The sequence below is a fragment of the Methyloversatilis universalis EHg5 genome, from assembly GCF_000378945.1.
In the GTDB taxonomy this organism is placed as follows: domain Bacteria; phylum Pseudomonadota; class Gammaproteobacteria; order Burkholderiales; family Rhodocyclaceae; genus Methyloversatilis; species Methyloversatilis universalis_A.
In genome coordinates this window covers 1966852-2023681 of the sequence record NZ_KB900539.1, presented here as the reverse complement: position 1 = coordinate 2023681, position 56830 = coordinate 1966852, and the positions used below count along the sequence as shown (strand labels likewise).

The 56830-nt window shown below is 66.0% G+C and carries 53 protein-coding genes (1 of these 53 cut by a window edge); 27 read left to right on the top strand and 26 right to left on the bottom strand.

Annotated features, from left to right (window positions below; all coding sequences use genetic code 11):
- Positions 1 to 13: 13 nt before the first annotated feature.
- From METUNV2_RS0109430 to METUNV2_RS0109415, 4 genes are all read left to right on the top strand, one after another.
- Entirely contained in the window at positions 14 to 355 is a 342-nt protein-coding gene (locus tag METUNV2_RS0109430) for an HPF/RaiA family ribosome-associated protein (protein WP_018229222.1), read from the top strand.
- 34 nt (positions 356 to 389) lie between these two features.
- The gene (locus tag METUNV2_RS0109425) at positions 390 to 1088 is read left to right on the top strand and encodes a Bax inhibitor-1/YccA family protein (protein ID WP_018229221.1); all 699 of its coding nucleotides are present in this window, start codon (positions 390 to 392) and stop codon (positions 1086 to 1088) included.
- 179 nt (positions 1089 to 1267) lie between these two features.
- A complete protein-coding gene (locus tag METUNV2_RS0109420) occupies positions 1268 to 2431 on the top strand; it encodes a methyl-accepting chemotaxis protein (protein ID WP_018229220.1) in 1164 nt (387 codons plus the stop codon).
- 46 nt (positions 2432 to 2477) lie between these two features.
- Positions 2478 to 5396: an EAL domain-containing protein gene (locus tag METUNV2_RS0109415; RefSeq protein WP_018229219.1), complete on the top strand. Its 2919-nt coding sequence runs from the start codon at positions 2478 to 2480 to the stop codon at positions 5394 to 5396.
- Between the two features lie 7 nt (positions 5397 to 5403).
- Here the strand turns inward: METUNV2_RS0109415 and METUNV2_RS0109410 are convergent, their stop codons facing one another.
- Positions 5404 to 6321 carry a prenyltransferase gene (locus METUNV2_RS0109410; protein ID WP_026188029.1) on the bottom strand — a complete coding sequence of 306 codons (918 nt, stop codon included), beginning with the start codon at positions 6319 to 6321 and terminating at the stop codon, positions 5404 to 5406.
- Positions 6322 to 6556: 235 nt separating this feature from the next.
- Entirely contained in the window at positions 6557 to 8467 is a 1911-nt protein-coding gene (gene htpG / locus METUNV2_RS0109405) for a molecular chaperone HtpG (protein ID WP_018229217.1), read from the bottom strand.
- A gap of 83 nt (positions 8468 to 8550) precedes the next feature.
- Between htpG and METUNV2_RS19600 the strand changes: the two genes are divergently transcribed.
- The gene (locus METUNV2_RS19600) at positions 8551 to 10143 is read left to right on the top strand and encodes a pseudouridine synthase (RefSeq protein WP_018229216.1); all 1593 of its coding nucleotides are present in this window, start codon (positions 8551 to 8553) and stop codon (positions 10141 to 10143) included.
- Positions 10144 to 10170: 27 nt separating this feature from the next.
- On the opposite strand, the gene METUNV2_RS0109395 is transcribed toward METUNV2_RS19600, so the two are convergent.
- On the bottom strand, positions 10171 to 11991 hold the full coding sequence (locus METUNV2_RS0109395) for a GGDEF domain-containing protein (RefSeq protein ID WP_026188027.1): 1821 nt from the start codon (positions 11989 to 11991) through the stop codon (positions 10171 to 10173).
- A gap of 264 nt (positions 11992 to 12255) precedes the next feature.
- Between METUNV2_RS0109395 and METUNV2_RS0109390 the strand changes: the two genes are divergently transcribed.
- A complete protein-coding gene (locus tag METUNV2_RS0109390) occupies positions 12256 to 12870 on the top strand; it encodes a hypothetical protein (RefSeq protein ID WP_018229214.1) in 615 nt (204 codons plus the stop codon).
- 110 nt (positions 12871 to 12980) lie between these two features.
- Here METUNV2_RS0109390 and METUNV2_RS0109385 read toward each other — a convergent pair whose 3' ends face one another.
- Positions 12981 to 14627, bottom strand: a complete 1647-nt coding sequence (locus METUNV2_RS0109385) for an aminotransferase class III-fold pyridoxal phosphate-dependent enzyme (RefSeq protein ID WP_018229213.1) — start codon at positions 14625 to 14627, stop codon at positions 12981 to 12983.
- 35 nt (positions 14628 to 14662) lie between these two features.
- Between METUNV2_RS0109385 and asd the strand changes: the two genes are divergently transcribed.
- The 4 genes from asd to METUNV2_RS19045 all read left to right on the top strand — a co-directional run bounded on the left by asd (position 14663) and on the right by METUNV2_RS19045 (position 16728).
- Positions 14663 to 15535 (top strand): archaetidylserine decarboxylase, encoded by an 873-nt coding sequence (gene asd / locus METUNV2_RS0109380; protein ID WP_018229212.1) that lies wholly within the window; start codon positions 14663 to 14665, stop codon positions 15533 to 15535.
- 108 nt (positions 15536 to 15643) lie between these two features.
- Complete coding sequence (locus tag METUNV2_RS0109375) at positions 15644 to 15844, top strand: hypothetical protein (protein ID WP_026188026.1); 201 nt, start codon at positions 15644 to 15646, stop codon at positions 15842 to 15844.
- Between the two features lie 13 nt (positions 15845 to 15857).
- A complete protein-coding gene (locus METUNV2_RS0109370) occupies positions 15858 to 16247 on the top strand; it encodes a hypothetical protein (protein ID WP_018229210.1) in 390 nt (129 codons plus the stop codon).
- 64 nt (positions 16248 to 16311) lie between these two features.
- Positions 16312 to 16728 (top strand): hypothetical protein, encoded by a 417-nt coding sequence (locus tag METUNV2_RS19045; RefSeq protein ID WP_232415652.1) that lies wholly within the window; start codon positions 16312 to 16314, stop codon positions 16726 to 16728.
- 31 nt (positions 16729 to 16759) lie between these two features.
- Here the strand turns inward: METUNV2_RS19045 and METUNV2_RS0109360 are convergent, their stop codons facing one another.
- Together METUNV2_RS0109360 and METUNV2_RS0109355 are read right to left on the bottom strand one after the other, a co-directional pair.
- On the bottom strand, positions 16760 to 17803 hold the full coding sequence (locus tag METUNV2_RS0109360) for an HD-GYP domain-containing protein (RefSeq protein WP_018229208.1): 1044 nt from the start codon (positions 17801 to 17803) through the stop codon (positions 16760 to 16762).
- Entirely contained in the window at positions 17804 to 21097 is a 3294-nt protein-coding gene (locus METUNV2_RS0109355) for an MHYT domain-containing protein (protein WP_232415651.1), read from the bottom strand.
- 346 nt (positions 21098 to 21443) lie between these two features.
- On the opposite strand from METUNV2_RS0109355, the gene METUNV2_RS0109350 reads away from it, so the two are divergent.
- Positions 21444 to 21851: a hypothetical protein gene (locus tag METUNV2_RS0109350; RefSeq protein WP_157281362.1), complete on the top strand. Its 408-nt coding sequence runs from the start codon at positions 21444 to 21446 to the stop codon at positions 21849 to 21851.
- Positions 21852 to 21901: 50 nt separating this feature from the next.
- Here the strand turns inward: METUNV2_RS0109350 and pqqE are convergent, their stop codons facing one another.
- The 17 genes from pqqE to METUNV2_RS0109265 all read right to left on the bottom strand — a co-directional run bounded on the left by pqqE (position 21902) and on the right by METUNV2_RS0109265 (position 38983).
- Positions 21902 to 23059 carry a pyrroloquinoline quinone biosynthesis protein PqqE gene (gene pqqE, locus METUNV2_RS0109345; protein ID WP_018229205.1) on the bottom strand — a complete coding sequence of 386 codons (1158 nt, stop codon included), beginning with the start codon at positions 23057 to 23059 and terminating at the stop codon, positions 21902 to 21904.
- Positions 23056 to 23328 (bottom strand): pyrroloquinoline quinone biosynthesis peptide chaperone PqqD, encoded by a 273-nt coding sequence (pqqD, locus tag METUNV2_RS0109340; protein ID WP_026188024.1) that lies wholly within the window; start codon positions 23326 to 23328, stop codon positions 23056 to 23058. The genes pqqE and pqqD overlap by 4 nt, the downstream gene beginning before the upstream one ends.
- A 20-nt stretch (positions 23329 to 23348) precedes the next feature.
- Positions 23349 to 24077 carry a pyrroloquinoline-quinone synthase PqqC gene (pqqC, locus tag METUNV2_RS0109335; protein WP_018229203.1) on the bottom strand — a complete coding sequence of 243 codons (729 nt, stop codon included), beginning with the start codon at positions 24075 to 24077 and terminating at the stop codon, positions 23349 to 23351.
- The gene (pqqB, locus tag METUNV2_RS0109330; protein WP_018229202.1) at positions 24074 to 24991 is read right to left on the bottom strand and encodes a pyrroloquinoline quinone biosynthesis protein PqqB; all 918 of its coding nucleotides are present in this window, start codon (positions 24989 to 24991) and stop codon (positions 24074 to 24076) included. The genes pqqC and pqqB overlap by 4 nt, the downstream gene beginning before the upstream one ends.
- Positions 24992 to 25143: 152 nt before the next feature.
- Positions 25144 to 25218, bottom strand: coding sequence for a pyrroloquinoline quinone precursor peptide PqqA (pqqA, locus tag METUNV2_RS19595; protein ID WP_008060153.1), 75 nt, complete (start codon positions 25216 to 25218; stop codon positions 25144 to 25146).
- Between the two features lie 147 nt (positions 25219 to 25365).
- The gene (locus METUNV2_RS0109320; RefSeq protein ID WP_018229200.1) at positions 25366 to 26130 is read right to left on the bottom strand and encodes a secretin N-terminal domain-containing protein; all 765 of its coding nucleotides are present in this window, start codon (positions 26128 to 26130) and stop codon (positions 25366 to 25368) included.
- A 120-nt stretch (positions 26131 to 26250) separates the two neighbouring features.
- Positions 26251 to 27402: a cell division protein ZapE gene (zapE, locus tag METUNV2_RS0109315; RefSeq protein ID WP_018229199.1), complete on the bottom strand. Its 1152-nt coding sequence runs from the start codon at positions 27400 to 27402 to the stop codon at positions 26251 to 26253.
- Positions 27403 to 27420: 18 nt separating this feature from the next.
- Positions 27421 to 28857 carry a dihydrolipoyl dehydrogenase gene (gene lpdA / locus METUNV2_RS0109310; RefSeq protein WP_018229198.1) on the bottom strand — a complete coding sequence of 479 codons (1437 nt, stop codon included), beginning with the start codon at positions 28855 to 28857 and terminating at the stop codon, positions 27421 to 27423.
- A 95-nt stretch (positions 28858 to 28952) separates the two neighbouring features.
- Positions 28953 to 30236, bottom strand: a complete 1284-nt coding sequence (gene odhB / locus METUNV2_RS0109305) for a 2-oxoglutarate dehydrogenase complex dihydrolipoyllysine-residue succinyltransferase (protein WP_018229197.1) — start codon at positions 30234 to 30236, stop codon at positions 28953 to 28955.
- A 26-nt stretch (positions 30237 to 30262) separates the two neighbouring features.
- Positions 30263 to 33082 carry a 2-oxoglutarate dehydrogenase E1 component gene (locus METUNV2_RS0109300; protein ID WP_018229196.1) on the bottom strand — a complete coding sequence of 940 codons (2820 nt, stop codon included), beginning with the start codon at positions 33080 to 33082 and terminating at the stop codon, positions 30263 to 30265.
- 185 nt (positions 33083 to 33267) lie between these two features.
- Positions 33268 to 34560 (bottom strand): citrate synthase, encoded by a 1293-nt coding sequence (gene gltA, locus METUNV2_RS0109295; RefSeq protein WP_018229195.1) that lies wholly within the window; start codon positions 34558 to 34560, stop codon positions 33268 to 33270.
- 48 nt (positions 34561 to 34608) lie between these two features.
- A complete protein-coding gene (locus tag METUNV2_RS0109290; protein WP_018229194.1) occupies positions 34609 to 34869 on the bottom strand; it encodes an FAD assembly factor SdhE in 261 nt (86 codons plus the stop codon).
- A gap of 94 nt (positions 34870 to 34963) precedes the next feature.
- Positions 34964 to 35674, bottom strand: coding sequence for a succinate dehydrogenase iron-sulfur subunit (locus METUNV2_RS0109285; protein WP_018229193.1), 711 nt, complete (start codon positions 35672 to 35674; stop codon positions 34964 to 34966).
- A gap of 10 nt (positions 35675 to 35684) precedes the next feature.
- Complete coding sequence (gene sdhA, locus METUNV2_RS0109280; protein ID WP_018229192.1) at positions 35685 to 37472, bottom strand: succinate dehydrogenase flavoprotein subunit; 1788 nt, start codon at positions 37470 to 37472, stop codon at positions 35685 to 35687.
- Positions 37473 to 37820, bottom strand: coding sequence for a succinate dehydrogenase, hydrophobic membrane anchor protein (gene sdhD, locus METUNV2_RS0109275; protein ID WP_018229191.1), 348 nt, complete (start codon positions 37818 to 37820; stop codon positions 37473 to 37475). It lies immediately after the preceding gene.
- A complete protein-coding gene (gene sdhC / locus METUNV2_RS0109270; RefSeq protein ID WP_018229190.1) occupies positions 37814 to 38200 on the bottom strand; it encodes a succinate dehydrogenase, cytochrome b556 subunit in 387 nt (128 codons plus the stop codon). The genes sdhD and sdhC overlap by 7 nt, the downstream gene beginning before the upstream one ends.
- A 54-nt stretch (positions 38201 to 38254) precedes the next feature.
- Positions 38255 to 38983: a GntR family transcriptional regulator gene (locus METUNV2_RS0109265; RefSeq protein WP_018229189.1), complete on the bottom strand. Its 729-nt coding sequence runs from the start codon at positions 38981 to 38983 to the stop codon at positions 38255 to 38257.
- 233 nt (positions 38984 to 39216) lie between these two features.
- Between METUNV2_RS0109265 and METUNV2_RS0109260 the strand changes: the two genes are divergently transcribed.
- The 6 genes from METUNV2_RS0109260 (at position 39217) to METUNV2_RS0109235 (ending at position 44643) form a co-directional block, all read left to right on the top strand.
- Complete coding sequence (locus METUNV2_RS0109260) at positions 39217 to 40209, top strand: malate dehydrogenase (RefSeq protein ID WP_026188022.1); 993 nt, start codon at positions 39217 to 39219, stop codon at positions 40207 to 40209.
- Between the two features lie 127 nt (positions 40210 to 40336).
- Complete coding sequence (locus tag METUNV2_RS0109255; protein ID WP_018229187.1) at positions 40337 to 41329, top strand: HpcH/HpaI aldolase/citrate lyase family protein; 993 nt, start codon at positions 40337 to 40339, stop codon at positions 41327 to 41329.
- 42 nt (positions 41330 to 41371) lie between these two features.
- Positions 41372 to 42229 carry an FHA domain-containing protein gene (locus METUNV2_RS0109250; RefSeq protein ID WP_232415650.1) on the top strand — a complete coding sequence of 286 codons (858 nt, stop codon included), beginning with the start codon at positions 41372 to 41374 and terminating at the stop codon, positions 42227 to 42229.
- A 214-nt stretch (positions 42230 to 42443) separates the two neighbouring features.
- Complete coding sequence (locus METUNV2_RS0109245) at positions 42444 to 42920, top strand: hypothetical protein (protein ID WP_018229185.1); 477 nt, start codon at positions 42444 to 42446, stop codon at positions 42918 to 42920.
- 26 nt (positions 42921 to 42946) lie between these two features.
- On the top strand, positions 42947 to 43402 hold the full coding sequence (locus METUNV2_RS0109240; protein WP_018229184.1) for a DUF2846 domain-containing protein: 456 nt from the start codon (positions 42947 to 42949) through the stop codon (positions 43400 to 43402).
- A gap of 65 nt (positions 43403 to 43467) precedes the next feature.
- A complete protein-coding gene (locus tag METUNV2_RS0109235) occupies positions 43468 to 44643 on the top strand; it encodes a trans-sulfuration enzyme family protein (RefSeq protein WP_018229183.1) in 1176 nt (391 codons plus the stop codon).
- Between the two features lie 15 nt (positions 44644 to 44658).
- Here the strand turns inward: METUNV2_RS0109235 and METUNV2_RS0109230 are convergent, their stop codons facing one another.
- From METUNV2_RS0109230 to METUNV2_RS0109220, 3 genes are read right to left on the bottom strand one after another with little or no spacing between them, the layout of a single operon-like run.
- Entirely contained in the window at positions 44659 to 46206 is a 1548-nt protein-coding gene (locus tag METUNV2_RS0109230; RefSeq protein ID WP_018229182.1) for an FAD-binding domain-containing protein, read from the bottom strand.
- A gap of 6 nt (positions 46207 to 46212) precedes the next feature.
- Positions 46213 to 46659 carry a DUF3429 domain-containing protein gene (locus METUNV2_RS0109225; protein WP_018229181.1) on the bottom strand — a complete coding sequence of 149 codons (447 nt, stop codon included), beginning with the start codon at positions 46657 to 46659 and terminating at the stop codon, positions 46213 to 46215.
- A gap of 14 nt (positions 46660 to 46673) precedes the next feature.
- A complete protein-coding gene (locus tag METUNV2_RS0109220; protein ID WP_018229180.1) occupies positions 46674 to 47843 on the bottom strand; it encodes an FAD-binding domain-containing protein in 1170 nt (389 codons plus the stop codon).
- 206 nt (positions 47844 to 48049) lie between these two features.
- Between METUNV2_RS0109220 and METUNV2_RS0109215 the strand changes: the two genes are divergently transcribed.
- The 10 genes from METUNV2_RS0109215 to METUNV2_RS0109170 form a co-directional block, all read left to right on the top strand.
- On the top strand, positions 48050 to 49057 hold the full coding sequence (locus METUNV2_RS0109215) for a sulfate ABC transporter substrate-binding protein (protein ID WP_018229179.1): 1008 nt from the start codon (positions 48050 to 48052) through the stop codon (positions 49055 to 49057).
- Positions 49058 to 49074: 17 nt separating this feature from the next.
- Complete coding sequence (gene ssuE / locus METUNV2_RS0109210; RefSeq protein ID WP_018229178.1) at positions 49075 to 49665, top strand: NADPH-dependent FMN reductase; 591 nt, start codon at positions 49075 to 49077, stop codon at positions 49663 to 49665.
- A gap of 55 nt (positions 49666 to 49720) precedes the next feature.
- Positions 49721 to 50872, top strand: a complete 1152-nt coding sequence (ssuD, locus tag METUNV2_RS0109205) for an FMNH2-dependent alkanesulfonate monooxygenase (protein WP_018229177.1) — start codon at positions 49721 to 49723, stop codon at positions 50870 to 50872.
- Positions 50873 to 51118: 246 nt separating this feature from the next.
- Entirely contained in the window at positions 51119 to 52114 is a 996-nt protein-coding gene (locus METUNV2_RS0109200) for an aliphatic sulfonate ABC transporter substrate-binding protein (RefSeq protein WP_018229176.1), read from the top strand.
- A gap of 4 nt (positions 52115 to 52118) precedes the next feature.
- Complete coding sequence (locus tag METUNV2_RS0109195; RefSeq protein ID WP_018229175.1) at positions 52119 to 52958, top strand: ABC transporter permease; 840 nt, start codon at positions 52119 to 52121, stop codon at positions 52956 to 52958.
- Between the two features lie 10 nt (positions 52959 to 52968).
- Entirely contained in the window at positions 52969 to 53697 is a 729-nt protein-coding gene (locus tag METUNV2_RS0109190) for an ABC transporter ATP-binding protein (RefSeq protein ID WP_018229174.1), read from the top strand.
- Between the two features lie 30 nt (positions 53698 to 53727).
- Positions 53728 to 54702, top strand: a complete 975-nt coding sequence (locus tag METUNV2_RS0109185; RefSeq protein WP_018229173.1) for an aliphatic sulfonate ABC transporter substrate-binding protein — start codon at positions 53728 to 53730, stop codon at positions 54700 to 54702.
- A 10-nt stretch (positions 54703 to 54712) separates the two neighbouring features.
- Positions 54713 to 55942 carry an acyl-CoA dehydrogenase family protein gene (locus METUNV2_RS0109180; RefSeq protein WP_018229172.1) on the top strand — a complete coding sequence of 410 codons (1230 nt, stop codon included), beginning with the start codon at positions 54713 to 54715 and terminating at the stop codon, positions 55940 to 55942.
- A 9-nt stretch (positions 55943 to 55951) separates the two neighbouring features.
- Positions 55952 to 56743 (top strand): aliphatic sulfonate ABC transporter permease SsuC, encoded by a 792-nt coding sequence (gene ssuC / locus METUNV2_RS0109175; RefSeq protein ID WP_018229171.1) that lies wholly within the window; start codon positions 55952 to 55954, stop codon positions 56741 to 56743.
- Positions 56744 to 56753: 10 nt separating this feature from the next.
- Positions 56754 to 56830, top strand: the 5' portion of a protein-coding gene (locus tag METUNV2_RS0109170) for an ATP-binding cassette domain-containing protein (protein ID WP_018229170.1). Its footprint extends 748 nt past the window's final position; only the first 77 of its 825 coding nucleotides appear in the window; the start codon lies at positions 56754 to 56756; the stop codon falls past the right edge of the window.

The following is a 56830-nucleotide window of genomic DNA, read 5'->3' as shown; positions in this document are numbered from 1 at the left end:
ATGGAGATGAGCCATGGAAGTGATCGTCGAAACACGCCACCCGGAAGGTCAAGCGCTGCGCAGTGTGGCCGAGCGCCGTCTGCGCTTCGTGCTGCGGCGTCTGGCCTGGCGCATTCCCCGGGTGACGCTGCGACTGGCCGATACCAACGGCCCGCGCGGTGGCGAAGACAAGGAAGTGCAGGTCACGCTGCAGCTGCCGGGCAGCCGCCCGCTGCTGGCCAGCGCCCGGGCGCGCGACTGGCACGCCGCGCTGGACGGTGCGCTCGAGCGTGCCAGCCAGCGCCTGCTGCGCACGCTGAACCGCAGCAGGCAGCGGCTGCATGAACGCAGCCGTCCGGAACCCCTGCCCACCTGAACCAATATTCCGACATTCAATCAAGGAGATGACGATGAATGACCGACTTTCCCGCGCGCGCCCGCTGACGCTGCGCGCCGATGTATCCGACGCCACGATGGTCGTCGATGAGCGCGCCCGCGGCGTGCTGCGCAACACCTGGATGCTGCTGGGCCTGAATCTCGCGTTCAGCGCTGCCATCGCATATCTGGCCATGGCAGCGAAATGGCCGGCCCCCGGCATCCTGCTGACCCTGGGCGGCTACTTCGGTCTGCTGTTCGCAGTCACGAAATTCCGCGACAGCGGCGTCGGCGTGCTGCTCACCTTCGCGCTGACCGGTTTCATGGGCTATACGATCGGCCCGCTGCTCAATGCGGTGATGGCGCTGCCCGGCGGCAGCCAGACCATCACGCTGGCGCTGGGCGCGACCGCCGGCGTGTTCCTGGCAATGGCCGGCTGGGCCACGGTGACGCGACGCGACCTGTCGGGCATGGGCAGTTTCCTGTTCATCGGCATGGTGGTGGCGATGCTGGCCGGTCTGGGCGCGATCTTCTTCGAAATCCCGGCGCTGTCGCTGGCGGTGTCGGCCGCAGTGGTGCTGCTGATGGCCGGCATGATCGCGTTCGAAACCCAGCGCATCGTGCGCGGCGGTGAAACCAACTACGTGATGGCCACCACCAGCCTGTTCGTGTCCATCTTCAATCTCTTTACCGCACTGCTGCAGCTGTTCGGCTTCGCTGGCAGCAGGGACTGATCAACCTCCTCCGGTGCATCCCGGTTATCCGCGCGCGGCCTACGCCGCCCGCGGATTTTTTTCGTCCACGCTCAGGCACCCTGGTGGCTCAAGTCGGCAGGAGATCTTCCCGATAAACGGTGACGAAGTGTTTTGCCGAAGCGCGCCGCAGGACGCGCGGCACTCATCGCGGAGGAGCCATGTTGAAAAATCTGAGTGTGCGCAAGGCGTTCGCACTGTTCGGCGCATCGTCGGCGCTGGTGTGCTGCATCGTGCTCAATCTGGCAACCGGCGGCGCCAACCTGCCGCTGCAGATCGGGCTGTCGACGCTGCTGCTGGCCGGCGGCGCGATGACCGGCGCCGTCATCGGCCGCTACTACGGACGACGGGCAGAAGTGATCGTCGGCGGGCTGAATGCGCTGGCCAAGGGGCATCTGGACTGCCGGCTCGATCTGGATGGCCGCGATGATTTCGCCTGGCTCTGTTACGAGTACAACGCCGCCCGCAAATCGGTGAAAAAGCTGGTCGAGCATATGCAGGGCCTGTCCAGCACCCTCACCTCGGCCGCGGTGGAGCTGTCGCAGCACTCGGGCAGTGCGCGCGAGAACGGCGCACGCCAGCTCGATTCGATCCGCGCGGTGGGCAGCGCAATCGAACAGATGAGCGGCAACATCCGCGACATCGAATCAATCTCTCATGAAGCCGACGATCTCGCGCGCAACGCCGGCGAGGCATCACGGGTCGGCAAAAGCACGCTGCAGGCTTCGCTGGCCAGCGTGAATGCGGCATCTGACAAGATGGCTGCCTCGCTCACCGTGATCGAAGAGCTGGTCGAGGATTCGCGTGCGATCAACCGGATCAACGACCTGATCAAGGAACTGTCCGACCAGACCAATCTGCTGGCGCTGAACGCGGCGATCGAAGCCGCCCGCGCCGGCGAACAGGGCCGCGGTTTCGCCGTCGTGGCCGACGAGGTGCGCAAGCTGGCGCAGCGCAGCCAGGTGTCGGCCAACGACATCAGCCAGCTGGTGGTGCGCATACGCGATGACGCGGAGCGCACGATAGAACTGGTGCGCAGCGCGAACACCGAAGTCGATGGTGCAACCGGCAGCACCGCGACCGCGGTGAACGAATTCGACGACATACTGGGCCGTCTGGAAGCGCTGTCCAGCCGCTCGGCCACCATTTCCAGCAGTCTGGGCGCGCAGAACAGCGCGGTGGCGGAAATCGTGCGCAATACCGATCTGCTGTTCGGACTGTCCGAGCGCTCCGCCTCCGGCGCGGAAGAAACCGCCCGCCAGGGCGACGAAGTTGCGCAGTCGGCCAGATCATTGCAGGAGGCGGTGCAGGCTTTCCGCATCTGAGCGGTCGTTCGCACGACATTCGATCCACCCGCTCCCGGTAGCAAAGATGGCGACGCGCTTTCACCTGCTGTTCGGCCCGGCCATCCGCCTGATGAACAGGCTGGACTACCCGCGAAAGTTCGCAGTGCTGGGCGGTCTGATGCTGCTCGCGCTCACCGTGGTCGCGCACAGCCTGTATCTCAGCCTGAGTCAGGACATCCGCGCGGCCGAACACGAACTGGCCGGACTGGAACGCATACGCACCCTGACCCGCATCGTGCAGCGGGTGCAGAAGCATCGCGGGCTGGCCGCCGGCGAACTCGGTGGCGTGCTCGCGATGGCGGCCGAAAGACAGGCGCGGGAAGCGGAAACCAATGCGCTGTTCGAACAGCTGGGCGCACAGCTTCCGGCCGAACTGGGCACGCAGCGCGACCTGTTCGCGATCCGGACCGACTGGGAGCGGGTGCGCAACCAGGGCACGGACATGGATGCTCACGCCAATTTCGACGCGCACACCCGGCTGATCGAGCGACTGCTCAATTTCGAAGCCGATGTGGCCGACGCCTACGGTCTCACGCTGGACCCCGATGCCGCCTCCTTCTATCTGATCGACAGCAGCGTGAGCAAGCTGCCCGCCACGATGGAAAGGCTGGGCCGGGTGCGCGCCTTTGGCATCGCGGTGGTATCGGCGGGTCGTGCCACGCCGGAGCAGGTCATCGAGCTTTCGGCGCTGGTGACCGAGCTGGATTCCGCACGCAAGGTCGCCGGCTACAACATCGAGAAGACCGGTCGCTACAACCCCTCGCTGCAGTCCGCCATGTCGCGCTCGGCGATCGACATCGGCGATTCGCTGACCGCCATCGTGCGTCAGGTCCGGACCGATATCCTGTCCGGTCCGATCACGGTCGGTGCCGAGGCCTTCTATGCGCACGCGACCACCACGATAGACGGCATCTATGTGCAGATCGAACACATGCTGCTGCCAGCCGCCGAACGACTGATACATGAAAGGCTGGAGGGCCTCCGGCATGCCCTGCGGCTCACCATGGGCCTGGTGTTCGCGCTGCTCGGCGGCGCGCTCTATTGTTCCATCGGCGGCTATTACGCGATCACCCGCTCGGTGCGCAGCCTGGCCGATTCAGCCCGCGCACTGGCAAACGGCCGGCTGGAAGAGCGCATCCACCTCGACAGCCGGGACGAACTGGGCCAGGTCGCCGACAGCTTCAACAACATGGCCACCGGACTGTCCGCCCTGATCGCCACCCGTCGCGACAACGAGGACACGATGCGCGCCATCATCGATTCCGCGCTCGATGCGGTGGTGCAGATGAACGAGGACGGCGAGGTCACCGGCTGGAACCCCCAGGCCGAGGCCATCTTCGGCTGGACACGCAGCGAGGCGGTCGGCCGGCCGATGCACGAACTCATCGTGCCGCCCGGCTACCGCGAGGCCCATGTGCGTGGCCTGCGCCACTTCCTTGCCACCGGCACCGGCCCGGCACTGAACCGCCGGCTCACCATCACCGGCCGTCATCGTGACGGCCACGACATTCCGATCGAACTGACCATCGCGGTCAGCCGCGTGAATGGCCGGCACGCCTTCAGCGCCTTCATCCGCGACATCACCGAACAGAAAAAGGCGGAAGAGCTGATCTGGACCCAGGCCAACTATGATGTGCTGACCCAGCTGCCGAACCGCCGCATGTTCCGCGACCGGCTGGATCAGGAGCTGCTGAAGGCCAACCGCAGCGGCCGTTCGATGGTGCTCATGTTCATCGACCTCGACCGCTTCAAGGAAGTCAACGACGCCTTCGGCCACCAGACCGGCGACGTCGTGCTGATCGAGGCGGCGCGCCGCATCCGAAGCTGCGTGCGCGAATCGGACACGGTCGCCCGGCTGGGTGGCGACGAGTTCACGGTCATCCTGTCGGAACAGGACGATGCCGCGAACGCGCAAAGGGTGGCCTCCGACATGCTGCAGATGCTGACCGCGCCCTACGACCTGGGCCACACCTCGGCCCACCTTTCGGCCAGCATCGGTCTCACCGTCTATCCGCAGGATGCCGCCGACGCCGACGGCCTGATACGCAACGCCGATCAGGCCATGTACGGCGCCAAGGACAGCGGTCGCAACTGTTTCAACTTCTTCGTCAGTTCAATGCAGGAAGCCGCGCAGAAGCGGCTGCAGCTGATCAAGGACCTGCACGCCGCGCTGGACCAGGGGCAGCTGGTGCTCTACTACCAGCCCATCATCGGGCTGGAAACCGGCACCATACACAAGGCAGAGGCACTGCTGCGCTGGCAGCACCCGCAGCGCGGCCTGGTCAGTCCGGCCGATTTCATTCCGCTGGCCGAAGAGACCGGGCTCATCGTGCCGATCGGCGACTGGGTGTTCCGCGAAGCCACCCGTCAGCTGCTGCACTGGCGCCACAGATACGCACCCGAGCTGCAGATGGGCGTAAACAAGTCGCCTGCCCAGTTCGAGCGCAGCACCAGCGAAGAGGGCTGGATAGACCATCTGCAGGCGCTGGGCCTGCCTGGCGGCAGCGTGGTGATCGAAATCACCGAAAGCCTGCTGCTCGACGCCACCAACAAGGTCGCCCGCCAGCTCGGCAAGTACCGCGAAGCCGGCATGCAGATTTCGATCGACGATTTCGGCACCGGCTATTCGGCGCTGTCCTATCTGACCAAGTTCGACATGGACTACCTGAAGATAGACCAGTCCTTCGTCCGCAACATGACCCAGGATCCGGCCGGCAGCGCGCTGCCTGAAGCCATCATCCTGCTGTCGCACAAGCTGGGGCTGACGGTGGTGGCCGAAGGCGTGGAAACCGTCGCCCAGCGCGATCTGCTGCGCGAACTGGGCTGCGACTACGCACAGGGCTACCTGTTCTCGCGGCCTCTGCCGGCGGCGGAATTCGAATCGCTGCTGGCGATGCAGAACGCGTCGCCGCAGGGCTACGCCAGTCTGCTCGGCGTGAACTGAACGTGGCTCAGCCGGCGATCAGGCCGACGGCCAGCGCTACGCCATGCACGGTTGCGGCGGCGATGGTGAGGCGGATCGGATCGGGCAGTCGCGACAGTTCACCCTCGGCGGTCGCAAGCAGATGCGCCGCGCGCAAGGACAGCGGCAAGGACAGCAGCGCGGCCAATGCACCCAACGGCAGCACGCCGGTGACGACACCCAGCAGCGGCAGCGCGTGGGCGGTCAGGGCCACACTGCGGTAGAGAAGCGCCGCTGCAGCCGGCCCCAGCCTGACCACCAGAGTGCGCTTGCCCACCGCGGCGTCGGATGCCGCATCCGGAAAGCCGTTGATCAGCAGGATGTTGGCCACCAGCAGCGCCAGACCGAGCGAGGCAGTCAGCGGCAGCGCCGAAAACTCCGCACGCTGCACGTAGTCACCCCCCATCACCAACAGGCTCCACGACGCCCCCACGGTCAGCTCACCCAGCCCGCGCTTCATCAGCGCAAGTGGCGGCGCAGAATAGGCCCAGCCCAGCAGCAGGCCGGCCAGCCCGATGGCGAGCAGCCCGGGCCCGCTGAATACCGCGAGCGCGATGCCGGCCGGCACCACGAAGGCCGCCAGCGCCCAGGCAAGACGGCCGGTATCGCGCACGCTCACCTCGCCGTTCTGAATCAGGCGCGAACCGCCGGTAAAGGGGGAGATTGCGGTCCGGTTGGCGGCATCCGCGCCGTTCAGCGCGTCGTGGTAATCATTGAGTACATTGGCGGCCGCGTGGGCCAGGATGGCCAGCAGCACCGACACCGCCGCACGCATCGGCTCGAAATGGCCGTCATGCGCGGCGCTCGCCACCCCGATCAGGACGGCGACTGCAGTGATGGTCAGGAAGCCGGGGCGCGTCATGCGCACCTTCAGGCTCAGGGAAGGTGCGGCGGCAGCGACGGACATGAAGGAAGCGTCGTGATGGAAACGGCGCCGATGTTCTCACACGCCGCGTCACAGAACGCGATGGTGCGTCGGCGAACACTGCCGGATCGGAGCTTGCATCGCGGCGAGGCGCCGCTCCCACGGAACCGGTCGCGGTCTGCGCGGATTCCCGTGGGAGCGGCGCCCCGCCGCGATTCCCGCCCGTGACAGGCACCGCACCGGAGCGACCGGCTCCGATCCGGAGCCGGTCGCGGCTTCAGTTGCCAGCCATGGCCAGCATGAGCTGGTTCATCCGGCGCACGAAGCTGGCCGGGTCTTCCAGCGCACCGCCTTCGGCCAGCAGGGCCTGGTCGAACAGCACGCCGGCCCAGTCGTCGAAATGCGCTTCTTCGCCGCGCAGCCGCTGCACCACCGGGTGCTGCGGATTGATTTCCAGAATGGGCCGCGATTCCGGCGCTTCCTGCCCTGCCGACTTCAGGATGCGGGCCAGATTGCCCCCGATGTCGAACTCGTCGCTGACCAGGCAGGCCGGCGATTCGGTCAGCCGGTGCGTGATGCGCACCTCCTTCACCCGCTCGGTCAGGCTGGCCTTGAGCCTGTCGACCAGCGGCTTGAATTCGCCCTCGTCGCGCTCCAGCGCCTTCTTTTCCTCTTCGTCTTCCAGCGCGCCCAGGTCCAGACCGCCCTTGGCCACCGACACCAGCTGCCTGCCTTCGAATTCGGTCAGGTTGCCGACCACCCATTCATCGACGCGGTCCGACAGCAGCAGCACTTCGATGCCCTTCTTGCGGAACACTTCCAGATGCGGGCTGTTCTTCGCCGCCTTGAAGGTTTCGGCGGTGACGTAATAAATCTTGTCCTGCCCTTCCTTCATGCGGCCGATGTAGTCGGCCAGCGACACCGACTGTTCTTCGGTATCCAGATGAGTGGATGCGAAGCGCAGCAGACCGGCCACCTTGTCGCGGTTCGCCTGGTCTTCGCCGACGCCTTCCTTGAACACGCGGCCGAATTCCTTCCAGAAAGTGGTGAACCTGTCCTTCTGGTTCTCGGCCAGATCCTCCAGCAGCGACAGCACCTTCTTCGTGCAGCCGGAGCGGATGGTGTCGACATCACGGCTTTCCTGCAGGATTTCGCGTGACACGTTCAGAGGCAGGTCGGCCGAATCGACCACGCCGCGCACGAAGCGCAGATAGGCCGGCAGCAGCTTCTCGGCGTCGTCCATGATGAACACGCGGCGCACATAGAGCTTCAGACCGTGCTTGGCATTGCGGTCCCACATGTCGAACGGCGCGCGCGACGGCACGTAGAGCAGCTGGGTGTATTCGTGACGGCCTTCGACCCGGGCATGGCTCCAGGCCAGCGGGTCCTGAAAGTCGTGCGCGACATGCTTGTAGAACTCGGCGTACTGCTCGTCGCTGATATCCGACTTGGAACGGGTCCACAGCGCGCTGGCCTGGTTCACCGTTTCGTCCTCGTCGGTCATGACCTGACCGTCTTCCTTCCACTCCTCCTTCTTCATCACCACCGGCTGCAGGATGTGGTCGGAGTACTCGCGCACGATGGAGCGCAGCTTGAAGCCGGACAGCAGCTCGTCCTGGTCTTCGCGCAGGTGCAGCACGATTTCGGTGCCGCGCCCGGCCTTGCTGATCGTGTCGACCGAATATTCACCGGCGCTGTCGCCGCTCATCGAGCAGGACCAGCGCACGCCCTGGTCGGCCGGCAGGCCGGCGCGCCGGGTGTTCACGGTCACCGTGTCGGCGACGATGAAGGCGGAGTAGAAGCCGACGCCGAACTGGCCGATCAGGTTGGCGTCCTTCTTCTGGTCGCCGGTCAGGCTGGAGAAGAATTCCTTGGTGCCGCTGCGGGCGATGGTGCCCAGGTGGCTGATCGCCTCGTCGCGCGACATGCCGATGCCGTTGTCGGCAATGGTGATCGTGCGCGCGGCCTTGTCATAGCTCACGCGGATCTTCAGTTCGCTGTCCGATTCGAACAGCGCCGGATCGGCAATCGCCTCGAAACGCAGCTTGTCGCAGGCATCCGATGCATTGCTCACCAGTTCGCGCAGAAAAATGTCGCGATTGCTGTAGAGCGAGTGAATCATCAGGTGCAGCAGCTGCTTCACCTCGGCCTGGAAATTCATGGTCTGGGCGGTCGCGGTATCGGACATGACGGCTCCGTGCTGGGTAGGTGTTTGAAGGAATGACAACGGCGGGATATGGAGACTTCCCCCCGGCATTTCAAGACCCCGCTATGCTGTCGGGTCCACAGATTGTTTTCACGCCGATGACCACCCGCACCAAACTGGGTTTGCCCCGCAAATCCGACGACAGCACGAGCTCCGAACGCGACCCCGCCCGCAAGCCGGTGCGCAACAGCACCGCGAAGTCGCGCACGCTGAGCCGTAACACCACCCAGGTCGCGCCGGCCGCCAAGGACACGTCCGCACGCAAGCCGCGCGCTGCGCGTCCGGACGGTGAACGTCCGGCGAAGAAGGCGTTCGGCGATCGCCCGCCGCGCAAGGATTTCGGTGACCGTCCGCCGCGACCGGCTGGCGAAAAGCGGGAGTGGACACCGCGTCCGGACCGCGAAGGCCGTCCGCCGCGCGCCGAATCCGGCGAACGCAAGCCGTGGGAAAACCGCGAACGCCCGGCCCGCAGCGAGGGCAGCGGAAACTTCGCCGATCGCCCGCCGCGCAAGGACTTCGGTGACCGTCCGCCGCGACCGGCTGGCGAAAAGCGCGAGTGGACGCCACGTCCGGACCGCGAAGGCCGTCCGCCGCGCGCCGAATCCGGCGAACGCAAGCCGTGGGAAAACCGCGAACGCCCGGCTCGCAGCGAAGGCGGCGGAAACTTCTCCGATCGCCCGCCGCGTAAGGACTTCGGTGATCGCCCGCCGAGGAAGGATTTCGGGGACCGGCCGCCGAAGAAGGACTTCAGCGACCGCCCTGCGCGTGCAGGTGCCGAATTCAAGCCGCGTCCGCCCAAGGCGGCGCCGGTGCGTCCGGCCACGGCCTGGGACGAGCGCGAAACCGACAAGCTGGGTCGTGTGCAGGCCGAGAAGAACGAGGACGGCGACGACGCGAAGGACGGCATCCGTGTGTCGCGCTGGCTGGCCGACCGGGGCGCGGCTTCGCGCCGCGAAGCCGACGACTGGATCGTCCGCGGCTGGGTGACGGTGGATGGCGAAGTGGCGCTGCTGGGTCAGCGCGTGCTGCCGCACCAGAAGATCGAGGTCAACAAGGAGGCGCGCGCCGATCAGGCCTCGCGGGTGACCATCCTGCTGCACAAGCCGGTGGGTTACGTGAGCGGTCAGGCGGAGGACGGTCACGAACCGGCCAGCGTACTGGTGCTGCCGGAAAATCAGTGGGCGGGTGACCGCTCGGGCATGAAGCTGAACCGCAACCACCTGCGTGGTCTGGCGCCGGCCGGCCGGCTGGACATCGATTCGCACGGCCTGCTGGTACTGACCCAGGACGGCCGCATCGCCCGCCAGCTGATCGGCGAGGATTCCATCGTCGAGAAGGAATACCTGGTGCGCGTGCGCGCGACCAAGCCCTTCGGCCGCGGCGCGCTGTCCGAAGACTTCCCGGAAGAGTCGCTGAAGCTGCTCAACCACGGTCTGGAGCTGGATGGCGAAGCGCTGAAGCCGGCCAAGGTGAGCTGGCAGAACGAGGAGCAGATGCGCTTCGTGCTGCGCGAAGGCAAGAAGCGCCAGATCCGCCGCATGTGCGAACTGGTGGGCCTCGAAGTCGTCGCGCTCAAGCGCGTGCGCATCGGCCGCATTCCGCTGGCCGACCTGCCGGTCGGCAAGTGGCGCTTCCTGCGCCGCGAAGAACTGTTCTGATACGTCCCTGATCCGGCGCCAGCCGGATCAGGCGACCTCGGCCTGACGCGCGTCGTTCGCGCTTTCGCGCGCGGCCTGCACATGCAGGCCGCCGCCAGCCGCCTTGGCCTGCCGCTTGGCATCGGCGGCGGCAGACGCCACCTCCTCTGCGGTACGGAAGCCGCCACCCTGCCCCAGCACCACGCCGGCACACAGCGTGGTGAGCGGGAAGCGGGTGCGGTTGCCGCGTCGGTCCTCGCCTTCCATGCAGCCTGAGGCCAGTTCCTCGGCATTGAACAGGCCGCGCGCCTCGGCGTTGAAGGTGCGGATGATGCGTTCGCAACGCGCCTGCCAGTCCTCGCTCTGGAACAGCACGATGAAATCGTCGCCGCCGACATGGCCGACAAAATCGCGCAGCGGGTCGGCTTCGCGCTGGATACTGCGCGCCGCCAGCTTGATCATTTCGTCGCCGCGGTAATAGCCGTACAGGTCATTGAAAGGCTTGAAATTGTTCAGGTCGAAGTAGGACGCGGCGTAATGCACCTTGCCGGCCATCAGCCGGCGCAGATGCTCTGTGATCGGGATGTTGCCCGGCAGAAAGGTGAGCGGATTGGCGTGCCGCGCCGCCTCGATGCGCATTTCGGTCACCGCGCGCACCAGGCTTTCGCCGGTCGCCACGCCGACGTAGCGACCGTGTTCGGTCACCACGAAACCGTCGTACAGATAGCGCTGGTCCTCGCCGGCAAGCACGGTGCTCATCGATTCCAGCGGCGTGCTGCGCTCGACCCGCAGCGGATTAGGATTCATGAACAGCGCGCACGGCTTCTTGCCATACACCTCCTTGTGATAAGGCTGGGTGTACAGGTCCATGAAGCTGCGCCGGTTGATCAGCCCGACCGGTATGCCCTGATCCAGCACCGGCAGCGCCAGCAGCTGCGGGTGCTCGTTGAACACCTGCACCACCGCCAGATTGGCGGTATCCGGTTCCACCGCCGGCGCCGACATCGCGAGCCGGCTCACGGTGCCGGCAGCATCGCGGTGCGGCGTGTCCGGCAGCACCGCGATCTGGCGGGTCTGCATCAGCGCGGCCAGCGCCTCCGGTACGCGATGAACCGTCTGGCCGCGCGGCCGGCCGAGCAGCCAGCCCTGCCCCATGTGCACGCCCAGGTCGCGCAGCACCGCCAGTTCGGCTTCTTCCTCTATGCCCTCGGCCACCAGTTCCGCACCGAACGAACGCGCCAGCTGCACGGCCGCGCGCACCGCCTCGACCCGCCGGCTGTCGGTGTGGATGCTGTGGGTGAAATAGCGGTCCAGCTTTACCCGCGGCGGCGCCAGTTCGGCCCACAGGCGCAGGCTGGAGCGGCCGTCGCCGAAATCGTCCAGCGCCACCGAGATTCCCAGCGCAGCCAGCCGCGCCAGGCTCATGCGCAGCACATCCACTTCGGTCACCCGTTCGTGTTCGGTCAGTTCGAGCACCAGACGCGACGGTGACAGCCCGTGCTGGGCCAGCAGCGACAGCAGTTCGACGCAGCCTTCGGCCGCCAGATGACGGATGGTGCCGGCGCTGCAGTTCACGTAGAGCTGGCCCGGCGTGGCGGGATTGAAATGGCGTAAGGCGGCTTCGACGCAGGCGATTTCGAGTTCGGCTTCCAGGCCCAGGGTGCGGGCGGTGGCAAAAAGCACCGCCGGCAGATGCAGCGCGCTGCCTTCGGGGCCGCGCACCAGCGCTTCGTGAGCCAGTACGGCACCGTCCTCGAGGCGGACGATGGGCTGATAGACCATGCCGAGCGCGCGGCCATCCATCAGGGCGCGCAAGGCGGTATGCGTATGTTGCTCGGGTGAAACCTTCTTGTCGGAAAGGGTGTGCATGGCGGTGCGTTGTCGTCGTGGACCCGACTGCCTATCGGCCGCAGGCACCCTCCCTTGCGTGAAGCTTGGATGAATGTTTCGAGACAGCCGTGCCTGCCCTTGCCCTGCGGGCGCGCCGGCTGGCGCACTCATCGTCATTCGGCACGGCACTGCCCCGCTTCATCAGCGCGCCTGCCCTCTGCACCTGTCACCAATTCTTAGACGAACTGCATTCCCGGTGTAACCCGCTCTTCCTAGGCTTGCCACACTTTCCGGAGGAACCTCATGAAGTCATTTCTCGAAGAACTGCACACCCAGCGCTGGGACGATCACCGCTACTACCACCACAGCCGCATCAACCAGTCCTTGCATCTGGTCAGCGCGCTGAGCTTTCTTGGTGCCTACGTCATGCTGTTCATCGACCCGGTGGTGTCGGCACTGCTGAGCTGGGGCGTCGCCATGCTGTCGCGCCAGTCCGGTCACTTCTTCTTCGAGCCCAAGGGCTATGACCATGTGAACCACGCGACCCATGAGCACAAGGAAGACATCAAGGTGGGCTACAACCTGCGCCGCAAGGTGGTGCTGATGGCGATCTGGGCCGCTTCGCCCTTCGTGCTGTATGTCGATCCGACGCTGTTCGGCCTGCTGGACGCGGCGGAAGGCTCGCGCGGCTTCCTGTACAACCTGTCGGTGTGCTGGATCGCCATCGGCGTCGGCGGTCTCATTTTCCGCACCGTCCATCTGTTCTTCCTGATGGGCGTGCAGTCCGGTCTGGTGTGGGCGACGAAAATCCTGACCGACCCCTTCCACGACGTGAAGCTCTACTACCGTGCGCCGCTTGCGCTGCTGCGCGGCGAACTGATCGATCCGATGCACGCGCAGCACGGCGTCAGCGCCTGAACGCGGCCATCCGCACGCGCCATGAAAGGAAGCCCGCTTGCGCGGGCTTCCTTCATTCATCCAGCCGTTCTGCCATGACCGGACACCGATGCATGCCCGGCCCCGCCCGTTCAGCGGCGGGTCAGCATTTCCTTCAGGATGGCGCGGCGCACCCGCTTGTTGCTGGCGCCCGGCGGCGTCCACCACCAGCCGTCGACCTCCATCTTCTTCGCCGCCGCGATGAAGCGTTCGCTCACCGCAGCGAAATCGGCATCGCTGTAGTTCAGGCTGAAGATGAAGCGGCCGGTGCCCACCCAGCTCAGCAGCAGGCCCTCGGCACGCAGGTAGTACTGAAGCATCCAGTTGTAGCGCGACGGCACCGCGTAGGTGACGGTCCAGATCGAGCCCATATTGGCCACACCAACCGGCAGTCCGGCCTCGCGCAGGCGCTGGTTCAGGCCGTCGGCGCGCGCATTCCACACCGTGTCGGCGTCCCGGTAGATCGCATCGATGTCCGGTGCGTCCAGCAGCTGCAGGAATTCGTTCATCGCGCCCATCACGTGCGGATGCGAATTGAAGGTGCCGCGGGCGAAGCAGATGTCGGCCGGCCGCTCGTCGCGGTAGCGCTTCATCAGCCGGTGCGGACCGCACACCACGCCGACCGGAAAGCCGCCGCCCAGGGTCTTGCCGTAGGTGACCAGATCGGCGCGCACGCCGAAATACTCCTGCGCGCCGCCTTTCGCCAGCCGGAAGCCGAGGAATACCTCGTCGAAAATGAGCACGATGCCGCGTTCGGTACAGACCTCGCGCAGCTGTTCCAGCCAGTCGGCGTAGGCGGCGCGGTCGTAGCCGGCGCGACGGCCGCCATCGACCAGCGACGAATCGCCGGGTGCGCCGGCATTCGGGTGCAGCGCCTGCAGCGGGTTGATCAGCACGCAGGCGATGTCGCGCCGGGTGCGCAGTACGCGCAGCGTGTCGGCGTGCATGTCCTTCAGCGTGTAGGTGTGCTCTGCCGCGGTCGGGTTGCCGACGCCCGGCTGCACATCGCCCCACCAGCCATGGTAGGCGCCGCAGAAGCGCACCAGATGGCTGCGGCCGGTGTGGTAGCGCGCCAGCCGCACCGCCTGCATCACGGCTTCGGTGCCCGACATGTGGAAGGACACTTCCTCCATGCCGGAAATTGCGCACAGCCGCTTCACGTTGTCGGCCAGCACCGGGTGGTAGGCGCCGAGCACCGGCCCCAGCGCCTCGACCCGCGCGGCCCCGCGTGCCATGCAGCCCTTGTAGACGTCGTAGCCGAACACATTGACGCCGTAGGAGCCGGCCAGATCGTAGAACACGTTGCCGTCGAGATCGGTCAGCGTCACGCCGGCGGACGCCTGTACGAAAGAACCGGCCTTCAGGTGACTGCGCACATGGCGGCTGAACTGGAAAGGCACGCGGTAGCTGCCGGTGAACTGCATGTCCGACACCATGGACTGCGTTTCTTCGGTCAGCGCACGGGTGCGCACGTAGCGCTGCGCGTACAGCGCGGCCAGCGCCTCGAAGCCGCTGCGCCGGCGCATGGCGATGTCGACCGGCGCACCGTCGGCCACGTAGAAACCGGTTTCGTCGAATTCATAGAAGGGCAGCAGTTTCGCCACCCGCCGCGACATTTTCGAATGTCCGGCAAGCGAGCGGTGCTTGGCCCGCGACAGTTGAAGGCGCCGGCGGATGCGCGGCAACAGGGCGGCCAGCGCCGCGGCGCCAGCGATATAGAGAGGAAAGGACTCGTTCATATGTTGCACATGTATCAGCGCGAGGTTACGCAGCCGTGACCGCCCGCCCGCCCCTGTTCCAGCGCCTGATGGCGAACGACGCGCTCAATTTCGCGCTCACCAACCGCATTCCGCGGGCCGCCCTCACCCGCCTGTTCGGTCGCTTCAGCAAGGTCGAGCACCCCTGGGTGCGCGATCTGTCCATCGGTCTCTGGCAGCGCTTCGGCGAGGTGGATCTGTCGGACGCCCGCAAGACGCAGTTCCGCAGCCTGCACGACGCTTTCATCCGCGAACTGCGCGACGGCGCACGGCCACTGGACCCGCGGCCGGACGTGCTGGTGAGCCCGTGCGACGCCATCGTCGGCGCCCTGGGGCGCATCGAGGGCGACACGCTGCTGCAGGCCAAGGGCATGCGCTACACGCTGGACGAACTGCTGGGCGATAGCGCGCAGGCGGCTGCGCTGCGCGACGGCCACTACATGACGCTGCGCATCACCGCCGCGATGTACCACCGCTTCCACGCGCCCGCCGACTGCACCATCGAGCGGGTGCACTACTTCCCGGGCGACACCTGGAACGTGAATCCGCCGGCGCTGGCGCGGGTGGAGCGCCTGTACTGCCGCAACGAACGTGCGGTGCTGAGTGCGCGCATGGCCAACGGCACACCGCTGGTCATGGTGCCGGTGGCGGCCATCCTGGTGGCCAGCCTGCGTCTGCATTGCGTGGATCTCACGCTGCACGCCGGCTACGCCGGGCCGCATCGGCTGGCGTGCGCGGCGCACGCCACGCGCGGCCAGGAACTGGGCTGGTTCGAGCACGGCTCGACCATCCTGCTGCTGCTGCCGCCGCAGGCGGCGGTGCAGCCCGCCGTGACGACCGGCGAACGGATACGGATGGGACAGGCGCTGTTCACACCCGCCCCGCTGTAGGACGTGCCCGACAGCGCGCTTCGCCGCGCGCCGACGCCGCTGGAGGCGCGGGCGCGCCACCATGCATTCACCCCGCAACGTGCGGAATGCGAACACAGGGAGAACAGCATGAACAGAACGCGCACCCTCACTGCCGCTGCCATCGCGGCTTTTGCACTGACTCTGGCCGCCTGCGAACGCGAAGGCCCGGCGGAGCGCGCCGGCAAGGCGGTGGACAACGCGGTGAGCAAGGCCGGTGAAACGCTGGACGACGCGCGCGACAAGGCGAAGGACGCCATCGAGGACGCGCGCAAGTCGGCGGACAAGTAAGCACAAGCCCGCCATGAGCCGCGACCTGTGCATCATCGCGCTGGTGTGTGCGCTCGCCGCGGGCGCCTGCTCCGGGCCACCGGAAGCACCTCGTCTGGCGGACGCCGCCACCGCCGAAGCGGCACTGATCGCTGCCGTTGCGCCCGGTACGCGCGGCGTGGACAGTCCCTACGGCCGGATCGAGCATATGGAACTGCTGCAGGAGCGCAAACTGCTGCGCGAGCGCTTCACCGGCTGGCTGAAAGGCGGTCCGCGTCAGGACGGCCACGCACCGTCCGGCCGTTACGCCATCACCGTGCGGCTGGAGAGCGGCGAACTGCGTACCGTGGTGATGGCGCAGAACGGCCGCTTCCGGGTCGGCGACCGGGTCAGGGTCAACGGCGATCTGCTGGTCGGAACCTGATATCCGGCACACGCGTAACGCTTCGTGACAGACCCGGGCGCAGGGCCTTCCTAGAATCGGAGGCATGCAATCCCCTGCTCCCGCCCCGACCTTCGCCTGTCACCCGATGCGCACACTGCTGCGCACCGGCGCACTGACCGCCGGACTCATGTGTGCCCTGGTGCCCTACGCGGCTGCGGCGGACGACGCCGGCCGCAGCTATGCCGATGCCCGCCGGCGAGCCGATCTCGAACATTCTGAAGCGCAGCGCGAATGCGCGCGCATGGGGTCGGATCTGAAGACGGACTGTATGGCGCGCGGCAAGGCCAACCACGAAATACGCATGAGCGCAGCCCGGGAGCGTTTTCCGGATGCTGCCGCGCCACCGCTCGATGCGGACAGCGCAGCCCGCTTCGAGCGCGAACTGGGCGACTGTGACCGGCTACCCGGCATCGAACGCCCGGGCTGCCGGCTGGACGTGAAGCGGCGCTACCGCCACTGAGCGTCCTGAAGCGGCGGCAGACCGCGCCCGTTCATCTGGCATCGGGCGAGCGCTCTGCCCATCTTTCCTTCACATCCAGTATCTGTGGCATGCAATCGAGGAAAAGATCGACAAGATGCGGGTCGAAGTGCTTCTCCTTCTGTTCGACCAGCAGCGCACACGCGTCTTCCACCGTCCATGCTTTCTTATAGGGTCTTTCGGTGGTGAGCGCGTCGAATACGTCAGCGATCGCCACCATGCGCGCCTCAACCGGAATCTGCGTGCCGCGCAGTCCGCCCGGGTAGCCGCTGCCATCCCATTTCTCGTGATGCCCCTGAGCGATGCGCCGGGCCACCGCAAGCAGACCGGTCTCGTGTTCGCCGATGATGCGCACACCGATCTCAACGTGGGTTTTCATGATTTCCCACTCGGCGTCGTCGAACTTGCCCGGCTTGCGCAGGATGTGGTCCGGAATGCCGATCTTGCCCACATCGTGCATGGGTGCGGCATGCAGCAGGTCCTGCGCCATCTCTTCGGTCCAGCCGGCCGCACGCGCGAGGATCTGCGCGTAATGGCTCATCCGGATCACGTGCAGGCCGGTTTCGTTGTCCTTGTACTCGGCAGCCAGCCCCAGGCGCTGTATGACCTGCAGCCGGGTTTCGACCAGATCGTGCACGCTCACCAGTGACAGGTGGGTCCGCACGCGTGCGCGCACGATGGGCGGGCTCACCGGCTTGGTGATGTAGTCCACCGCACCAAGATCGAAACCTCGCGCCTCGTCATCAACATCGCTCAGCGCAGTTACGAAGATGACCGGAATGCGCACAAGCCGGCTGTCCGCCTTGAAGGCACGACACACGTCGTGGCCGTTCATGCCCGGCATCATCACGTCGAGCAGCACCAGATCGGGCTGTTCGACCTCTGCCAGTTCGATCGCCCGCCGTCCGTCGCGGGCGAACAGCAGCCGGTAGTCGGCCTGCAGGATCTGCCGCAGCACCTGCAGGTTCGAAGGTTCGTCGTCGACGCACAGCACCGTCTTGCGGGGATCACCCGCCGCGATGCCGTAGGCGTCGATGCGCTTGTCCGGAGTGTCCATTCAGGTTCCCGCTTCTGACGGAATCGGCTGCGCAGGTGCACCGAGTGCATCCATCAGCCGCTCGATCTGGGCGACCGCCTGATCGAAATCGAAATTGTCGATCGCTTCGGCCAGCGGCTCGAGCATGGCCGCAGCCGGATGGCTGCCCACCGCATTGAGCAGCAGGGCCAGCGCCGGATCGTCCAGCTCCCCGTGCAGCAGCGCGCGCTTCAGCGTATCGGCGTGACGCATTGCTGCGGCCGGGTCGACGCGGCTCGACCCGGCCGCACGCACCGGGGCCGGCGCACGCGGCGCAGACGGCCAGCTGTCGAGTTCGACATGCAGCGCAGCCATTGCGTCAGCGACATCAACGATCATCCCGCCATAGCCGGCCTGCTCGCCTGAGGCTGCAGCCGCCTCAAGCAGCGCCAGCGCAGCGGTCAGACGGGTAGCACCGACATTGGCCGCTACGCCCCGAACACGGTGAGCCAAGGCGCGGACTTCGTCGTGCGCGCCGTCGGCCGCGCGACGATCGAGCTTTTCCTTCAGATCGGCGTTCTCGCCCAGCATGCGACGGAGGGCGCTTTCGAGCCGCTCCGGAGTGCGCCAAAGCGCCAGTGCGCGCGGCATGTCTATCAGGCCGCCTGCAGCATTCGGCGGAGTGCCCACCGGCGCCGAAATGCGGATGTCGAGCACCCGGCCGATTTCGGCGAACAGGTTGTCCAGTTCGATCGGCTTCGTGGCAAAACCGTTCATGCCGGATTCGCGGGCGGCGATGCGGTCGGCTTCGAGCACGCTGGCGGTCAGCGCGATCACCGGCACCGGCATCCGACCGTCTGCGCGCTCGGCCATGCGGATTTCGCGCGTCGCCTGCAGACCGCTGATTTCGGGCATGTGCAGGTCCATCAACACTACGTCAAAGCGCTCGTGACCGGCCGCGACGATGGCGTCGCGCGCCGACACGCAGGCGGTCACCGAGTGCCCTTCGCGCGTGAGCAGTGCGGCCAGCAGTTCGACATTCTGTTCGACGTCGTCCACCGCCAGCACGCGGAGCGGCGGCAGGTGAATCAGCGCCGAGGTGGCGGCCACCGGAGCGCTGCCCGGCATCAGCGGCAGCGTGAAATGGAAGGCGCTGCCTTGACCCGGCGTGCTGTCCACCCAGATGCGTCCGCCCATCAGTTCGACCAGCTGCTTGCAGATCGAGGTCCCCAGACCGGTGCCGCCGAAGCGTCGGCTCATCGATACGTCGGCCTGGGTGAAGGGTTCGAAGATGGCACCGAGCCGTTCCGGCGCGATGCCGATGCCGGTATCGACAACCGAAAAACGCACATGGCCGGTTTCGGCGCGCACCCGCACTACCACGCCCCCGGTCTCGGTGAACTTGATGGCATTGCCGATCAGGTTGGTCATCACTTGGCGGATGCGCAGCGAATCGCCGCGGTAGTGGCGACCCAGCTGGGCATGCGCGTCTATGGTCAGCGTCAGGCCCTTGTCACGCGCCTGTATGGCCAGGGTCTGGGTGAGCTGGCCCAGCAGGTCGTGCAGATCGAAATCGAGCATTTCGAGTTCGACCGCGCCGCGTTCCAGCTTGGCGGTATCGAGGATGTCGTTCAGCAGCCGCAGCAGCGAACGGGCGGACGCACTCACCACCTCGAGCTGCCGGCGCTGTTCCGGCGGCTGCGACTGGCCGAGCAGCACGTCGCTGAAGCCGATGATGGCGTTCATCGGCGTGCGTATTTCGTGGCTCATATTGGCGAGGAAGGCCGATTTGGACGCGGCGGCCAGTTCCGCCCTCTCCTTCGCGGTCCGCAGCGCCTGTTCCATTTCGCGCCGTTCGGTGATGTCCAGAATGACGCCGTCTATCCATTTGACCGAGCCGTCATGGTCGCGCACCGCGCTGCCGTGCTCCCACATCCAGCGGGTGGAACCATCGGCATGGACGATGCGGTACTCGACCACGAAGGGCCGATTGTCGCGGATCGAAGCTTCCACCACCTGCCAGTTGCTGGCGGTGTCGTCAGGATGCGTGATGTCACCGAAACTGCGTACCGGCGGATCACTCAGGAAGTCGCTGGCGGGGTAGCCGGTCAGCGTTTCCGTCGCATCGCTCATGAACAGCATCGGCCAGTCGTCCCGCATCAGGCAGCGATAGGCGACGCCGGGAATGTTCTGGATCAGCGAACGGAGCTGCGCCTCGCTTTCGCGGACTGCGCGCTCCATGTTCTTGAAGTGGGAAATGTCGGCGATGTAGCAGACGAACAGATCGGCGCCGCTCACCTTGGCATGACCGATGGAAACATGCAGCGGAATGTCTCGCCCATCGCGATGCAGTCCGGCAACCTCACGGCTGCGCCCGGCCAGGGAAGGCTGGCGTGTTCGCCGGAATTCCGACAGATAGGCGGCATAGCGATCGCGCTCGGACAAAGCCAGCACCCGCTCGAAACTCTTGCCGACCAGTTCCTGCTCGCGCCACCCGAAAAGCGCTTCGGCGGCCGCATTCATCGTCTGGACGATGCCATGCTCGTCCAGCGTCACCACGCCATCGACAGGTGTGCTCAACAAGGCACGCATGCGCGCCTCACCGGCGCTCAGCTCATCGACCAGAGCGCGATAGCGAAGCAGGGCATGGCACCCCAGCGCAAAGCCGGTCAGCGTGATGGTGGCCAGCATCACCAGCACGCCCAGGGTCATGTTGTCGGTCTGAGGCGCGCTTTCCTCGACACCCATGAAGCGGGCTGCTGCCATGCCGGCATAGTGCATGCCGGAAATCGCCAGCCCCATCACGCTGCCGCTGACGATCAGACGCGGCAATCTGCGGCGTATCGGCACGAAGAACTTCACCCAGAGCGCCAGCGTGGCCAGCAGCACGGCAACGAGGATCGACACGCCGAACATCAGCGGGTCGTATCGCAGTTGCGCAGCCATCTGCATCGACTCCATCCCGCTGTAGTGCATGAGGCCGATACCGGCCCCCATCAGCAGGCCGCCGGCCAGCAGTTCGCGCGGCGACAGGGTCGGACGGGTCATCAGATGGATGGTGGCCAGAGCGGCCAGAAGACTGGGCAGCATTGAAGCCAGCGACAGCCAGATGTCGTAGCGCACGGTAACGCAGATGTCGAGCGCGAGCAGGCCGATGAAGTGCATGGCCCATACGCCGCCCCCCAGCGACAGCGCGCAGGCGAACTTCATCAGCCATGCCATGCGCGGATCACGCGCCTGCTCCGCCTGACCGACCGTGTACAGCGACACCATGGAGGTGAATACCGCCACTGCAACCGACAGCACGACCAGCCACGGCTCATGGCTCGTAGACATCAACAGCGATGAACTTTCGAATCCGGACGTAAAGAAATTCTGCATGACGGTTCAGGTACCGCTTCGCTCTCCAGGCAGGGATCGCGACACTTCACTCGACGTTATGGGGCGATATCGGCTGCACGGACAATATCCTTGACCGCATGCACACTTTTTTTCATTGGATGCATGCAGCCATTTGCGCGCCCGCCCTGTCGGCCTGTGCCGCACCCCGGCAATCCGCTGCACCTGCGTTTGCTTGCATTCGGCGACCTGCCCTGCAGCCCTTACCAGGGTGGCGCGGTGCCGGGCACGCTGGCCGGTGAGCTGAATTGCAGCCGTGCGTCGGCCGGTGCTCACGATCCGTATGAACGACTGTTCCACCCGCGCCGCGTCGTGCCCGAGATACAGCCCGGCTGTGCCGGAATATCGGCGCCGGCAGATGCAGGGTGTGGTGTTCGTGACCTTGAACCTGCCGGGCAGCCCGATGCTCGATGCCCGGCGTTCAGCTGCACTGCAGACGGCCGCACTGGACTGGCTGGAAGCCGCCCTCGATCAGGCGGAACGCACCGCTGCGGCGGCCATGGTGATCGCCTTCCACGCTTCGCCGGATTTCGCGTCGGGAGCGGAAAGCCGGCGTTACGGCTGGCTGCTGCAGCGAATTACCGAACATGCGCTGGCCACGTCGCGTGGGTGCATGGCGATCCCATCTGCACAGGGCGGACCGTCCACTGAGACATTCTGCGGACGGGCAGCGACACACCCTTCCGCATGATTGCCCACCCCTAGCAGCGCGACTGAACACCCGCCGCGCGAAGCCCGTGCTCAGAACGGACGGTCAAGCTGCAGCGATTCCTTCGGGCCGCGGTAGATGAGCGGCTTCACCTGTTGCGGATTGCCCGCAATCTGCGCGCGCTCCACCGCCTCGACGATTTTGTGATGGAAGGGCGACTTGTCGCACACCGGGTCGGCGGCGTTCGGATCGTTGGCGACCATATAGGCCTGACAGCGGCAGCCGCCGTAATCCTTTTCCTTTTCCGGACAGCTGGAACAGGGCTCCTTCATCCAGCCGGTGCCGCGGTAGCGGTTGAAACCTTCGGATTCATACCAGATATCCCGGACGCTGCTGGTGCGCACGTCCGGAAACTCCAGCCCCGGCAGCATGCGTGCGGTATGACAGGGCAGCGCCTTGCCGTCCGGCGTGATGGTCAGGAAGATGTTGCCCCAGCCGTTCATGCACTTCTTCGGCCGGTTCTCGTAGTAATCCGGCACGACGAAGAACAGCTTCATCTTGTTGCCGTGCTTTTCGCGCCACTCATTGGTGATGCGTTCGGCGCGTTCGAGCTGTTCGCGCGACGGCAGCAGCTGGTCGCGGTTCACCTGGGCCCAGCCGTAGTACTGGGTGTTGGCCAGTTCCACGTACTCGGCCTCGATCTCGTCAGCCAGCTGCAGGATGGATTCGATGTGATCGATGTTGTGCCGGTGGATGGTGCAGTTCATCACCATCGGGTAACCGCGCGACTTGATCAGGTCGGCCACCCGGCGCTTCAGATCGAAGGTGCGGGTGGACGACAGGAAGTCGTTCATTTCCCGGCTCGAGTCCTGGAAGGACAGCTGGATGTGATCCAGCCCGGCTTCCTTCAGCGCGTCGATGCGCTTCTCGTTCAGGCCGACACCGGAGGTGAGCAGATTGGTGTAGTAGCCCAGGCGATGCGCCTCGGCCACCAGCAGTTCCAGATCGTCGCGCAGCATCGGTTCGCCGCCGGAAAAGCCGCACTGCACCGAACCCAGTTCGCGCGCCTCGCGCAGCACCTTGAACCACTCTTCGGTACTGAGCTCCGCTTCATGCTTGGCGAAGTCGACCGGGTTGTAGCAGTACACGCAGTGCAGCGGACAGCGGTAGGTCACCTCTGCCAGCAGCCACAGCGGCGGGCCTATGGTGGCCGCGTCCTGCGCGGCCTGGGCTTCGGCAAGGTCGGTCATGTCGTTTCCACCCACTTCTGTTGCAGCGCCAGTTCGACGAAATTGATCACGTCCTGCTGCAGGCCCTGCGCGTTGAAGGTCTTTTCCAGATCGGCAGTGATGTCACCGACATTGGCCTCGCCGGTGCAGCGCTTGAGAATCTCGCCCGCACTCTGGTTCAGCTTCACCATGCCTTCCGGATACAGCAGCACGTAGGCCTTCTGCGCCTCTTCCCACTGGATGCGGAAATGGCGGCCGATCTTCGGTACCGATGCGGTCGTGACGGTCATCGCAGCAGTCATCGGCATGCTCACTTGTTCACGCCGTAGGCGTTGGCCATGGCGTCGTTCATGGTCCACAGCACGTCGAGCTTGAACTGCAGGATGGTCAGCGCGCGCTCCTGCATCTCGCGCGTGTTGAAGTAGTTCAGCGTCACCGCCAGGCCCTGCTCCACGTCGCGGCGCGCCTGCGACACACGGTTGCGGAAGTACTGCAGGCCGGACGATTCGATCCACGGGTAGTGCTCCGGCCAGTTGGCCAGGCGTTCCTTGTGGATCTTGGGCGCGAACAGCTCGGTCAGCGACGAACACACCGCTTCCTGCCACGGCCGCTGGCGCGCGAAATTGATGTAGGCATCGACCGCGAAGCGCACGCCCGGCACCACGTGGCGCAGATCGACGATTTCCTCGCGGCTGAGACCGGTGGCTTCGCCCAGCTTGATCCACGCTTCGATGCCGCCTTCGTCGCGTACCGTGGTGCCGTCCGGCGCGGTGATTTCATAGCCGTCGTGATCGAGGATGCGCTGTATCCACTGACGGCGCACTTCGCGGTCCGGCGTGTTCGACAGGATGGCCGCGTCCTTCACCGGAATCGCGATCTGGTAGTAGAAGCGGTTGGCCACCCAGCCGCGGATCTGCTCCGGCGTCGCCTTGCCGGTATTCAGCATCACGTTGAACGGATGGTGAATGTGGTAGGCCGCGCCCTTGTCGCGCAGTTTGGCTTCGAACTCTTCGTGGTTCCAGGGCTGTTGGGTGCTCATAGCGTGATGTCCATTCCGTCGTACGAAACCTCGATGCCGTGCGCGTCCAGCTCGCGACGCTGCGGGCTGTCCTCGTTCAGGATGGGGTTGGTGTTGTTGATGTGGATGAGGATCTTGCGCGTCGTGGCCGGCAGTCTGTCCAGCCACTCGATCATGCCGCCCTCGCCGCTCTGCGCCAGGTGGCCCATGTCGCGCGAACGCTTCTTCGACGCGCCGAGCGCGATCATTTCGTCGTCGCTCCAGCAGGTGCCGTCGACCAGCACCACGTCGGCCGCCTGCATCGCCGCCCATACCTGCGGTTCGATCTCGACCAGACCGGGTGCGTAATAGATCTTCTTCCCGCTGTTCGTGTCCTCGATGGTGACGCCCACGTTGTCACCCGGTACCGGCCGGTCACGGCGCGGCGAGTAAGGAGGCGCGTTGCTGCGCAGCGCGTGCGCGCGGAACTTCAGTCCGGGCGCGCCGGCGATGGTGAATTCGCGGTCGTCGATGCCCAGCTCGTTCCACTCGATGCCGCAGTAATGGCCGAGCAGACGGAACAGCGGATTGCCTTCGGTCAGATCCTGCCGCACCGGCGGCGTGCACCATATCTGATGCGGCTGGCGGTGTTCGCGCAGCATGTAGAGGCCGGTGGTGTGATCGATCTGGCCGTCGATCAGCACGATAGCCTTTACCGCGGTGTCGCGCAGCGCGCGCGCCGGCTGCAATTCGGGAAAACGCTGGAACTGGGTCAGGATGTCGGGCGAAGCGTTGAACAGCACCCAGTTCTCATTGTCGCCACTGACCGTGATCGACGACTGCGTGCGCGCCCGCGCCTTGATCGTGCCCTTGCGCAGTCCGTCGCAATTCGGGCAGTTGCAGTTCCACTGCGGAAAACCGCCTCCGGCTGCGGAACCCAGTACGTGCAGACGCATGCTTCTCCTCCGTGGGCTCGGTGGAGCCCGGTCAGGCCTGTTGCGGCCTATTTTTCTGCCGGCAGCGCGAGGCGCCGGATGGAACAGGCCCCGCCCGCAGGCAGGACCGGAAAAACCGGTTCCGGCGGGCGAACCCGCCGGAGCGTCGAACCTCAGCGGTTGGCGACGTACATCGTGATTTCGAAGCCGAAACGCAGATCGGTGGCCTTCGGGGTTTCCCAGTTCATGATGATCTCCTGACAGTCGGTTGTGAATGTGCGCGCCGTCTTCCGGCGCACTTTCAGTATCGCGGCCCGGCTGCCCCGCCGCGTCGCCGGTGGCTTGAAGCGTGGCTAGGGAAATTCATGAGCTTCCTGGCAAGCGATCCCGAGGGCTCATTGCACTGCGTCGACCCTGACCCAGATGCGTCGCTGCGACTGTGCGTCGCGCGTGCCGTATCGGGTGATGCCGTGCTCGCTTACCTGTTCGTCGTGACCGGACGAGCCCAGTTCGATCCACTCCCCCAGCCGGCCGCGCACCGTGCTGATCAGACGGGCACTGCGCACTTCGCCGTACTGGGTGTCGGACAGCGATTCCTTCTGCGGTGAAATGTCCAGCGTCACCTGCTCGCCATTGACCCGCGGCTGGGCGTAGAAGCCGCTGGAGACGTCGCGGTACTGCACGCCCTGACTGATCGCCGCACCGCCCGGCCCGACCACCACCTGGCTGAAGGGCATGGGCGTGGCGCTGCCGACCTGTATGAAGGCGGCGCCCCCCTCCACCACCTGCACCCGCTGCGAAAGCCGGTCGCCGGCATCGCCCCGGGTGGACCACACGCGGGCACGCACACGGGTGTCGCGCCCCACTTCGCCGGACACGCCTGCGCCGTCCTGCTGCACGGTGTCGTCATTGTCCTGGCGCACCGAAATCATCAGGCTGCGCAGCGGCGTGTCGAGCGCGTCGATGGCCTGCTTCACTGCGGCGCGGGTGGCGGCGTCAGCGCGGATGAAGATGCGGTTGTTGGCGCCGGACAGCGCGGCGTCGCCACCGACCAGAGGGCGCAGCGCTGGCAGTACCTGATCGGGCGTGCGGTGCTTGAGCGGAATGATGTCGAGCTTCACCTGCGCGACCGCGATCAGCGGGCACAGCAGACACAGCATCAGGAATCTGCGGAGCAATGCGGAGACGGACATCGGACACCTGCGACCATGGGTTCTGTGCGCAGTGTAGACGTCCGGCGGCGAGGAAAGGTCCGCCGTTCAGGCGGCGGAACGCAGAGCTCAGGCCGCTACGGTGGACATGCTGCCGGCGAAATCCACACGGTGGGGCGACGCCAGGTATTCGCGCGTACGCATTTCGATCAGGCGGCTCACGGTGCGGGTGAATTCGTTCGCATGCGGGCCGTCGGTATACAGCGCCGGCGCGTCGACCTCGGCGGACAGGATGAGCTTGACCCGGAAGTCGTACAGCACGTCCACCAGCCAGGTGAAGCGGCGCGCTTCGTTCGCCTGGTCACGGCCCATCTTCGGCACGTTGGAAATCAGGATGGAGTGATAGCGGCGCGCCAGTTCGAGGTAGTCGTTCTGCGAGCGCGGGCCGCCGCACAGCTCGTGGAAATCGAACCAGGCCGCACCCAGCGAGCGGTCGCGGGTTTTCAGCGTGCGACCGAGAATTTCCAGCGGGCCGGCCGGACAGGGTTCGCCACAGATCTGGCGGAAGTCGTCGGCCAGCTTTGCATCGGCCGCCTTGCCGCCGGGCACCATGAAAATGTCCATGCGCTCCAGCGAGCGCAGCCGGTAGTCGATGCCGGCGTCGAGTTCGAACACTTCGAGACGCTTTTTCAGCAGCTCGATGGTGGGCAGGAAGTTCTGCCGCTGCAGGCCGTTCGGATACAGGCCGTCCGGCGGGTAGTTGGAGGTGGCGACGAACACCACACCCCGCTCGAACAGCGCCTCGACCAGACGGCCGAGGATCATCGCGTCCGCAATGTCGGACACGTGGAATTCGTCGAAGCACAGCAGACGGGTGCTTTTCGCGATGTCGTCCGCCACCTGTGCCAGCGGATCGGCTTCGTTCTTGTGCTTCTTCAGTGCTTCGTGGATCTGCTGCATGAAGGCGTGGAAATGCACGCGCTTCTTGCGGCGGTAGGGCACGGCGTCATAGAAGCAGTCCATCAGGAAGCTCTTGCCGCGCCCCACGCCACCCCAGAACCACACGCCGCGCGGCGGCTGCGCACGCGACAGCAGCTTGCGCAGCTGGGTGCGGCGCGCGGCCTTGAAGCCGAGCAGTTCGGTGTACAGCTTCTGCAGCCGCTCGGCCGCGCCGCGCTGCGATGCGTCCGCGGTGTAGCCGCGGACCTTGAGCTGCGCCTCGAAGATGTCCAGCATGCCCCGTTCGGGGACCTTCAGGATGTCATGCGAGGCGGCGCCCATGGTCCGTTTCCTGGTCGATCAGAAGTGCAGCGGGCGCTTGTCGCAGGCCAGCGCGGCTTCGTGCATCACCTCCGACAGCGTCGGGTGGGCGTGGCAGATGCGCGCGATGTCTTCGGAGCAGGCGTCGAATTCCATCGCCACCACCGCTTCGGCAATCAGTTCCGATGCGTTGTTGCCGATCACGTGCACGCCGAGGATGCGGTCGGTCTTGGCGCAGGCATACATGCGCACGAAACCGGTGGTGTCACCCTGACCCAGCGCGCGACCGTTGGCCGCGAACGGAATCTGACCGGCCTTGTACTCGATGCCTTCGGCCTTGAGCTGGGTTTCGGTCTTGCCCACCCAGGCGATTTCCGGATGGGTGTAGATGACCCAGGGCACGGTGTCGTGATTGACGTGGCCGTTCTGGCCGGCGATGCACTCCGCCACCATGACGCCCTCTTCCATGCCCTTGTGCGCCAGCATCGGGCCCGGCACCACATCGCCCACCGCCCACACATTGGCCAGATTGGTGCGGCCCTGCGCGTCGACTTCGATGAAGCCGCGCTCGCTGATCTTCAGGCCCACCGATTCGCCATTCAGGCCATCGGTGTTCGGAATGCGGCCGACCGATACGATGAGGCGGTCGCACTCGAGCACATGCTGTTCGTCCTTGTGTTCGTACTCGACGCGCACGCCGGCAGCGGTACGCTCGACCTTGCCGATCTTCGCACCCAGCTTGATGCCCAGCTTCTGCTTGGCAACGAAGGTTTTCCAGGCTTCCTTGGTGATGGCCGGGTCGGCCGCCGACAGGAATTCCGGAGCCGCTTCCAGGATGGTGACTTCGGCGCCGAGGCGCTTCCACACGCTGCCCAGTTCAAGGCCGATCACGCCGGCGCCGATCACGCCCAGCTTCTTCGGTGCGCCGTCGAAAGCGAGCGCGCCTTCGTTGTCGCACACCACCTTGTTATCGACCTCGATGCCCGGCAGGTGACGGGCACGCGAACCGGTGGCGACGATGACGTGCTTGGCCAGCACATGCTCGGTGGCGCCGTTGCGGGTGACCGCAACCTTCCACTTCTCGTCCTCGCGGCCGGCAAAACTGCCCAGGCCCGACAGCAGCGTCACGTTGTTCTTCTTGAACAGGCCGCGGATGCCTGTGGTGAGCTGGCCGACGATGTTGTCCTTGCGCTTCATCATGACGCCGACGTCCATCTTCGGCGACTCGACCGAAATGCCGTGCATGACGAAGGAGTGGTTGGCCTGCTCGAACAGTTCGGACGACTGCAGCAGCGCCTTGGACGGAATGCAGCCCACGTTCAGGCAGGTGCCGCCGAGGCGCACTTCGCCCTTCGGGTCGGCGTAGCTGTTGTACTCGACGCAGGCAGCGCTGAGGCCGAGCTGCGCTGCGCGGATGGCGGCAACGTAACCGCCGGGGCCGGCGCCGATCACGACGACATCAAATTCTTTGGACATCTTCAATGCTCCGGAAAAAGGAAGCAGTCTGGGTCCGCGGCGCCGTCCGGCCCTCTCTCCGGGCGGCGCTCAGACGTGACTTGCAACGAGAGGGTTTATACGTCGAACAGCAGGCGGGCCGGGTCTTCCAGCGCCTCCTTCATGGTCACCAGGCCGAGTACAGCTTCGCGGCCGTCGATGATGCGGTGGTCGTAGGACATTGCCAGATAGTTGATCGGTCGGATCACGATCTGGCCGTTCTCGACGACCGGGCGGTCCTTGGTCGCGTGGATGCCCAGGATGGCCGATTGCGGCGGGTTGATGATGGGCGTCGACAGCATCGAGCCGAACACGCCGCCGTTGGAAATGGAGAAGGTGCCGCCGGTCAGGTCCTCGATCGACAGCTTGCCGTCCTTGGCCTTCTGACCGAATTCGGCAATCTTCTGCTCGATGTCGGCAAAGCTCATCTGGTCGGCGTCACGCAGAATGGGCACCACCAGACCGCGCGGGCTGCCCACGGCGATGCCGATGTCGAAGAAGCCGTGATAGACGATGTCATTGCCATCGACCGACGCATTCAGCACCGGGAACTTGCGCAGCGCCTGCAGCGCGGCCTTCACGAAGAAGGACATGAAGCCCAGCTTGACGCCGTGGGTCTTCTCGAACTTCTCGGCGTACTTCTTGCGCAGCTCCATCAGCGGGCCCATGTTCACTTCGTTGAACGTGGTCAGGATGGCGTTCTGCGCCTGCGACTGCAGCAGACGTTCGGCCACGCGGGCACGCAGGCGCGACATCGGCACGCGCTGCTGCGGACGGTCGGCCAGCAGCTCTTCCAGTTTCACCGGCATCGGCGGCTGGGGCAGCGCTGCGGCCGGGGCCGCAGCGGCTGCGGCGGGCGCCGGACGGGCCACGGCAGCCGACGGAACGGCCGGTGCCGGCGCGGCGGGCTGAGGTGCGCCGGCGGCGTCCGGCTTGGTGATGCGACCGCCGCGGCCGGTACCCGGCACGTCGGCAGCGCTCAGGCCGCGTTCGTCCATGATCTTGCGCGCGGCCGGGCTGGCCGGGCCGCCGGGAGCGGCCGAAGACGCCGTCGCAGCGCTGACGCCTGCCGCTGCAGCGGCAGGTGCGGCCGCGGCTGCCGGCGCGGCGGCCGAGGCCTTGGCATCGGTGTCGATCTGGGCGATCAGTTCACCGCTGGTGACCGAGGCACCGTCGCTCTTGACGATGGCCACCAGCACGCCAGCGTCCGGTGCCGGGGTTTCCAGCACCACCTTGTCGGTTTCGATGTCGATCAGGTTTTCATCACGGGCAACCGCCTCGCCAACCTTCTTATGCCAGCGGACCAGCGTGGCTTCGGCCACCGATTCGGACAGCTGGGGAACCTTCACTTCGATGAGCATTTATCTGTCTCCCTTTCGGGGGCGCCTCAGCGCCCCACTCCTTCGATCGCTGCTTCGATGACCGCCTTTTGCTGGGCGTTGTGCTTTGCGGCGTAACCCACCGCGGGCGAGGCCGAGGCCGGACGCGACACCAGTTCGAGCTTGAGCCCGCCCAGTGCCTTGCCGAGGAAGGCGCGCGAGATCAGCCAGTACCACATGCCCTGATTGCGCGGCTCCTCCTGTACCCAGGTGACCGCCGTCGCCTTCGGATAGCGCGCAAGCTGGGTCGCCAGCTCGTCAGCCGGGAAGGGATAGGGCTGCTCCAGGCGCAGGATGGCGAGGTTCTTCACGTCCTGGGCGCGGCGGTGGGCCAGCAGTTCGTAGTAGATCTTGCCGCTGCACAGGATGACGCGCTCGACCGAGGCGTCGTCCAGCGCATCCACTTCCGGGATGACCGGCTGGAAGCGGCCGTTGGCCAGTTCGTCCAGCGAAGACACTGCGTCCTTGTGACGCAGCAGGGATTTAGGCGTGATGATGACCAGCGGCTTGCGCACCTTGCGCAGCATCTGGCGACGCAGCAGGTGGAACACCTGAGCCGGCGTGGTCGGGATGATGACCTGCCAGTTGTTCTCGGCCGACAGCTGCATGTAGCGCTCGATGCGCGCCGACGAATGCTCCGGACCCTGCCCTTCGTAGCCGTGCGGCAGCATCATGGTCAGGCCGCACAGACGACCCCACTTCGCTTCACCCGAACTGATGAACTGGTCGAACACCACCTGGGCACCGTTGGCGAAGTCGCCGAACTGTGCTTCCCACACCACCAGTTCGTTCGGTTCGGTGGTCGAGTAGCCGTATTCGAAACCGAGCACCGCCTCTTCCGACAGCACCGAATCGATTACCACGCAGGGCGCCTGATTGGGCTGCAGATGCTGCAGCGGCATGTAGTTGCCACTGTCCCAGCGCTCGCGCTTCTGGTCGTGCAGCACCGCATGACGGTGGAAGAAGGTGCCGCGGCCGCAGTCTTCACCGGACACGCGCACGCCATAGCCTTCGACCAGCAGCGTGGCGTAGGCCAGGTTCTCACCCATGCCCCAGTCCACCGGCTGGCTGCCGGCGGCCATGCCGCGGCGGTCGTCGATGATCTTCTGCACGCGCGAGTGCAGCGAGAAACCTTCGGGTACCGCGGTGAGGCGCTCGCCCAGGCGGGCCAGTTCCTCGCGCGGCACGCGGGTGTCGCACTCGTCGGTGTAGGGCTGTTTCAGGAAAGGCGTCCAGTCCACCGCGAAGCGACGCTGGTGGTTGGTCAGCACCGGATTGGTCGCCAGACGGCCTTCATCCAGCGCGGCACGGTAGTCGGCGATCATCTGTTCCGGCGAAGCCGCATCGATCACGCCGGCGGAAATCAGGCGGTCGGCGTACAGCTTGCGGGTGCCCGGATGAGCGGCGATCTTCTTGTACATCAGCGGCTGGGTCACCATCGGCTCGTCCTGCTCGTTATGACCGAGCTTGCGATAGCAGATGATGTCGATCACCACGTCCTTCTTGAACTCGGCGCGGAATTCCATCGCCATCTTGGTCACGAAGGCCACCGCTTCCGGGTCGTCGCCATTCACGTGGAAGATGGGCGCCTCGACCATCTTGAAGATGTCGGTGCAGTACAGCGAGGAGCGGTAGTCGCGCGGATCGGAGGTGGTGAAGCCGATCTGGTTGTTCACGATGATGTGCACCGTGCCGCCGACGCCGTAGCCGCGCGTCTGCGAGAAGTTCAGCATTTCCTGGTTCACGCCCTGACCGGCCACCGCGGCATCGCCGTGCAGCAGCACCGGGATGACCTGGGTACCGGTCTTGTCGCCGCGACGGCGCTGGCGGGCATAGACCGAACCGACCACCACCGGATTCACGATTTCCAGGTGTGACGGGTTGAACGCCAGGGTCAGGTGCACCGGACCGGCCGGGGTGCTCACGTCGGACGAGAAGCCCATGTGGTACTTCACGTCGCCGGCCGACAGGTCGGAGGCAGCCTTGCCTTCGAATTCGGAGAACAGCATCGAGGGCGCCTTGCCCAGCGTGTTCACCAGCACGTTCAGGCGGCCGCGGTGGGCCATGCCGATCACGATTTCCTGAGCGCCCTGCCCTGCGGCTACGCGCACCAGTTCGTCCATCGCGACGATGGTCGATTCGCCGCCTTCGAGCGAGAAGCGCTTCTGGCCGACGTATTTGGTATGCAGGTAGCGCTCCAGCGTTTCCGCCGCGGTAGCGCGCTCGAGGAAGCGCTTGCGGTCGTCGGCGCTGTAGCCGTAGTTGCCGCGCATCGGCTCCAGACGCGACTGGATCCAGCGCTTCTGGGCAATGTCGGCCATGTACATGTACTCGGCGCCGATGCTGCCGCAATACACCTGGCGGACCGCCTCCAGGATTTCGCGCAGGCTGGCGCGGTCTTCCTGCGGGAACTTGAAGGAGCCGGTGCTGAAGCTATCGTTCAGGTCGGCTTCGGTGAAACCGTAGTGCGACGGCTCGAGTTCGGAAATGTCCGGCCGTTCGGCGCGCTTGAGCGGATCGAGCTGCGCCCAGCGGTTACCGAGAAAACGATAGGCGTTGATCATCTGCAGCACGCCGACCTGGCGCTTGTCGTCGCCGGCTGCGGCCACCGTGCGGACCGGGCCGCGCTTGGCCATTTCGGCGAACGAGGCCACGACAGGCGCGTGGGCCACGTCGCTGGCGGCGCCGGGCAGATGCTGAAGGGATTCGAAATAGGTGCGCCAGGCATCCGGCACCGAGCCGGGGTTGGCGAGGTAGGACTCGTACAGCTCCTCGACGAAGGGCGCGTTGCCCCCGAAGAGGTAGGAATGGCTCAACATGTGCATCATGGTTCGCTCCTCCGCCCGGGGATACCCGGGTTTGTTGTCGCGTCTTTCCGCGCGGTCGGGGAACATGGCGCCAGTCGTGCCGCGCCCCCTTCCGTCTCGCGGAAATTCGAGAAGGCCTGCTGCATGCGGTGTGTTTGACGCCCCGCGGCGTCCGCTAAGCCGCGGGGCTGGGTACTACAGGTGAATCAGCGCTGTTCGACCGGCTTCACGTCACGGCGTGCCGGGCCCACGTACAGCTGGCGCGGACGACCGATCTTGTACTCGGAATCGGTGATCATTTCGTTCCACTGCGTGATCCAGCCGATGGTACGGGCCAGAGCGAAAATGCAGGTGAACATCGAGGTCGGAATGCCGAGCGCCTTCTGCACGATGCCGGAGTAGAAGTCGACGTTCGGGTAGAGCTTCTTCTCGATGAAGTACTCGTCTTCGAGCGCGATGCGTTCCAGTTCCATTGCCAGCTTGAACAGGCGGTCGTTTTCCAGGCCCAGTTCGGTCAGCACTTCGTAGCAGGTCTGACGCATCAGCTTGGCGCGCGGATCGAAGTTCTTGTAGACACGGTGACCGAAGCCCATCAGCTTGAAGCTGTCGTTCTTGTCCTTGGCGCGCTTGATGTACTCCGGCACGCGCGACACGTCGCCGATCTCTTCCAGCATCTGCAGGCAGGCCTCGTTGGCACCACCGTGCGCCGGGCCCCACAGGCAGGCGATACCGGCCGCGATAACCGCGTACGGGTTGGCGCCCGACGAGCCGGCCAGACGGACGGTCGAGGTCGAGGCGTTCTGTTCGTGGTCTGCGTGCAGGATGAAGATGCGGTCCAGCGCCTTGGCCAGCACCGGGTTCGGCTTGTATTCCTCGCACGGGGTCGCGAACATCATGTACATGAAGTTGCTCGCGTAATCGAGATCGTTACGCGGGTACATGAAGGGCTGGCCGACCGAGTACTTGTACGCCATGGCGACGATGGTCGGCATCTTGGCGATCAGGCGGTTGATCGACACGTCACGGTGAGCCTGGTCCGAAATGTCCATGCCGTCGTGGTAGAAGGCGGACAGTGCGCCGACCACGCCGGCCATGATGGCCATCGGGTGCGCGTCGCGACGGAAGCCCTGGTAGAACTTGGCGAGCTGTTCGTGCAGCAGCGTGTGCTTCTTGATGCTGGTGAGGTACTCGTCCTTCTGCACGGCGTTCGGCAGTTCGCCGTTCTTCAGCAGGTAGCAGGTATCGAGGAAGTCACAGTTCTCGGCGAGCTGCTCGATCGGGTAGCCGCGATACCACAGTTCGCCCTTGTCGCCATCGATGTAGGTGATCGACGACTTGCAGCTGGCGGTGGAGAGGTAACCGGTGTCGTACGTGAACATGCCGGTCTTGCCGTACATCGAACGGATATCAACCACGTCGGGGCCGACCGTACCGCTCATGATCGGGAATTCGGTGGACTGCCCATCGATGGTCAGCGTGGCGGTGCGTTGATTTGTCATGTCTAACCTCTTCACTTCCTCAAAAATGCCCGGGTCGAAAAGCGCGCATCAAACCGAACGCAGCAGATCGACCATCCCCTTCAGGCGCGGCTCCTCACATTCAGCGCGCCCGCTGACAATCGCCAACAAGGTGATGTCGTCGTAATGGAGCAGTTCGAACAGCTCTGCTCTCTGTTGTTCACTCAACTCCTCCAGCAACCCGCGGTCGATGACGCGCTGAAGCACCAGGTCAAGCTCGAGCAGCCCGCGCCGGCAATGCCAGCGCAGGCGGCCCATATTGACCGTCTGATCGTTCGCCGCCTCATCCACGTCAAATCCCCCTGTACGCCACAAGTCGCTCTCTGCCCGTGAAACGGGCGCCACGCTTGCCCCTTCGGCAGGGACAAGCGTAGATGCATCAAGATCAGACCGCGCGACGGACCATCATGTCCTTGATCTTGCCGATGGCGCGGGTCGGGTTCAGACCCTTCGGGCACACATCGACGCAGTTCATGATGGTGTGGCAGCGGAACAGACGGTACGGATCTTCCAGGTTGTCCAGACGTTCGCTGGTGGCCTGGTCGCGGGTGTCCGCGATGAATCGGTAGGCGGCCAGCAGGCCGGCCGGACCGACGAACTTGTCCGGGTTCCACCAGAACGACGGGCAGGAGGTCGAGCAGCAGGCACAGAGAATGCACTCGTACAGGCCGTTCAGTTCCTCGCGGTCTTCCGGCGACTGCAGGCGCTCGCGCTCCGGCGGATGCTCTTCGTTGATCAGGTAGGGCTTGATCGAGTGGTACTGCTTGAAGAACTGGGTCATGTCGACGATGAGGTCGCGCACGACGGGCAGTCCGGGCAGCGGACGCAGCACCACCGGCGACGGCAGGTCCTTCATGTCGGTCAGACAGGCCAGGCCGTTCTTGCCATTGATGTTCATCGCGTCCGAGCCGCACACGCCTTCACGGCAGGAACGGCGGAAGGACAGCGAGTCGTCCTTGTCCTTCAACTTGACCAGCGCATCGAGCAGCTTGCGTTCGGTGCCATCGAGCTCGATCGAGATCGACTGCATGTAGGGCTTCTCGTCGCGGTCCGGGTCGAAGCGGTAGATACTGAATTCGACGGTACGGGCGGTCATGCTGCGTTCCTCAGTAGGCGCGCTTCTTCAGCGCGATGGTGTCAACCGTGAGCGGCTTCATGTTCACCGGCTTGTACTCGAGCTTGTTGCCCTCGCGGTGCCACAGGGTGTGCTTGAGCCAGTTCACATCGTCGCGGCCGTCCGGACGTTCCGGCGTGTCGGTCGCGTCGTCGCGCACGTGGGCGCCGCGCGATTCGGTACGGGCGTTGGCGGACACGATGGTGGCCTTGGCCACCTCGATCAGGTTGTCCAGCTCCAGCGCTTCCAGACGCGCGGTGTTGAACACCTTGGACTTGTCCTGAATCTCGGTCACGGCGGCCATCTTCTCGATTTCGAGAATCTTGCTCACGCCTTCGGCCAGCATGTCCTTGAAGCGGAACACGCCGCAGTGCGCCTGCATCGTGCGCTGCATGGCCAGACGGGTGGCACCGACCGCGGCACCGCTCTTCTGGTTGTCCAGACGGTTGATGCGCGACAGCGAGAAGTCGGCGGCATTGGCCGGCAGCGGCTTGTGGGCAGCCGGCTGGGCCTTGATGAACTCGACCATGGACTCGCCGGACGACTTGCCGAACACCAGCAGGTCGAGCAGCGAGTTGGTGCCGAGGCGGTTGGCGCCGTGCACCGAGGCGCAGGCACACTCGCCAGCAGCGTAGAAACCCTTGACCGGCACGCTCGGGCTGCCGTCCTTCGGCACCACGACTTCGCCGTTGTAATTGGTCGGGATGCCACCCATCTGGTAATGACAGGTCGGCACCACCGGCAGCGGTTCCTTGATCGCGTCGACACCGGCGAACTGGATGCCGATCTCGCGGATGCCCGGCAGGCGCTTCATGATGGTGGCCGGGTCGAGGTGGGTGATGTCCAGCATCACGTGGTCCTTGTTCGGACCGCAGCCGCGACCTTCGTTGATTTCGGTCACCATGGCGCGCGACACCACGTCACGCGACGCCAGATCCTTGGCGTTCGGCGCGTAGCGCTCCATGAAACGCTCGCCCGAGGCGTTGCGCAGAATGCCGCCCTCGCCGCGCACACCTTCGGTGATCAGCACGCCGGCACCGGCCACGCCGGTCGGGTGGAACTGCCAGAACTCCATGTCTTCCAGCGGAATGCCGGCACGCGCAGCCATGCCCACGCCGTCACCGGTGTTGATGAAGGCATTGGTCGAGCTGTAGTAGATGCGGCCGGCGCCGCCGGTCGCGAACAGCACGGCCTTGGCATGGAACACGAACACTTCGCCGGTTTCCATTTCCATCGCGGTCACGCCGACCACGTCGCCCTCTTCGTCGCGGATCAGGTCCAGCGCCATCCATTCGATGAAGAACTGGGTGTTGGCCTTCACGTTGCGCTGGTACATCGCGTGCAGCATCGCGTGACCGGTACGGTCAGCGGCGGCACAGGAGCGACGGACCGGCTTTTCGCCGAAATTCGACATGTGGCCGCCGAACGGGCGCTGATAGATCTTGCCGCTGTCGAGGCGGTCAAAAGGCATGCCGTAGTGTTCGAGCTCGATCACCACTTCGTTGGCCTTGCGACACATGAATTCGATCGCGTCCTGGTCGCCGAGCCAGTCAGAACCCTTGACCGTGTCGTACATGTGCCAGTGCCAGTGATCCTCCTCCGAGTTGCCGAGCGAGGCGGCGACACCGCCCTGCGCCGCAACCGTGTGCGAGCGGGTCGGGAACACCTTGGAAATCACTGCGGTGCGCAGGCCGGCTTCGGACAGCTGAATGGCGGCACGCAGACCGGCGCCGCCGGCGCCGACGATGACTGCATCAAATTTGCGGACGGGTACGCTCACTTACAGTCTCCACAGAACTTGGGCTGCCCAGCCCAGATAGCCGATCAGGGCAAGCATGGTCACCGAGTGCAGCACGACGCGCACGCCGGTGGGCTTGATGTAGTCCATATAGATGTCACGCACGCCCACCCAGGCGTGGTACATCAGCGACGCGAAGAACAGGAAGGTCGCGAAGCGCATGAAACCGCCGGAGAACAGACCGCGCCAGTTCTCGTAGGTCAGTTCGCCCATCGACAGTGCGCCGATCGCGAAAATGAGGGTGTAGACCGCCATCACCACCGCGGTAATGCGCTGACCCAGCCAGTCCTTCAGCCCGTAGTGGGCACCGACAACGACACGATTCACCACAGTTTCACCCCCAGGATCACGGTAAGCGTCAGGCTCACGACCAGCACCGCCACCGAGGTCTTGCGCGCGGTCGCCAGTTCCAGGCCCTTGTGCATGTCCAGCAGCAGGAAGCGGATGCCGGCACAGAAGTGGTGCAGGTAAGCCCACATCAGGCCGAGCAGGAAAATCTTGGCCAGCGGATGGCCGACCACCGCGCTGAACGACTCGAAGCTCTCCGGCGACCCCAGGCTGGCGGCAAACAGCCACAGCAGCAAGGGCAGACAGAGGAACAGACCGGCACCGCTGATACGGTGAAGGATGGACACGATGCCCGGCAACGGCAGTCGTATCGCCGTCAGCTGGAGGTGCTTCGGTCGGGTCTTGCTGGCTGTATTGGCCATCTGGCTCGCTCTCCTGAAAAAAGTCGTGTCACACGCCGGTCGCCGCCGGCTCCGTCAATTCAGCGTGTTCAGATAATGGTGATCGGCGGTCGAACACAGGCCGCGGCGCCACTCCACCGGCTTGTCGTCGTAGGTGTAGGCCACCCGCTCGACCGACAGCAGCGGGCTGCCGTCGCTCACTTCGAGGTATTCAGCGCTCTGGCGGTCAGCCGCGACCGCGCGCAGACGCTCTTCGGCGCGCACCATGCGCACACCGAAACGCGTTTCGAAGAATGAATACAGCGAACCCTGCTGTTCCTTCAGCACCTCGAGATTGAGGCCCGGGAACAGATCGCCGCGCAGATAGATTTCGTCGATCACCACCGGCTTGCCGGCGAACTTCAGCAGCCGGCGCACGATGATGATCTGAGACCCGACCTCGATGTCCAGCATGCGGGCCACTTCCTGGCCGGCGCGGGCGCGCCAGCATTCGAGCGGCACGCTCTGCGAGGTCTCTATGGTGCCGTTGATCGGCGCAAGACGAAGAAAGCGGAAGAATGCACGCGGATCGTGATGCGTCGCAACAAAGGTACCCTTACCCTGCTTGCGCACCAGCAGATTGTCCGCTGCCATCTCGTCGATGGCCTTGCGCACCGTACCCTGGCTGACGCTGAAGCGCTGAGCCAGTTCGGTTTCGCTCGGGATCGCCTCACCCGGACGCCATTCGCCGCTCTGCAGCGCCTGCGTGAGCAAGCCGCGTATCTGCCGATACAGCGGGCTGAAGGTGGGGGATTCCTGTGCCATGCAACAATTTCAGCACAGAAATCCTGTCACGTCTACATCGTGTCTGATGTCTTATATATGATATAAATTGATGCCGTGCAAAAACACGTTCCGACCGGTCAGCCCCCGGCCAGCGGAATCCGATTTTTGTGCTGTGTGTCAAAACGGCCGCGGGTCGACCATAATTCGGGCCGCGCACGACGCACCCCAAGGTATACAAAAGTACCCGTCCCATCCTCAGACAGGAGATCACCATGTCAAAGACGCCTCTTCGCGTCGCGGTGACCGGCGCTGCCGGTCAGATCGGCTACGCCCTGCTGTTCCGTATCGCCAGCGGTGAAATGCTGGGCAAGGACCAGCCGGTCATTCTTCAACTGCTCGACCTGCCGCAGGCCCAGAAGGCGCTGACCGGTGTGATGATGGAACTGGACGACTGCGCGTTCCCGCTGCTCGCCGGCATGATCGCCACCGATGACCCGAACGTCGCCTTCAAGGACGCCGACTTCGCGCTGCTGGTCGGTGCCCGTCCGCGCGGCCCTGGCATGGAGCGCAAGGATCTGCTGACCGAAAACGCCAAGATCTTCACCGTTCAGGGTGCCGCCATCGGCCAGCACGCCTCGCCGAACTGCAAGATCCTGGTTGTCGGCAACCCCTGCAACACCAACGCCTACATCGCAGCGAAGACCGCCGCCAAGGCCGGTGGCCGCGTACCGGCGAAGAATTTCACCGCCATGCTGCGTCTGGACCACAACCGCGCGCTGTCGCAGTTGTCGGCCAAGATCGGCCGCCCGGTGTCGTCGTTCAAGACGATGACCGTGTGGGGCAACCACAGCCCGACGATGTACGCCGACTATCGCTTCGCCACCTCGAACGGCGACAGCGTTGCCAATCTGGTGAACGACCAGGAATGGAACGCCAAGACCTTCCTGCCGACCGTGGGCAAGCGCGGCGCCGCCATCATCGAGGCCCGTGGCCTGTCGTCGGCCGCCTCGGCCGCCAACGCCGCGATCGACCACATGCGCGACTGGCACCTCGGCTCCAACGGTGACTGGGTCACCATGGGCGTGCCGTCCGACGGCTCCTACGGCATTCCGGAAGGCCTGGTGTTCGGCTTCCCCTGCATCTGCGCAAATGGCGAATACACCATCGTCAAGGGCCTGGAAATCGACGAGTTTTCCAAGCCCTACGTCGCCAAGACGCTGGCCGAACTGGAAGAGGAGCGCGCCGGCGTCGCCGACCTGCTCTGATGCCACGGTGCTGCGTGCCGTCCGCGTGTCACCCTGTTCCCACCGGGTCGGCATGCGGCGACGCAGCATTGAACAGGAAGAAGCGGCCCGGTAACGTGGCCGCTTTTTTTATGCCGGAGTTGTCCGCATGAACGCTGCCGTCCATCCGCGCGAAGTCCTGTACCAGGGCGAAAAGCCCTTCCCCATCCTGCCCGCGGTCGACCACTACGCAGGCTCGGAAAAGCTGATGCGCAAGGCATTGGCGCTGCAGGCCGAACTGGGACCCATTTTCGATGTGACCTGCGACTGCGAGGACGGTGCGGCCGCCGGCAACGAAGCCGGCCACCGTACGCTGTGCGCCTCGGTCATCGCCGGCGAGGACAACCTGTTCGGCCGCGTCGGCGTGCGCATCCACGACGTGACCCACGCGCACTGGAAGGCCGACATGGAGGTGATCGTCGGCGACGCCGGCGACAGGCTGGCCTTCATTACGCTGCCCAAGGCACGCTCGGCCGACGACGTGAAGGTGCAGACCGACTGGCTGCGCAACTGCGAAACGCTGGCCGGCCTCAAGCGGAAGATTCCGGTGCACGTGCTGATCGAAAGCCACGGCGCGCTGCGTCAGGTATGGGACATCGCCGCGCTCGACCGGGTGGAATCGATCGACCTCGGCCTGATGGATTTCGTCAGCGCCCACCACGGCGCACTGCCCGGCAACGCGATGAAGAGCCCGACCCAGTTCGAGCACCCCATCATCGTGCGTACGAAATGCGAAATCGCCGCTGCCGCACATGGCTGCGGCGTGGTGCCGACGCATAACGTGACCACCGAAATCCGCGATATCGATTTCATCCGCAATGACGCCCGTCAGGCCCGTCGCCAGTTCGGTTTCATGCGCATGTGGAGCATTCATCCGAACCAGATCCTGCCCATCGTCGAAGAGATGCGGCCGGATTTCAGCGAGGTCGAGGACGCGATCGCGATCATCTGCGGCGCGCAGGACGCGAGCTGGGGGCCGACCCGGCATCACGACACGCTGCACGACCGCGCCTCCTATCGCTACTATTGGGAACTGCTCGCACGCGCCCACGCCACCGGCGTGCCGCTGCCGGACGACGTGCGCAGCCGCTTCTTCGCATAAGGAAACATGAGCCGCGTCCCGCCCGTATCGAAAGAATGCGCCGTGCTGTTCGCCGACCTGGTGGGCAGCACCCAGCTCTATGAGCGCATGGGCGACACTGCGGCGTTCGCGCTGATCGACCGCTGCCTGCGCGCGATGCGCGACTCGGTGGTCGGCAGTTCGGGACGGGTGATCAAGATGACCGGCGACGGTCTGCTGGCCACCTTCCGCGCCTGCGACCACGCGGCCGATACCGCGCTGGCCATCCACCGCGACATCAGTGGCCTGCCGCTGGCCCATCACTTCTCTCTCGGCGTGCGCACCGGATTCCATTTCGGCCCGGTGATCGAAACCGGCGACGACATCTACGGCGAATCGGTGAATATCGCCGCGCGGCTGTCGGAACTGGGCAGTCACGGCCGCGCCATCGTATCGACCGAAGCTGCGGTGCGGCTGTCCGAGCACTTCCAGCACATGGTGCGGCCGATGCCGCCGCGCGTGGTCAAGGGCGTCGCGCGTTCGGTCGAAATGTGCGAACTGCGCTGCGAACATTCCGAACACGTCACCCATATCGGCGGCCTCAACCTGAACACCGGCAAGCAGGAAATGCGGGTCTATCACGGTGGTCGCGTGTGGCTGCTGGGCGCCGAGCACACCCGCCTGCGCATGGGCCGCGATGCCGGTGTCGACATTCTGGTCAAGGACGCGCGTGCATCCCGCCAGCACTGCGACCTGGAATTCCGCCGCGACCGCTTCATCCTCACCGACCGTTCGAGCAACGGCACCTTCGTCACGATAGAGGGCCAGCACGAATTCGCACTCACCCGCGAAGAGGTGGTGATCGACGGCCACGGCTGGCTGGCATTCGGCTCACCCCGCAGCGCAGCCAGCGACGTGGTCGAGTTCTTCTGCCTGGGCTGATCCAGGCCCGCCTGTCACCCGAGGTTCACCCGCGCCTTACGCAGCGCATTTCAGATCCGATGTCCATCGCATGACGTTTGTAAAAATACGTCATAGTTAAATGCCTCGCGCATTCATCGTCTATAGTTCGCGCGCCCCGCGCCAAATCATTCTTTTGACATATATCGAAAGTCATACAACGACCGGCGGGGCTCGATACGCTGAGGACCCGTACTTGAAGACATCACTCCCCCTGCTCTGCTTCGCCATCGCACTGAGCGGCGGCTGCGCAACCATCACCTCCAACGAGATGCAGACCGTCACGCTGACCACCCGTGACCAGAATGGCGACGTCGTCGAAAACGCCAAGTGCGAGCTCAAGAACGACAAGGGCAGCTGGAACGCCAAATCGCCGGGCAACGTCATGGTGCGTCGCTCCGCCGAAGACCTGAGCGTCGAATGCCAGAAGGATGGAATGAGCGCCGGCTTCCTGCGCGCGATCTCGCGCTCCGCTGGCGGCATGTGGGGCAACATCATCCTGGGCGGCGGCATCGGCGCCATCATCGACCACAACAAGGGCACCGGCTACGACTATCCGAACGACCTGCCTCTGCGCATGGGCGAGTCGGTCACGATAGATCGCCGCGACGAGAAGTCGCCGGCAAAGGACAACGGTACGCAGGCCAACGCGCGTCCCGGTTACCCCTACTGATCGCTTTTTTCATTCAGGATGAAGTCATGAAAAAAACAGCGCTGCTCCTCTTCGCCACCCTCGCCTTGACGCTGGGCGGGTGCGCCTCGGTCCCCATGGGCGATGCCACCCGGGACACCGCTCTGAAGACCTTCGAAGCGCCCCGCGCCGAAAAGGCGGGCATCTACGTATATCGCCACGAAAACATGGGCGCCGCGGTCAAGATGGACCTGCAGGTGGATGGCAAGCACATCGGTCAGACCGCCGCCAAAACCTATTTCTTCATCGAAGTGCCGGCGGGCAAGCACACCATTACATCGATCTCCGAGAACACCGATACGCTGTCGATAGACGCCGTGGCCGGCAAGCTCTATTACGTCTGGCAGGAAGTGAAGATGGGCGTGCTTTACGCACGCACTAAACTTCATCTGGTCAATGAGGAAGAAGGTCGCAAAGGCGTACTGGAATCCAAACTTGCCAACGGCGTGCAGCCGGAGTTCTGATCAGTCGTTACGCACCAATGCGGTGCAGGCGTATCCTTCAGACTTCCGTCTGCAGGATACGCCCCATGTCCGACATGCCTCCCCAACGGCTCGCCACCCGCGCCATCCATGGCCATACGGCGGATGACGCCTACGGCAGCCCCTATCCGCCGGTCTACAACACCACCACCTTCGGTTTCGCCTCCACCGCCGATCTGCTCGACGTGATCGACGGTCGCACCCGCGGCGGGCTGTACACCCGCTACGGCCTGAACCCCACCATCTTTGCGCTGGAAGAAACGCTGGCCGGGCTGGAAAGCGCCGAGGCGGCCTGGGTGTTCGCCTCCGGCATGGCGGCGCTGAGCGCCCTCTTCCTGACCCATGGCCGCGACGGCATCGTGTGCGTCGGCGACGCCTACGGCGGCACGCTGGAACTGCTGGAACAGCAGCTGCCCGGCCTCGGTCTGCGCACCCACTGCATCCTCGGCCACGAAACCGACCGGCTGGATGCGCTGCTGGCCGACGGCGTGAAGCTGGTGTTCTTCGAAACGCCGACCAACCCCACTCTGGACATCGTCGACATCCGTGCCATGGCCGCACGCGCGCATGCCCACGGCGCGCTGGTCGCGATCGACAACACCTTCGCCTCACCGGTGAACCAGCGACCGCTGGAACTGGGGGCGGACATCGTGATGCACAGCGCCACCAAGTACCTTGGCGGCCACAGCGACCTCACCGCCGGCGTGCTGATGGGCAGCCGCGCGCTGCTTGAGCCGGTGTGGGCCTGGCGCAAGAATCTGGGCACCGTGCCGTCGCCGGAAACCTGCGCGCTGCTGTCACGCAGCCTGCGCACGCTGGTGGTCCGGGTACGCCAGCACAACGCCAATGCGCAGGCGGTGGCCGAAGCGATGGCGCGCCACCCGAAGATTGCGCGGGTGCATTACCCCGGTCTGCCGGACGCGCCAGGTCACGCGCTGGCGAAGACGCAGATGGACGGTTTCGGCGGCATGCTGAGCATCGTGGTGCGCGGCGGGCGCGAAGACGCGACCCGGGTCGCTGACCGGCTGAAGCTGATCCGGCTCGCGCCCAGCCTGGGCGGCGTCGAAAGTCTGGTCACCCAGCCCTGCACCACCACCCACCACGGCATCGCGCCGGAAGAGCGCGCCCGGCGCGGCATTCCGGACGCCATGCTGCGGCTGTCCATCGGGCTGGAAGACGCCGGCGACCTGATCGCCGATCTGGAACAGGCGCTGGGCGACTGAGCGCGCGGGCTGCGGTCAGAAACCGAAGCCCATCTGGGCGTCGTCGGCCGGCTTCCGGCCACGTCGCGGCGATCCTTCACGGTTCGGATTGCGACTGCCGTGCTGCAGATACACCCGGCGTGCCTCACCGGCCGCGTCCGGCTGCCGGCGGACCGCCCATACCGCGTCGCGCGCGGCCCGGGCCGCCGCCAGGTGATCGACCACCGGCGCCGGATAGTCGCGGCCGATCACGCAGCCGGCCTCCCGCTGCTGTGCGGCGTCCATGCGCCAGGGCTCGGCCAGCAGCGCCAGCGGCACGCGCGCCAGTTCCGGCAGCCAGCGGCGCACGAAAATGCCCTTCGGGTCCTGATCGGTCTGCTGCTTGACCGGGTTGTAGATGCGCAGCGTGTTGATGCCGGTCACACCGGACTGCATCTGTACCTGCGGCCAGTGAATGCCCGGCTCGAAGTCGGTGAACTGGCGCGCCAGATGCAGGCCGGGTTCGCGCCAGTGATTCCACAGCTGGTAGGACGAGAAAGCCACCAGCATGGCGCGCATGCGGAAGTTGATCCAGCCGGTCGCCGCGAGCGCGCGCATGCAGGCGTCGATGAACGGAAATCCGGTTTCACCGGCGCACCAGGCGGCGTGCCGTGAGGCTGAAAAGTCCGCCTCGCGCAGACCGTCGTACAGGCGGTTCACCGCGCGCAGTTCGATGTCCGGCTCCGATTCCAGCTTCTGGATGAAATGCGCCTGCCAGTGCAGCCGGCTTTCGAAGGATTTCAGCCCGGCCAGCGCCGCCGCCTGATCCGGGCCGGGCAGACGGGCCAGCCAGCGGGCGCGCGCCCGCCATACCGCGTGCACCACCTCGCGCAGCGACAGCGTACCGAAAGCCAGATGCGGCGACAGGCGCGAACAGTCGTGCTCGCCGCTGAGCGGACTGGACATGCCGCGGCGATAGCGCGGCAGCCGCTCGGACAGGAAGGTGTCCAGCTCGGCCAGCGCCTGCCGGCGACCGGCGCGCTGGCGACCGGCGATGTCAGCCCCGGCCACGCCGAGCGCCAGCGGGTCCGGCGTGGACTGCAGACCGGCCAGCGGATGAGCCGCCGCTTCGATGTGCGCAGGCGGCGGCAGCGGTGCAGGCGTCATGCGCGACAGCCAGAGGTCGGACCAGCGGTCGCGGTCGCGCAGCCGGCGCACCACGCCGCCATTCGGGCTCTCATGCCAGGGCACGCCGTGCGCGCGGCACCAGTCGGCGACCGCCCGGTCGCGCGCGAAGCTGGCCAGCGTGCCGGTCTCTTCGTGGCTCCACAGCGCGCTGACCGGCGCCGCACGGTGCAGCGCATCCAGCACCGCCGGCATGTCGCCGCGCAACTGCAGCAGCGACAGGCCCAGCGTCTGCAGCCGACGCGTCAGGTCGTCCAGCGCCTCGCGCAGAAAACCCGCGTGGCGTGCATCCATCTCGGGCTGCGCCAGCAGCGAGGGCTCATGAACGTACAGCGCCAGCACCGGGCCGGCCGCGGCCGCCGCGCGCAGCGGCGCGTGGTCGTGAATGCGCAGGTCGCGCTTGAACCACACCACCTGCATGGGCGATCAGACCGCCAGTGCCGACAGCGCCAGACAGGGCGCCACCACCGCGCTCAGCAGCAGACGCAGGCGCAGATACCAGGGCGCCAGGCCGAGCTGACGCGCGAGCTGCGCGTCCATCCAGGCACAGGCCGGCACCAGCGCCGCCATCAGCCACAGACCGGTGGGCAGCGGCACCAGCAGCGCGCACCAGGCGATCAGTGCCGGCAGCACACCCCAGCCGAGCGCCCGCCACTGGGCCGCTTCATCCAGCTGCGGCGCCGCGAGCGCCAGCCCCCAGTGCAGCGCCCCGACGAAACTGAGGATGGTGGCGGCGTAGGCCAACTGAGCCAGCGCCAGCGTGCGGGGGGCATCGAAGCCGGCCAGCAGCGCCAGCGTCAGCCCGACGAAGGGAATCAGTCCTGCCAGGCCGAGCACTCGTGCGGGCCGCCGCGCCTGCGGATTGAGGGTCATGCGCGTCTCCATGATCAGCGGTGCCAGGGTTGCGAGGTCGATGCGTCGGGCGCGACCGTCTGCCAGAAACGGGAAAACGAAGGCTGCGCTTGCGGCGGGTCGTCGAACTGGTGCGGCACCGGCTGCACCGTCACCCGGGCGTCGCGCAGCGCCTCGGCGTAGAAGGGATTCAGCGTGGCCTGCGCGCTCAGCCGGGCGGTCGGCCACAGCCGCCGCAAGCGGTCCGCATCGCCCACCACCATGCTGTCGCACAGCGCGCGCATGCGGGCCACCACGAAAGCCCAGCGCGCGGCGCTCCAGCCGAAGCGCGCGTGGAATCCGGGTTCGATCCAGCCGACCGCGACATGGCCCGGCGGTACCTCGCCCAGCGACCACGGGTGCACCAGCCACACCGGGTCGGCGCCGGTCGGAAACGCGGCGGATTCCGCCGGCGGCGCACCGGTACCTGGCTCCGCCACCGCCGCATGCACACCCGGTTCGGGGCCGCAGTCCGGCGCGTGGCGCGCTCTGCGGTCGAGCGCTTCATAACTGTCGTCGATCGCGCTGCCCGGACTGGTCAGCGCCGGCGCGTAGCGGGCCACGTTCTCGGCATTGAACAGATAGGGCTTGCCGGTCAGCGTGCCGGCCACCCATTGCCAGGAGAGCATGTTGGACGCCAGATCGCCGTCCAGCAGATGGCGGTACATCCAGCTCGCGCCGGCCAGCCAGCCGGTCTTGCGCAGATGCACCAGATAGCTCGCCAGCCACATGCGGGCGTGGTTGTGCAGGTAGCCGGTGTCGTACAGCGTGCGCACCGAGGCGTCGATCACCGGCACGCCGGTGCGGCCTTCGCGTACGTCGGCCGGCAGTTCGGCCGCGTAGTGCGCGGCCGGTGCCGGTCGGCGGGCGCTCAGGATGCCGTCGCCCCAGTGCCGCCACAGGTGATGGAAGTACTCGCGCCACGCGAGTTCGAACACGATCTTGTCCGCCGGCGTCAGCGCGTGGCGCTGCCCGAGGCGGGCGATCACCGCGGGCACGTCCGTGAAGCCGTGGGTCAGATAGGGCGACAGGCGACTCACCGCGCCATCGAGATGATTTCGGGTTCGCGCGTAGCGAGCGGGGTCCAGCGCGTCGATGCGGGCTTGGGCGGCCGCAAGCGTGGGCTCGAAGGTGTCGTGCGGCGCGGGTGCGAACAGGTCGTTCATGGCGGGTTCCGGAACAGGGGCGTCCGGCGCGACAGACCGTATCCGGCGGCGAAAGATTCCGGAAACGCCGCCACCCTTCTCACCGGAATTCACAAGCTTTGCAGGAAAGCGGTGCAAAGCAGCGCAGTTTTAATTGGTTCGCATCGCCCGGGCGGCTCCCTACAGTGCGATCCATCGCATCGACTGACCGCACACGGAGCCCCACCATGAAAACCGCCCTGCGTACCCTCGCCGCCAGCCTGCTGCTCGGCACCGCTCTCGCCGGCAACGCCCTGGCCGCCGACATCACCCTGCTCAACGTGTCCTACGACCCGACCCGCGAGCTCTATCAGGACTTCAACGCCGCCTTCGCCAAGCACTGGAAGGCCAAGTCCGGCGACAACGTCACCATCAAGCAGTCCCACGGCGGCTCCGGCAAACAGGCCCGCTCGGTCATCGACGGCCTCGAAGCCGACGTGGTCACCCTCGCGCTGGCCTACGACGTCGATGCCCTGCACGACAACGGCAAGCTCATCCCCGCCGACTGGCAGAAGCGCCTGCCCCACAACGCCTCCCCCTACACCTCCACCATCGTGTTCCTGGTGCGCAAGGGCAACCCCAAGCACCTGAAGGACTGGAACGATCTGGTCAAGCCGGGCATCGAGGTCATCACCCCCAACCCCAAGACCTCGGGCGGCGCCCGCTGGAACTACCTCGCCGCCTGGGCCTACGCGGCCAAGCAGCCGGGCGGCTCGGACGCCACCGCGAAAGAGTTCGTCAAAAAGCTGTTCGCCAACGTGAAGGTGCTCGATTCCGGCGCCCGCGGTTCGACCACCACCTTCGTCGAGCGCGGCATCGGTGATGTACTCATCGCCTGGGAGAACGAGGCCTATCTGGCGGTGAAGGAGCTGGGCCCGGACAAGTTCGAAATCGTCACCCCTTCGCTGTCCATCCTGGCCGAACCGCCGGTCAGCGTGGTCGACAAGGTGGTGGACAAGCGCGGCACCCGCGCGGTGGCGACCGCCTACCTGGAATACCTGTACAGCCCGGAAGGTCAGGAAATCGCGGCCCAGAACTACTACCGCCCGATCGACCCCAAGGTCGCCGCCAAGTACGCCAAGACCTTCGCGCCGGTGAAACTCTTCACCATCGACGCCGAGTTCGGCGGATGGCAGAAGGCACAGAAAACACACTTCGCCGACGGCGGCGTGTTCGACCAGATCAGCGTGCGCTGAGCGCGGAGCCCGACCGAATGTCCATCCTGTTCCTCCAGGGCAGCCCGGTTGAGCCGTCGCGCTCGGCCGCGCTGTCCGGCTTCGTCGCCGCCGAACTGGAGCGGCGCGGTGTCGAGAACACGCGGCTCAAGCTGACCGATCTGCCGGCGCACGCACTGCTGCACGCCCGCTTCGGCGACCCGCAGATCCGCGCCGCCAGCGAACGGGTGGCCGCCGCCAGCGCGCTGGTCATTGCCACGCCGGTCTACAAGGCCGCCTACAGCGGCCTGCTGAAAAGCTTTCTCGACCTGCTTCCGCAGAACGGGCTGGACGGCAAGGTGGTGCTGCCGCTGGCCACCGCCGGCAGCCCGCACCACGCACTGGCGCTCGACTACGCGCTGCGCCCGGTGCTGCAGTCGATGTCGCCGGCACTGGTGCTGCCGGGCGTGCATGCCACCGACAGCACGGTGACCAAGGACGAGCACGGCAACTACCTGCTGTCGGACGACATCATCGACCGCCTGCTGCAGGCCACTGACCGGCTGGTCTACGAGTACCGCGCACTGCTGAACCGGCGTGCGCAGCAGGTCGAGCCGGTGCCCTTCGACCAGGTGCGCTGCAGCGTCTGAGTCCACCCCGCTTTCACGCACGCGCAGGCAATCCAAGCATTCCAAGGTATCCATCATGAATGTGTTCTGGTTCATCCCCACCCATGGCGACAGCCGCTATCTGGGCACCGCGGAAGGCGGGCGCCAGGTCAGTCTGGACTACATGAAACAGGTCGCCATCGCGGCCGACACGCTGGGCTACGACGGCGTGCTGCTGCCCACCGGGCGCTCCTGCGAAGACGCCTGGGTCACCGCTTCGGCACTGATCGGCTTCACCCAGCGGCTGAAATTCCTGGTCGCGGTGCGGCCCGGCCTGACCGCACCGTCGCTGGCCGCGCGCATGGCGGCCACCTTCGATCGCCTGTCCGGCGGCCGGCTGCTGATCAATGTGGTGACCGGCGGCGATCCGACCGAACTCGACGGTGACGGCATCTTCCACACGCACGACGAACGCTACGAAATCACCGACGAATTCCTGCGCATCTGGCGCGGCATCCTGTCCGGTGCGCACGAAGGTGCGTCCTTCGACTTCAGCGGCAAGCATCTGACCGTGAAGGGCGGCAAGCAGCTTTACCCGACGGTGCAGCGCCCGCATCCGCCGCTGTGGTTCGGCGGTTCGTCGCCGGCGGCGCACGAACTGGCGGCCGAACAGGTGGATGTCTATCTCACCTGGGGCGAACCGCCGGCCGCGGTGGCGGAGAAGATCGCCGACATGCGCCGCCGCGCCGCAGCGCACGGCCGCACGCTGCGCTTCGGCATCCGCCTGCACGTGATCGCACGCGACACGAACGAGCGCGCCTGGCAGGCGGCTGACGACCTGATCCGCCATCTCGATGACGACACCATCGCCGCCGCGCAGAAGAAATTCGCGCAGATGGATTCCGAAGGCCAGCGCCGCATGGCCGCGCTGCACGGCGGGCGCCGCGACCGGCTGGAGGTGAGCCCTAATCTGTGGGCCGGCGTCGGCCTGGTGCGCGGCGGTGCCGGTACCGCGCTGGTCGGCGACGGGCCGACCATTGCCGCACGCATGAAGGAGTACGCCGACCTCGGCATCGAAACCTTCATCCTGTCCGGCTATCCGCACCTCGAAGAGGCCTACAGCTTCGCCGAGCAGGTGTTCCCGCATCTGCCGAGAGCGCAGCAGCAGGGCCTGCCCGGCTTCAGCCTGTCCGGCCCCTTCGGCGAAATCGTCGCCAACCACTACGTGCCGGCCGCATCCGCCAGCTGATCGCGCTGCGCCGTCCCGCCTGAAAAGCCTCCGTCCCCAGCCGGGAACGGAGGCTTTTTTGTTGCCCTGCGCCGCATCCGCTTATCACTGGATCGGCAAAGCAACGCAGTCCGTCCGCACAAATGCAGCGCAGATTTAATTGGTTTGGATGCGCGGCGCCCGCCCCTAGCATGACCTTCAGACGCGCGACACAGCGCGACCCGACACCGTCGGACACGACATTCAACCGGACTGAAAAGGAAGATCATGAGCAGCTCACCCTCCCGCATCCGCCGCCTGCTGATCGCCGCCGGTCTGGCGGCCAGCGCACTGCCGCTGACCGGCTTCGCCGCCGGCGACGCGCCGAAGGAAATCCGCCTCGACTACGCCTACTACTCGCCGACCAGCCTGGTGCTCAAGCGCTTCGGCTGGCTGGAACAAGCGGTGAAGCCGGTCGGCATCGAAGTGAAATGGACGCTGAGCCAGGGCAGCAACCGCGCGCTCGAATTCCTGAACAGCGGCGCCATCGACTTCGGCAGCACCGCCGGTCTGGCCGCAGTGCTGAGCCGCGCCAACGGCAATCCGATCCGCTCGGTCTATGTGTACTCGCGACCGGAATGGACCGCGCTCGCGGTGCCGAAGGACTCGACCATCAAGTCGGTGGCCGAACTGAAGGGCAAGCGCATCGCCGCCACCAAGGGTACCGACCCCTATCTGTTCCTGCTGCGCTCGCTGCATGAAGCGGGCCTGTCGCGCAACGACGTCGAGATCGTCCATCTGCAGCACCCGGACGGCCGGGTCGCGCTGGAACAGAAGCGGGTCGACGCCTGGGCCGGTCTGGATCCGCACCTCGCTGCGAGCGAACTGGAAGCCGGCTCCAAGCTCATCTACCGCAATGTGAACTTCAACACCTACGGCTTCCTGAACGTGTCCGAGAAATTCCTGAAGGCACATCCGGATCAGGTGAAGACGGTGATCGCCGCCTACGAGCGTGCCCGCCGCTGGGTGATCGCCAATCCGGACGAAGCCGCGAAGATTCTGGCGGAAGAAGCCAAGCTCAATCTGCCGGTGGCGCAGGCCCAGCTGAAGCGCACCGATTTCTCCAACCCGCGCATCGGCCGCGAGCACCACGACGCGCTGCGCGCCGCCGCGCCCATCCTGGTCGAGGAAGAGCTGGTGCGCAAAGGCACCGACGTCGCCAAGGTGGTGACCGAACTGATCGATCCCAGCCACGCGGCCGCCGTGCTCGCGTCCAAGGACTGATGCCATGAACACCGCTGCCCGCACCTCCTCCCTCCAGGCGACGGTGTCGTCCGCACGGCCGGCCGTCCCCGCCGGCCGTGCCGGGCGTCCCCATCCGGCGCTGGGCTGGGTGCTGCCGGTGCTCACGCTGCTGGCCTTCGAAGCGCTGGTGCGCAGCGGCGTGCTGGCCGCCCACCTGTTCCCGGCACCGAGCGAAATCGTGCGCACGCTGTTCGATCTGGGCAGCGGTCTGGCATCGCACATCGGCGTCAGTCTGGCCCGGGTGGCCGGCGGCTTCGCGATCGGTGCTTCGCTGGCGGTGATCGCGGCAGTGGTGGTCGGGCTGGACCGCCGCGCCGAAGCGCTGCTCGACCCGACCTTCCAGGCACTGCGCGCAGTGCCCAGCCTGGCCTGGGTGCCGCTGCTGCTGCTGTGGCTGGGCATAGACGAAACGCCCAAGATCACGCTGATCGCGATCGGCGCCTTCTTCCCGGTCTATCTGAACCTGCTGTCCGGTCTGCGCAATGTCGACCGCAAACTGGTCGAACTGGGCGAGGTGTATGGCCTGAGCCGGACTGCGCTGGTGCGCCGCATCCTGCTGCCGGCCTCGCTGCCCAGCCTCTACACCGGCCTGCGCGTCGGCCTGAGTCTGGCCTGGATGTTCCTGGTCGCGGCCGAACTGATCGCCGCCACCCGCGGCCTGGGCTATCTGCTGACCGACGGCCGCGAAACGTCGCGCCCCGACATCGTGCTGGCCGCCATCCTGCTGCTGGCGGTGCTGGGCAAGGTGTCGGACAGCGTTCTCAAATCGCTTGAGAAGCGTGCGCTGGTCTGGCGTGACGCACTCGAAACCCGTCTTGGCTGAGGAGCGCACCATGACCGCACTGCTCGATGTGCACGTACCGTCCAAGCGCTTCGGCGACCGGCGCGTGCTGGACAACTTCTCGCTCACGCTGGAAGCCGGCGAAATCGTCAGCCTGGTCGGTGCCAGCGGCTGCGGCAAGAGCACGCTGCTGCGCATCGTGGCCGGCCTCGACCGCGAACACGACGGCACGGTGACGCTGGACGGCCAGCCGCAGCACGGCGTGAGCCGCGATATCGGCGTCATCTTCCAGGAGCCGCGGCTGCTGCCCTGGCTCACCGTGGCGCAGAACGTCGGCTTCGACGCCGATGCGGCGCGCGCCCGTGATCCGCACGTGTTCACGCTGCTGGAAGAGGTCGGCCTGTCGCAGGTGGCCGACGCGCTGCCCAAGGCGCTGTCCGGCGGCATGGCGCAGCGGGTGGCCATCGCCCGCGGCCTGTTCAACCGGCCGCCGCTGCTGCTGCTCGACGAGCCCTTCAGCGCGGTCGACGCCTTCACCCGCATCCGGCTGCAGGAACTGCTGCTGGCCATCGCCCGCGAGCACGACACCACGCTGCTGCTGGTGACCCATGACGTCGATGAAGCGGCCTGGCTGTCCGACCGCGTCATCGTGATGGGCGGCGGCCGAGTGCTCGACGAAGTGACGATCACCGAACAGCGCCCGCGCAACCGCCGCTCGCCGGCCCTGACCGAAGCCCGCAACCGCATTCTTGAAATTCTCGAAGGCGCGCACGTTCTCTGACGCCGCCACGACACTCAAAAGGAAAGAGCCATGACCCGACCGCTGTCCATCCATCGCCGCAATGCCTTGAAGGCCATCGCCGCCGCCCTGCCCGCGCTCGCCATCGGCCGCGCCTTCGCGCAGGACAGACCCGCCACCGTGCGCATCGGCTACCAGAAGTCGTCCACGCTGATCACCGTGCTGAAGACGCGCGGCACGCTGGAACAGAAGCTTGCGCCGCTGGGCGTCAAGGTGAGCTGGCACGAATTCGCCAGCGGCCTGCCGCTGCTCGAAGCGCTGAACGTGGGCAGCGTGGACGTGTCGGCCGACGTCGCCGATACCGTGCCGGTGTTCGCGCTGGCCGCCGGGGCCAACCTCACCTATCTGGCGCAGGAAGCACCGTCGCCCACCGCCCAGGCCATCGTGGTGAAGGCCGATTCGCCGATCCGCAGCGTGGCCGATCTGAAGGGCAAGCGCGTGGGCTTCGCCAAGGCGGCCGGCGTGCATTACCTGCTGATCGCAGCACTCGAGAAGAGCGGTCTGAGCTTCAAGGACATCCAGCCCGCCTATCTCGCACCAGCCGACGGCCGCGCGGCCTTCGAGCGCGACGCGATCGACGCCTGGGTGGTGTGGGACCCCTTCCTGTCGGCGGTGCAGCGCCAGGCCAAGGTGCGGGTGCTGGCCGACGGCACGAATCTGGCGCAGTACCAGCGCTACTACCTGACCGCCACGCCCTTCGCACAGGCCCGCCCGGACGTGATCAAGGTGATCTACGACGCGCTGGCCGACAGCGGCAAGTGGGTAAAGCAGAGCCCGAAGGACGCTGCCGCGCTGCTGGCACCGGTGTGGGGTCTGGACGAAGCCACGGTGGAACAGGCCAATGGCCGCCGCAGCTACGACGTACGTCTGGTGCAGCCGGAGCGGCTGCAGGAACAGCAGGCCATCGCCGACACCTTCACGCGCGAAGGCCTGCTGCCGCGCAAGGTGAATGCCACCGCGGTGCCGGTCTGGAAACCGGTGCTCTGAGGTTGCCGCGATGAATGCCCCCGACACCACCCGCCAGCTCGAACGCGGCGACGCCACCCATCTGTTCGACCGCGATTTCGGCGCGCACACCGAAGCGGTCGAACGGACCGCGCGCGGGCTCGAAGCCACCGCCGCCGAGCGCGATCGCGCTGGCGGCACCGCCTGGGCCGAACGCCAGCTGCTGCGCGACAGCGGCCTGCTCACGCTCGCGGTCCCGGCGGAATTCGGCGGCGCCGGACTGCCCTGGCCGCAGATCTACGCCGTCATCCGCCGCTTCGCCGAGGCCGACAGTTCGCTCGCCCACCTGTTCGGCTTCCAGCATCTGCAGGTGGCCAGCGTGCGGCTGTTCGCCAACCCTGCGCAGCAGGCCCGCCTGCTCGGTGACACGGTGACGAAGGGCTGGTTCTGGGGCAATGCCACCAACGGTCTGGACACCCGCATCCGGCTCACGCCGGCGGGCGACCATTTCCTGCTCGACGGCGTGAAGTCCTTCTGCTCCGGTGCCACCGGTTCCGACATGCTGAACGTGACTGCGCCGCGTGGCGACGATCCGGCCGACCGGGTGTTCATCAGCCTGCCGACCGACCGCGCCGGCATCACCGTACATGATGACTGGGACAACCTCGGCCAGCGCCAGACCGACAGCGGCACCGTCACCTTCGAGAAGGTACGCGTCGAGGCCGACGAAATCCTCGGCCCGCCGGGTACGCGCGGCACGCCGCGGGCCACGCTGCGCACGCTGGTGTCGCAGCTCATCCTGACCGAAATCTATCTCGGCAACACGCAGGGCGCACTGCGCGCCGCCTGGCACTACGTGCAGCATGAAGCGCGCCCCTGGTTCGCCAGCGGCGTGTCGCGTGCCGCCGATGACCCCTACGGCCAGGTGCGCTTCGCCGAACTGTGGATCGCCTACCGCGGCGCGCTGGCGCTGGCGCAGCAGGCCGAAGCCGCGCTGCAGCGCGCGTGGGAGCGCGGCGATGCGCTGGACGCGCGCGAACGCGGCGAGGTCGCGCTGCTGATCTGGCAGGCCAAGATCGCCGCCGGCCGCGCCGCGCTCGACGTGACCTCGCGCATCTTCGAACTGATGGGCGCGCGCGCCACCGCGGCCCGCTACGGCCACGACCGCTACTGGCGCAACGTGCGGGTGCACACGCTGCACGACAACCTCGACTACAAGCTGCAGGACATCGGTCGCTGGGTGCTGGACGACCGTGTGCCCGAACCGTCCATCTATTCGTGAAGGCATGACATGAGTACCCAGACCTCCTCTTCGCTGCCGCATCTGCGGCAGAAACTGCTGCCCTGGAGCCTGCCGGTCGCACTGGTCGTGCTGTGGCAGGTCGCCGCCCAGGCCGGCTGGCTGTCCAGCCGCGTGCTGCCGGCACCGCTCGACGTGCTGAAAGCCTTCTGGACGCTGGCGGTCAGCGGCGAACTGTGGCGCCACGTGCTGGTGAGCGCTCAGCGCGCGCTGAGCGGCTTCGCCATCGGCGGCGGCCTTGGCCTGCTGCTGGGCCTGGCCACCGGTTCGTGGAAACGGGTCGAAACCCTGCTCGACACCACGGTGCAGATGATCCGCAACATTCCGCCGCTGGCGCTGATTCCGCTGGTCATCCTGTGGTTCGGCATCGACGAGACCGCCAAGCTGTTCCTGGTGTCGCTGGGTGTGTTCTTCCCGGTCTATATCAACACCTTCCACGGCATCCGCTCGGTGGACGCCGGCCTGATCGAGATGGGTCGCTCCTACGGCCTGCGCGGCTGGGCGCTGTACCGCGACATCATCCTGCCGGGCGCACTGCCCTCCATCCTGGTCGGCGTGCGTTTTTCGCTCGGTTTCATGTGGGTCATCCTGATCGTGGCCGAAACGATTTCGGCGCAGGAGGGCATCGGCTACATGACCATGAATGCGCGCGAGTTCCTGATGACCGACGTGGTGCTGGTCGGCATCCTGCTGTACGCGCTGCTCGGCAAGCTGGCCGACCTGCTGGCCCGCACGCTGGAGCGCGTGTGGCTGCAGTGGCATCCGAACTACCAGTCACGCTGAGGTGGGCGCCATGTACTTTTCCCCTGAAGAGAATTCCGAAGTGCGCGCAGCCGAACGGGTGATCAACGGTGCCGCGGTGAAACTGCG

Excerpts from the sequence above, each read along its gene's own strand:
- METUNV2_RS0109225 (WP_018229181.1), bottom strand. The coding sequence starts at position 46,659 with ATGACCCTCAATCCGCAGGCGCGGCGGCCCGCACGAGTGCTCGGCCTG.
- pqqC (WP_018229203.1), bottom strand. The coding sequence starts at position 24,077 with ATGAGCACCCAACAGCCCTGGAACCACGAAGAGTTCGAAGCCAAACTG.
- METUNV2_RS19600 (WP_018229216.1), top strand. The coding sequence starts at position 8,551 with ATGCTGTCGGGTCCACAGATTGTTTTCACGCCGATGACCACCCGCACC.
- METUNV2_RS0109425 (WP_018229221.1), top strand. The coding sequence starts at position 390 with ATGAATGACCGACTTTCCCGCGCGCGCCCGCTGACGCTGCGCGCCGAT.
- ssuD (WP_018229177.1), top strand. The coding sequence starts at position 49,721 with ATGAATGTGTTCTGGTTCATCCCCACCCATGGCGACAGCCGCTATCTG.
- METUNV2_RS19045 (WP_232415652.1), top strand. The coding sequence starts at position 16,312 with ATGCAATCCCCTGCTCCCGCCCCGACCTTCGCCTGTCACCCGATGCGC.
- METUNV2_RS0109255 (WP_018229187.1), top strand. The coding sequence starts at position 40,337 with ATGAACGCTGCCGTCCATCCGCGCGAAGTCCTGTACCAGGGCGAAAAG.
- sdhC (WP_018229190.1), bottom strand. The coding sequence starts at position 38,200 with ATGGCCAATACAGCCAGCAAGACCCGACCGAAGCACCTCCAGCTGACG.
- METUNV2_RS0109185 (WP_018229173.1), top strand. The coding sequence starts at position 53,728 with ATGACCCGACCGCTGTCCATCCATCGCCGCAATGCCTTGAAGGCCATC.
- METUNV2_RS0109180 (WP_018229172.1), top strand. The coding sequence starts at position 54,713 with ATGAATGCCCCCGACACCACCCGCCAGCTCGAACGCGGCGACGCCACC.
- lpdA (WP_018229198.1), bottom strand. The coding sequence starts at position 28,857 with ATGTCCAAAGAATTTGATGTCGTCGTGATCGGCGCCGGCCCCGGCGGT.
- pqqB (WP_018229202.1), bottom strand. The coding sequence starts at position 24,991 with ATGCGTCTGCACGTACTGGGTTCCGCAGCCGGAGGCGGTTTTCCGCAG.
- METUNV2_RS0109235 (WP_018229183.1), top strand. The coding sequence starts at position 43,468 with ATGTCCGACATGCCTCCCCAACGGCTCGCCACCCGCGCCATCCATGGC.
- zapE (WP_018229199.1), bottom strand. The coding sequence starts at position 27,402 with ATGGGCGCCGCCTCGCATGACATCCTGAAGGTCCCCGAACGGGGCATG.
- METUNV2_RS0109420 (WP_018229220.1), top strand. The coding sequence starts at position 1,268 with ATGTTGAAAAATCTGAGTGTGCGCAAGGCGTTCGCACTGTTCGGCGCA.
- pqqE (WP_018229205.1), bottom strand. The coding sequence starts at position 23,059 with ATGACCGACCTTGCCGAAGCCCAGGCCGCGCAGGACGCGGCCACCATA.
- METUNV2_RS0109385 (WP_018229213.1), bottom strand. The coding sequence starts at position 14,627 with ATGAACGAGTCCTTTCCTCTCTATATCGCTGGCGCCGCGGCGCTGGCC.
- METUNV2_RS0109410 (WP_026188029.1), bottom strand. The coding sequence starts at position 6,321 with ATGTCCGTCGCTGCCGCCGCACCTTCCCTGAGCCTGAAGGTGCGCATG.
- METUNV2_RS0109375 (WP_026188026.1), top strand. The coding sequence starts at position 15,644 with ATGAACAGAACGCGCACCCTCACTGCCGCTGCCATCGCGGCTTTTGCA.
- ssuE (WP_018229178.1), top strand. The coding sequence starts at position 49,075 with ATGTCCATCCTGTTCCTCCAGGGCAGCCCGGTTGAGCCGTCGCGCTCG.
- METUNV2_RS0109370 (WP_018229210.1), top strand. The coding sequence starts at position 15,858 with ATGAGCCGCGACCTGTGCATCATCGCGCTGGTGTGTGCGCTCGCCGCG.
- METUNV2_RS0109230 (WP_018229182.1), bottom strand. The coding sequence starts at position 46,206 with ATGCAGGTGGTGTGGTTCAAGCGCGACCTGCGCATTCACGACCACGCG.
- METUNV2_RS0109355 (WP_232415651.1), bottom strand. The coding sequence starts at position 21,097 with ATGTCTACGAGCCATGAGCCGTGGCTGGTCGTGCTGTCGGTTGCAGTG.
- ssuC (WP_018229171.1), top strand. The coding sequence starts at position 55,952 with ATGAGTACCCAGACCTCCTCTTCGCTGCCGCATCTGCGGCAGAAACTG.
- METUNV2_RS0109300 (WP_018229196.1), bottom strand. The coding sequence starts at position 33,082 with ATGATGCACATGTTGAGCCATTCCTACCTCTTCGGGGGCAACGCGCCC.
- METUNV2_RS0109320 (WP_018229200.1), bottom strand. The coding sequence starts at position 26,130 with ATGCTGTGTCTGCTGTGCCCGCTGATCGCGGTCGCGCAGGTGAAGCTC.
- METUNV2_RS0109415 (WP_018229219.1), top strand. The coding sequence starts at position 2,478 with ATGGCGACGCGCTTTCACCTGCTGTTCGGCCCGGCCATCCGCCTGATG.
- METUNV2_RS0109220 (WP_018229180.1), bottom strand. The coding sequence starts at position 47,843 with ATGAACGACCTGTTCGCACCCGCGCCGCACGACACCTTCGAGCCCACG.
- METUNV2_RS0109350 (WP_157281362.1), top strand. The coding sequence starts at position 21,444 with ATGAACGACTGTTCCACCCGCGCCGCGTCGTGCCCGAGATACAGCCCG.
- METUNV2_RS0109360 (WP_018229208.1), bottom strand. The coding sequence starts at position 17,803 with ATGGACACTCCGGACAAGCGCATCGACGCCTACGGCATCGCGGCGGGT.
- METUNV2_RS0109240 (WP_018229184.1), top strand. The coding sequence starts at position 42,947 with ATGAAAAAAACAGCGCTGCTCCTCTTCGCCACCCTCGCCTTGACGCTG.
- METUNV2_RS0109215 (WP_018229179.1), top strand. The coding sequence starts at position 48,050 with ATGAAAACCGCCCTGCGTACCCTCGCCGCCAGCCTGCTGCTCGGCACC.
- METUNV2_RS0109265 (WP_018229189.1), bottom strand. The coding sequence starts at position 38,983 with ATGGCACAGGAATCCCCCACCTTCAGCCCGCTGTATCGGCAGATACGC.
- METUNV2_RS0109195 (WP_018229175.1), top strand. The coding sequence starts at position 52,119 with ATGAACACCGCTGCCCGCACCTCCTCCCTCCAGGCGACGGTGTCGTCC.
- METUNV2_RS0109260 (WP_026188022.1), top strand. The coding sequence starts at position 39,217 with ATGTCAAAGACGCCTCTTCGCGTCGCGGTGACCGGCGCTGCCGGTCAG.
- gltA (WP_018229195.1), bottom strand. The coding sequence starts at position 34,560 with ATGACAAATCAACGCACCGCCACGCTGACCATCGATGGGCAGTCCACC.
- odhB (WP_018229197.1), bottom strand. The coding sequence starts at position 30,236 with ATGCTCATCGAAGTGAAGGTTCCCCAGCTGTCCGAATCGGTGGCCGAA.
- METUNV2_RS0109395 (WP_026188027.1), bottom strand. The coding sequence starts at position 11,991 with ATGCACACCCTTTCCGACAAGAAGGTTTCACCCGAGCAACATACGCAT.
- htpG (WP_018229217.1), bottom strand. The coding sequence starts at position 8,467 with ATGTCCGATACCGCGACCGCCCAGACCATGAATTTCCAGGCCGAGGTG.
- METUNV2_RS0109190 (WP_018229174.1), top strand. The coding sequence starts at position 52,969 with ATGACCGCACTGCTCGATGTGCACGTACCGTCCAAGCGCTTCGGCGAC.
- METUNV2_RS0109430 (WP_018229222.1), top strand. The coding sequence starts at position 14 with ATGGAAGTGATCGTCGAAACACGCCACCCGGAAGGTCAAGCGCTGCGC.
- METUNV2_RS0109285 (WP_018229193.1), bottom strand. The coding sequence starts at position 35,674 with ATGACCGCCCGTACCGTCGAATTCAGTATCTACCGCTTCGACCCGGAC.
- METUNV2_RS0109390 (WP_018229214.1), top strand. The coding sequence starts at position 12,256 with ATGAAGTCATTTCTCGAAGAACTGCACACCCAGCGCTGGGACGATCAC.
- METUNV2_RS0109200 (WP_018229176.1), top strand. The coding sequence starts at position 51,119 with ATGAGCAGCTCACCCTCCCGCATCCGCCGCCTGCTGATCGCCGCCGGT.
- pqqD (WP_026188024.1), bottom strand. The coding sequence starts at position 23,328 with ATGACCGTCACGACCGCATCGGTACCGAAGATCGGCCGCCATTTCCGC.